Origin of the sequence: Mycobacterium mantenii, from assembly GCF_001667865.1 — a bacterium.
GTDB lineage: Bacteria > Actinomycetota > Actinomycetes > Mycobacteriales > Mycobacteriaceae > Mycobacterium > Mycobacterium mantenii_A.
Genome location: NZ_LZJP01000130.1, coordinates 1 through 55,263 on the forward strand (window position 1 = coordinate 1; position 55,263 = coordinate 55,263).

General features: G+C 67.2%; 59 protein-coding genes (1 of these 59 only partly in view). 14 read left to right on the forward strand and 45 right to left on the reverse strand.

What is annotated here, in order from left to right:
- From A5688_RS25225 to fadD5, 4 genes are all read right to left on the reverse strand, one after another.
- On the reverse strand, nt 1-239 hold a 239-nt coding region (locus A5688_RS25225), incomplete at its 3' end, for an MlaD family protein (protein WP_120312602.1).
- Between the two features lie 5 nt (nt 240-244).
- On the reverse strand, nt 245-1,114 hold the full coding sequence (locus A5688_RS25230; protein ID WP_067834585.1) for an ABC transporter permease: 870 nt from the start codon (nt 1,112-1,114) through the stop codon (nt 245-247).
- A 1-nt stretch (nt 1,115) separates the two neighbouring features.
- Entirely contained in the window at nt 1,116-1,931 is an 816-nt protein-coding gene (locus A5688_RS25235; RefSeq protein WP_067834583.1) for an MlaE family ABC transporter permease, read from the reverse strand.
- A gap of 294 nt (nt 1,932-2,225) precedes the next feature.
- Nucleotides 2,226-3,821, reverse strand: a complete 1,596-nt coding sequence (fadD5, locus tag A5688_RS25240) for a fatty-acid--CoA ligase FadD5 (protein WP_067914788.1) — start codon at nt 3,819-3,821, stop codon at nt 2,226-2,228.
- Nucleotides 3,822-4,004: 183 nt separating this feature from the next.
- Between fadD5 and A5688_RS25245 the strand changes: the two genes are divergently transcribed.
- Entirely contained in the window at nt 4,005-4,688 is a 684-nt protein-coding gene (locus A5688_RS25245; protein WP_207546744.1) for a GntR family transcriptional regulator, read from the forward strand.
- Between the two features lie 87 nt (nt 4,689-4,775).
- On the opposite strand, the gene A5688_RS25250 is transcribed toward A5688_RS25245, so the two are convergent.
- Both A5688_RS25250 and A5688_RS25255 read right to left on the reverse strand, forming a co-directional pair.
- Entirely contained in the window at nt 4,776-5,216 is a 441-nt protein-coding gene (locus A5688_RS25250) for an SRPBCC family protein (protein WP_067914774.1), read from the reverse strand.
- Between the two features lie 84 nt (nt 5,217-5,300).
- Complete coding sequence (locus A5688_RS25255; protein WP_067914772.1) at nt 5,301-5,789, reverse strand: acyl-CoA thioesterase; 489 nt, start codon at nt 5,787-5,789, stop codon at nt 5,301-5,303.
- Nucleotides 5,790-5,803: 14 nt separating this feature from the next.
- Here A5688_RS25255 and A5688_RS25260 point away from each other — a divergent pair, with 14 nt between their 5' ends.
- Nucleotides 5,804-6,916 (forward strand): alcohol dehydrogenase catalytic domain-containing protein, encoded by a 1,113-nt coding sequence (locus A5688_RS25260; RefSeq protein ID WP_067914769.1) that lies wholly within the window; start codon nt 5,804-5,806, stop codon nt 6,914-6,916.
- 9 nt (nt 6,917-6,925) lie between these two features.
- Here A5688_RS25260 and A5688_RS25265 read toward each other — a convergent pair whose 3' ends face one another.
- From A5688_RS25265 to A5688_RS25315, 11 genes are all read right to left on the reverse strand, one after another.
- The gene (locus A5688_RS25265) at nt 6,926-8,119 is read right to left on the reverse strand and encodes an enolase C-terminal domain-like protein (RefSeq protein WP_067914767.1); all 1,194 of its coding nucleotides are present in this window, start codon (nt 8,117-8,119) and stop codon (nt 6,926-6,928) included.
- Nucleotides 8,120-8,188: 69 nt separating this feature from the next.
- Nucleotides 8,189-9,130 carry an alpha/beta hydrolase gene (locus A5688_RS25270; RefSeq protein WP_067914766.1) on the reverse strand — a complete coding sequence of 314 codons (942 nt, stop codon included), beginning with the start codon at nt 9,128-9,130 and terminating at the stop codon, nt 8,189-8,191.
- Nucleotides 9,127-10,647 (reverse strand): flavin-containing monooxygenase, encoded by a 1,521-nt coding sequence (locus tag A5688_RS25275; RefSeq protein ID WP_067914764.1) that lies wholly within the window; start codon nt 10,645-10,647, stop codon nt 9,127-9,129. Before A5688_RS25275 ends, A5688_RS25270 begins: the two co-directional genes overlap by 4 nt.
- Nucleotides 10,629-11,345, reverse strand: coding sequence for an SDR family NAD(P)-dependent oxidoreductase (locus A5688_RS25280; RefSeq protein WP_067914762.1), 717 nt, complete (start codon nt 11,343-11,345; stop codon nt 10,629-10,631). The genes A5688_RS25275 and A5688_RS25280 overlap by 19 nt, the downstream gene beginning before the upstream one ends.
- Complete coding sequence (locus tag A5688_RS25285) at nt 11,342-11,752, reverse strand: nuclear transport factor 2 family protein (RefSeq protein ID WP_067914760.1); 411 nt, start codon at nt 11,750-11,752, stop codon at nt 11,342-11,344. The genes A5688_RS25280 and A5688_RS25285 overlap by 4 nt, the downstream gene beginning before the upstream one ends.
- Nucleotides 11,749-12,507, reverse strand: a complete 759-nt coding sequence (locus tag A5688_RS25290) for an HpcH/HpaI aldolase family protein (protein ID WP_067834563.1) — start codon at nt 12,505-12,507, stop codon at nt 11,749-11,751. The genes A5688_RS25285 and A5688_RS25290 overlap by 4 nt, the downstream gene beginning before the upstream one ends.
- A 7-nt stretch (nt 12,508-12,514) precedes the next feature.
- A complete protein-coding gene (locus tag A5688_RS25295; protein ID WP_067834560.1) occupies nt 12,515-13,483 on the reverse strand; it encodes a zinc-binding dehydrogenase in 969 nt (322 codons plus the stop codon).
- Nucleotide 13,484: 1 nt separating this feature from the next.
- The gene (locus A5688_RS25300) at nt 13,485-14,660 is read right to left on the reverse strand and encodes a cytochrome P450 (protein WP_067834603.1); all 1,176 of its coding nucleotides are present in this window, start codon (nt 14,658-14,660) and stop codon (nt 13,485-13,487) included.
- Between the two features lie 62 nt (nt 14,661-14,722).
- Entirely contained in the window at nt 14,723-15,427 is a 705-nt protein-coding gene (locus A5688_RS25305) for an NIPSNAP family protein (protein WP_067834558.1), read from the reverse strand.
- A 3-nt stretch (nt 15,428-15,430) separates the two neighbouring features.
- Nucleotides 15,431-15,994, reverse strand: a complete 564-nt coding sequence (locus tag A5688_RS25310; protein ID WP_067834556.1) for a hypothetical protein — start codon at nt 15,992-15,994, stop codon at nt 15,431-15,433.
- A 159-nt stretch (nt 15,995-16,153) separates the two neighbouring features.
- On the reverse strand, nt 16,154-17,323 hold the full coding sequence (locus A5688_RS25315) for a CaiB/BaiF CoA transferase family protein (protein WP_067914757.1): 1,170 nt from the start codon (nt 17,321-17,323) through the stop codon (nt 16,154-16,156).
- A 112-nt stretch (nt 17,324-17,435) separates the two neighbouring features.
- Here A5688_RS25315 and A5688_RS25320 point away from each other — a divergent pair, with 112 nt between their 5' ends.
- Nucleotides 17,436-18,113 carry a DUF427 domain-containing protein gene (locus tag A5688_RS25320; RefSeq protein WP_067834552.1) on the forward strand — a complete coding sequence of 226 codons (678 nt, stop codon included), beginning with the start codon at nt 17,436-17,438 and terminating at the stop codon, nt 18,111-18,113.
- Nucleotides 18,114-18,183: 70 nt separating this feature from the next.
- Here the strand turns inward: A5688_RS25320 and A5688_RS25325 are convergent, their stop codons facing one another.
- The 3 genes from A5688_RS25325 to A5688_RS25335 are packed head-to-tail and all read right to left on the reverse strand — an operon-like array spanning nt 18,184 to nt 21,152.
- Complete coding sequence (locus A5688_RS25325) at nt 18,184-19,341, reverse strand: acyl-CoA dehydrogenase family protein (RefSeq protein ID WP_067834550.1); 1,158 nt, start codon at nt 19,339-19,341, stop codon at nt 18,184-18,186.
- Nucleotides 19,341-20,261 (reverse strand): LLM class F420-dependent oxidoreductase, encoded by a 921-nt coding sequence (locus A5688_RS25330; protein ID WP_067834548.1) that lies wholly within the window; start codon nt 20,259-20,261, stop codon nt 19,341-19,343. Before A5688_RS25330 ends, A5688_RS25325 begins: the two co-directional genes overlap by 1 nt.
- 9 nt (nt 20,262-20,270) lie before the next feature.
- Nucleotides 20,271-21,152: an acyl-CoA thioesterase gene (locus tag A5688_RS25335; RefSeq protein WP_067834546.1), complete on the reverse strand. Its 882-nt coding sequence runs from the start codon at nt 21,150-21,152 to the stop codon at nt 20,271-20,273.
- Between the two features lie 131 nt (nt 21,153-21,283).
- On the opposite strand from A5688_RS25335, the gene A5688_RS25340 reads away from it, so the two are divergent.
- From A5688_RS25340 to A5688_RS25355, 4 genes are all read left to right on the forward strand, one after another.
- Complete coding sequence (locus A5688_RS25340) at nt 21,284-21,760, forward strand: SRPBCC family protein (RefSeq protein ID WP_067914754.1); 477 nt, start codon at nt 21,284-21,286, stop codon at nt 21,758-21,760.
- 70 nt (nt 21,761-21,830) lie between these two features.
- Nucleotides 21,831-22,649 (forward strand): SMP-30/gluconolactonase/LRE family protein, encoded by an 819-nt coding sequence (locus A5688_RS25345; protein ID WP_067834542.1) that lies wholly within the window; start codon nt 21,831-21,833, stop codon nt 22,647-22,649.
- Between the two features lie 15 nt (nt 22,650-22,664).
- Entirely contained in the window at nt 22,665-23,498 is an 834-nt protein-coding gene (locus A5688_RS25350) for a thioesterase family protein (RefSeq protein WP_067914752.1), read from the forward strand.
- A 52-nt stretch (nt 23,499-23,550) separates the two neighbouring features.
- Nucleotides 23,551-24,096, forward strand: a complete 546-nt coding sequence (locus A5688_RS25355) for a TetR/AcrR family transcriptional regulator (RefSeq protein WP_067834538.1) — start codon at nt 23,551-23,553, stop codon at nt 24,094-24,096.
- 28 nt (nt 24,097-24,124) lie between these two features.
- Here the strand turns inward: A5688_RS25355 and A5688_RS25360 are convergent, their stop codons facing one another.
- The gene (locus A5688_RS25360; protein WP_207546745.1) at nt 24,125-25,222 is read right to left on the reverse strand and encodes a patatin-like phospholipase family protein; all 1,098 of its coding nucleotides are present in this window, start codon (nt 25,220-25,222) and stop codon (nt 24,125-24,127) included.
- Between the two features lie 1,259 nt (nt 25,223-26,481).
- Between A5688_RS25360 and A5688_RS27605 the strand changes: the two genes are divergently transcribed.
- Nucleotides 26,482-26,811: a hypothetical protein gene (locus A5688_RS27605; protein ID WP_131812170.1), complete on the forward strand. Its 330-nt coding sequence runs from the start codon at nt 26,482-26,484 to the stop codon at nt 26,809-26,811.
- Nucleotides 26,812-27,049: 238 nt separating this feature from the next.
- Here A5688_RS27605 and A5688_RS25365 read toward each other — a convergent pair whose 3' ends face one another.
- From A5688_RS25365 to A5688_RS25395, 7 genes are all read right to left on the reverse strand, one after another.
- Nucleotides 27,050-28,390, reverse strand: a complete 1,341-nt coding sequence (locus A5688_RS25365) for an FAD-binding oxidoreductase (protein ID WP_067914750.1) — start codon at nt 28,388-28,390, stop codon at nt 27,050-27,052.
- A gap of 18 nt (nt 28,391-28,408) precedes the next feature.
- A complete protein-coding gene (locus A5688_RS25370; protein WP_067914786.1) occupies nt 28,409-29,002 on the reverse strand; it encodes a DNA-3-methyladenine glycosylase I in 594 nt (197 codons plus the stop codon).
- 18 nt (nt 29,003-29,020) lie between these two features.
- Entirely contained in the window at nt 29,021-29,965 is a 945-nt protein-coding gene (locus A5688_RS25375) for an aldo/keto reductase (protein WP_067914748.1), read from the reverse strand.
- Nucleotides 29,923-30,711, reverse strand: a complete 789-nt coding sequence (locus A5688_RS25380) for a cysteine hydrolase (protein ID WP_067914746.1) — start codon at nt 30,709-30,711, stop codon at nt 29,923-29,925. Before A5688_RS25380 ends, A5688_RS25375 begins: the two co-directional genes overlap by 43 nt.
- A 103-nt stretch (nt 30,712-30,814) precedes the next feature.
- Nucleotides 30,815-31,405: a TetR/AcrR family transcriptional regulator gene (locus A5688_RS25385; RefSeq protein ID WP_067914744.1), complete on the reverse strand. Its 591-nt coding sequence runs from the start codon at nt 31,403-31,405 to the stop codon at nt 30,815-30,817.
- 56 nt (nt 31,406-31,461) lie between these two features.
- On the reverse strand, nt 31,462-32,202 hold the full coding sequence (locus A5688_RS25390; protein ID WP_067914742.1) for a glucose 1-dehydrogenase: 741 nt from the start codon (nt 32,200-32,202) through the stop codon (nt 31,462-31,464).
- A gap of 17 nt (nt 32,203-32,219) precedes the next feature.
- Nucleotides 32,220-33,320 (reverse strand): NAD(P)H-dependent amine dehydrogenase family protein, encoded by a 1,101-nt coding sequence (locus tag A5688_RS25395; RefSeq protein WP_067914739.1) that lies wholly within the window; start codon nt 33,318-33,320, stop codon nt 32,220-32,222.
- A 108-nt stretch (nt 33,321-33,428) separates the two neighbouring features.
- Here A5688_RS25395 and A5688_RS25400 point away from each other — a divergent pair, with 108 nt between their 5' ends.
- On the forward strand, nt 33,429-34,334 hold the full coding sequence (locus A5688_RS25400; RefSeq protein ID WP_067914737.1) for an alpha/beta hydrolase: 906 nt from the start codon (nt 33,429-33,431) through the stop codon (nt 34,332-34,334).
- Here the strand turns inward: A5688_RS25400 and A5688_RS25405 are convergent.
- Nucleotides 34,331-34,966, reverse strand: coding sequence for a TetR/AcrR family transcriptional regulator (locus A5688_RS25405; protein ID WP_067834528.1), 636 nt, complete (start codon nt 34,964-34,966; stop codon nt 34,331-34,333). The two genes, A5688_RS25400 and A5688_RS25405, sit on opposite strands and share 4 nt — an antisense overlap.
- A gap of 158 nt (nt 34,967-35,124) precedes the next feature.
- Here A5688_RS25405 and A5688_RS27500 point away from each other — a divergent pair, with 158 nt between their 5' ends.
- Nucleotides 35,125-35,250, forward strand: a complete 126-nt coding sequence (locus A5688_RS27500) for a hypothetical protein (protein ID WP_003874194.1) — start codon at nt 35,125-35,127, stop codon at nt 35,248-35,250.
- 66 nt (nt 35,251-35,316) lie between these two features.
- On the opposite strand, the gene A5688_RS25410 is transcribed toward A5688_RS27500, so the two are convergent.
- From A5688_RS25410 to A5688_RS25425, 4 genes are all read right to left on the reverse strand, one after another.
- Nucleotides 35,317-36,741 carry an NAD(P)(+) transhydrogenase (Re/Si-specific) subunit beta gene (locus tag A5688_RS25410; protein WP_067834525.1) on the reverse strand — a complete coding sequence of 475 codons (1,425 nt, stop codon included), beginning with the start codon at nt 36,739-36,741 and terminating at the stop codon, nt 35,317-35,319.
- Nucleotides 36,738-37,067 (reverse strand): NAD(P) transhydrogenase subunit alpha, encoded by a 330-nt coding sequence (locus tag A5688_RS25415; RefSeq protein ID WP_064950966.1) that lies wholly within the window; start codon nt 37,065-37,067, stop codon nt 36,738-36,740. Before A5688_RS25415 ends, A5688_RS25410 begins: the two co-directional genes overlap by 4 nt.
- 20 nt (nt 37,068-37,087) lie before the next feature.
- Nucleotides 37,088-38,221, reverse strand: a complete 1,134-nt coding sequence (locus A5688_RS25420) for a Re/Si-specific NAD(P)(+) transhydrogenase subunit alpha (RefSeq protein ID WP_067914736.1) — start codon at nt 38,219-38,221, stop codon at nt 37,088-37,090.
- Nucleotides 38,222-38,508: 287 nt separating this feature from the next.
- Nucleotides 38,509-38,970, reverse strand: coding sequence for a DUF1348 family protein (locus A5688_RS25425; RefSeq protein ID WP_067834521.1), 462 nt, complete (start codon nt 38,968-38,970; stop codon nt 38,509-38,511).
- 116 nt (nt 38,971-39,086) lie between these two features.
- On the opposite strand from A5688_RS25425, the gene A5688_RS25430 reads away from it, so the two are divergent.
- Nucleotides 39,087-40,307, forward strand: coding sequence for an acyl-CoA dehydrogenase family protein (locus A5688_RS25430; RefSeq protein ID WP_067834599.1), 1,221 nt, complete (start codon nt 39,087-39,089; stop codon nt 40,305-40,307).
- Nucleotides 40,300-41,124, forward strand: coding sequence for a tyrosine-protein phosphatase (locus A5688_RS25435; protein ID WP_067914734.1), 825 nt, complete (start codon nt 40,300-40,302; stop codon nt 41,122-41,124). The genes A5688_RS25430 and A5688_RS25435 overlap by 8 nt, the downstream gene beginning before the upstream one ends.
- A 27-nt stretch (nt 41,125-41,151) precedes the next feature.
- Here the strand turns inward: A5688_RS25435 and A5688_RS25440 are convergent, their stop codons facing one another.
- From A5688_RS25440 to A5688_RS25470, 7 genes are all read right to left on the reverse strand, one after another.
- The gene (locus A5688_RS25440) at nt 41,152-42,015 is read right to left on the reverse strand and encodes an SDR family oxidoreductase (protein ID WP_067834518.1); all 864 of its coding nucleotides are present in this window, start codon (nt 42,013-42,015) and stop codon (nt 41,152-41,154) included.
- A gap of 12 nt (nt 42,016-42,027) precedes the next feature.
- Complete coding sequence (locus tag A5688_RS25445) at nt 42,028-43,458, reverse strand: aldehyde dehydrogenase family protein (protein ID WP_067834597.1); 1,431 nt, start codon at nt 43,456-43,458, stop codon at nt 42,028-42,030.
- A 166-nt stretch (nt 43,459-43,624) separates the two neighbouring features.
- A complete protein-coding gene (locus tag A5688_RS25450) occupies nt 43,625-45,187 on the reverse strand; it encodes an LCP family protein (protein ID WP_067914731.1) in 1,563 nt (520 codons plus the stop codon).
- Nucleotides 45,188-45,274: 87 nt separating this feature from the next.
- A complete protein-coding gene (locus tag A5688_RS25455; protein ID WP_067834514.1) occupies nt 45,275-46,216 on the reverse strand; it encodes a class I SAM-dependent methyltransferase in 942 nt (313 codons plus the stop codon).
- A gap of 39 nt (nt 46,217-46,255) precedes the next feature.
- Entirely contained in the window at nt 46,256-47,185 is a 930-nt protein-coding gene (locus A5688_RS25460) for a class I SAM-dependent methyltransferase (protein WP_067834512.1), read from the reverse strand.
- Nucleotides 47,186-47,261: 76 nt separating this feature from the next.
- Nucleotides 47,262-47,897, reverse strand: a complete 636-nt coding sequence (locus tag A5688_RS25465) for a TetR/AcrR family transcriptional regulator (RefSeq protein WP_067834510.1) — start codon at nt 47,895-47,897, stop codon at nt 47,262-47,264.
- 2 nt (nt 47,898-47,899) lie between these two features.
- Nucleotides 47,900-48,892, reverse strand: a complete 993-nt coding sequence (locus A5688_RS25470) for a pirin family protein (RefSeq protein ID WP_067834509.1) — start codon at nt 48,890-48,892, stop codon at nt 47,900-47,902.
- A gap of 269 nt (nt 48,893-49,161) precedes the next feature.
- On the opposite strand from A5688_RS25470, the gene A5688_RS25475 reads away from it, so the two are divergent.
- A complete protein-coding gene (locus A5688_RS25475; RefSeq protein WP_067914730.1) occupies nt 49,162-51,111 on the forward strand; it encodes a chloride channel protein in 1,950 nt (649 codons plus the stop codon).
- A gap of 22 nt (nt 51,112-51,133) precedes the next feature.
- Here the strand turns inward: A5688_RS25475 and A5688_RS25480 are convergent, their stop codons facing one another.
- Nucleotides 51,134-51,682: a Dps family protein gene (locus tag A5688_RS25480; RefSeq protein WP_067834506.1), complete on the reverse strand. Its 549-nt coding sequence runs from the start codon at nt 51,680-51,682 to the stop codon at nt 51,134-51,136.
- A gap of 88 nt (nt 51,683-51,770) precedes the next feature.
- Nucleotides 51,771-52,682 (reverse strand): DNA-3-methyladenine glycosylase family protein, encoded by a 912-nt coding sequence (locus A5688_RS25485; protein WP_067914728.1) that lies wholly within the window; start codon nt 52,680-52,682, stop codon nt 51,771-51,773.
- Nucleotides 52,683-52,741: 59 nt separating this feature from the next.
- Here A5688_RS25485 and A5688_RS25490 point away from each other — a divergent pair, with 59 nt between their 5' ends.
- Complete coding sequence (locus A5688_RS25490) at nt 52,742-53,143, forward strand: nuclear transport factor 2 family protein (RefSeq protein WP_067834502.1); 402 nt, start codon at nt 52,742-52,744, stop codon at nt 53,141-53,143.
- Here A5688_RS25490 and A5688_RS25495 read toward each other — a convergent pair.
- The 3 genes in view from A5688_RS25495 to A5688_RS25505 are tightly spaced (at most 59 nt apart) and all read right to left on the reverse strand, a layout consistent with a single transcriptional unit that may run on beyond the window.
- Complete coding sequence (locus tag A5688_RS25495; RefSeq protein WP_067834499.1) at nt 53,137-53,517, reverse strand: DUF427 domain-containing protein; 381 nt, start codon at nt 53,515-53,517, stop codon at nt 53,137-53,139. The genes A5688_RS25490 and A5688_RS25495 overlap by 7 nt on opposite strands.
- Nucleotides 53,518-53,576: 59 nt before the next feature.
- Complete coding sequence (locus A5688_RS25500) at nt 53,577-54,359, reverse strand: class I SAM-dependent methyltransferase (protein WP_067914784.1); 783 nt, start codon at nt 54,357-54,359, stop codon at nt 53,577-53,579.
- A 53-nt stretch (nt 54,360-54,412) separates the two neighbouring features.
- On the reverse strand, nt 54,413-55,263 hold the 3' portion of the coding sequence (locus A5688_RS25505; RefSeq protein ID WP_067914782.1) for an NAD-dependent epimerase/dehydratase family protein. It continues 193 nt past the right edge of the window; only the last 851 of its 1,044 coding nucleotides appear in the window; its start codon lies beyond the right edge, outside the window — the gene reads right to left on this strand; its stop codon occupies nt 54,413-54,415.

Genomic DNA, 55,263 nt, shown 5'->3' on the forward strand with positions numbered 1-55,263 from the left:
GTCTCCGAGATCGACCCCACCCGGCCGATCTCCACCCCGTTATAAGTCACCTTCGAACCCGGATCCATCACCAACCCGGCCCGCGCCGCCAGCATGGTCAGCTCGGTCTTGGGGGTGAAGTTGCCCCGGAACTGGCCGTAGATCAGGGCCAGCGCCAGTGCGCCGACGACCAGGAGCGCGATGCCGGCCAGCTTGTACGGCGGGGTCCGCGGGGCGTTGGTCTGGATCGGTCGGGCCATGGCGGTTACACCGTGAGCGCGAAGTTGGGGTTGACGCCGTACAGCGCCAACGCGGCGGACAAGACGACAACCTGCACCGACACCAGCGAGAAGCGCATCGATCGACCGACGGCCTCACCCACGCCGACCGGCCCGCCGCCGGCGTTGTAGCCGTAGAAGCAGTGGGTGATCATCACGACCGCGGTGATGATGATCGCCTCCAGGAACGACCAGAACACGTCGTCGGGACGCAGGAATGTCCGGAAGTAGTGCTCGTAGGTGCCGTTCGACTGCCCGTAGATCACCGTCGTGGTGATCTGCGGGGACAGGAAAGTCATGATGATCGCCATGGAGTAGATCGGGATGATCACGACCAGTCCGGCCATGATGCGGGTGGAGGCCAAGAACGAGATCGACTTGATGCCCATCACTTCCAGGGCGTCGACCTCCTCGCTGATGCGCATGGCGCCCAGCTCCGCCGTGGCGCCGGCGCCGACCGTGGCGGCCATGGCGATGCCGGTGACGACGGGCGCGGCGATGCGCACGTTGATCAACGCGGCGAAGAATCCGGTGAACGCCTCGACACCGATGTTGCCCAGCGAGGCGAAGCCCTGGATGGCGACCAGCGAGCTACCGGACAACGTCACGAAGCCGACGATGGCGACGGTGCCACCGATGACCGCCATGGCGCCGGTGCCCATCCCGATCTGGGCGATCAGGCGCAGCGTCTCCTTGCGGTAGTTGCGCAGCGCGTGCGGGATGTGCCCGACGGCGATGGTGCCGAACCACGCCATCTGGCCGATGTCGTCGAGCCCGCGGGCCGCGGCGAGACCGTAGCGGTTGAGGTTCTCTGCCGCCCGCGGGAAGCGGGCGCGTAAGACGGCCGACGTCGACATGTCAGTGCCCCGTCCCGAACCGCACGCCGATGGTGGTCAGCACGACGTTGACTGCGTAGAGCGCGACGACGCAGAGCACCACGGTCTCGTTGACGGCGGTGCCCAGGCCCTTCGAGCCGCCGCGCACGGTCAACCCGCGGTAGCAGCCGACCAGCCCGGCGATGAGGCCGAAGACCGCGGCCTTGACCGTCGCGATGACGACCTCGGGCAAGCCGGTGATGGTGGTCAGGGTGGCCAGGTACGCACCACCCGACACGTTCTGCAGGTAGACGCCGAATAGGTAGCCGCCGACCAGGCCGACGGTGATCACCAGGCCGTTGAGCAGGGTGGCGACCAGAGTCGCGGCGACCACCCGGGGCACCACCAGCCGGTGGATCGGGTCGATGCCGAGCACCTCCATCGCGTCGATCTCTTCGCGGATGGTGCGGGCGCCCAGGTCCGCGCAGATCGCGGTGGAGCCGGCGCCGGCGACCACCAGCACCGTGGTCAGCGGGCCGAGCTGGGTGACCGCGCCGATCGCCGCCCCGGCGCCGGACAGGTCAGCCGCGCCGAACTGGGCGAGCAGGACGTTGAGCGTGAAGATCAGCAGAACGGTCAGCGGGATCGACACCATGATGGTCGGCAGGAACGCCACCCGCATGATGAACCAGCACTGCTGGATGAACTCGCGATACTGGAACGGCCAGCGGAACAGCGCCCGTCCGGTGAGCACGCACATCCGGAAGAACCCCCCGACGAGGGTCAGCGGCGTCTCCAGCTGGTCGCGCACATAGCTGACCAAGTAGGGACCCCGCCGACTCGTCGACGTTGAAGTCACCGTTGCCCCCTCCGGCCGTCACCGCGCGCCTCCCGGCGTCGCGACGGATCATGTAGCACGCCTCGCCCCCTTTGCCGCCATGCAGCTGGGGGTGCCCCCACCTCGCCCCGGCTTGATGCCTGTGACCATCGGCTCCCTACTGGCAAGTAGTAACGGAGACCACAGGAATGTACCCGATGGTCTTCCAGGTGTGAACCGCATCCGCACAATTAACCCTTCGTCAACAGCTGGCAAACGTTACAGGTCCCGTCGGCTTTCCTCTCTGCTCCCAAAATCTCTTGCCCAAGAATGGATTTAGTCGATTTCTCCAACTCCGTAACGGACGCGCAGTTCAGTCTTGAGCACCTTCCCGGCCGGGTTACGCGGCAGCGCGTCGACGATCTCGAGCGCCTTCGGGTGCTTGTACCGGGCCAGCCGCTCGGTCAAAAACTCGTCCAGCTCGTCGAGCCGTAAATTGTCGACCGCGACAGCGGCGACCGCGATGGGCACTTCGCCCCACTTGTCATGCGCGCGGCCGATGACGGCGACCTCGACGATGCTGGGGTGGCTGGCGAGGACGTTCTCCACCTCGGCGCAGTAGATGTTCTCGCCACCGGAGATGATCATGTCCTTCTTGCGGTCGACCACCCACACGTAGCCCTCGGAGTCCATGCGGACGAGGTCGCCGGAGTGAAACCACCCGCCCGCGAACGCTTCTGCCGTGGCCTCCGGGTTGTTCCAGTAGCCGCTCATCAAAGTTGGTGCGCGGTAAACGATTTCACCGACCTCACCGATCGGTACGTCATTCATGTTTTCGTCGACGACGCGGGCGGCGACGGTGGGGATCACCTTGCCGACCGAGCCCCGCTTCCGAATGGCGTCTTCGCCCAGCAACATGCAGGTGACCGGCGACATCTCCGTCTGGCCGAACGCGGCCAGAATATGGGTGCCGGGGAACCTTTCCGACATCTCGCGCAGCAGGGCGTCGGGCGCCGGCGCGGCCCCCCACGAGATCACCCGCAATTTCAGGTCACGCGGGCGAGCGTGCTGTTCGGCGCACACCGCCTGCCACTGGGCGGGCACCAGAAAGATTCCGGTGACCTTCTCCTCGGCCAGCACGTCGAGGAGTTGCCCGGGTTCGAACGCACCGAGCGGGTAGATCACCGTCGGGATACCGAGCAACAAGCCGGTAAGCATGTTGCCGATGCCGGCGATGTGGAAGAACGGCACACCGATGAATCCGACGTCGCTGTTGATGTCGGCGCCGTTGGTATAGAGCCCGGTCATGGTCTGGCCGGTCAGGTTGGTGTGGGTCAGCACGGCGCCTTTCGGCCGGCCGGTGGTGCCCGAGGTGTACATGATCAGCGCCGGCGAGTCGTTCGGGATGTCGACGGGTTGGTGCGCGTCCCCGGACTCCTCGATCAGGTCCTCATAACCGAGCACGCTGTCGTCGGTCGAGCCGCCGGCCACCACGATGGTGCCCAGCGTCGGCTCGATGTCGCGGACTCCGCTCGCCACCGGCGCCAGCACCGGTTCGGTGATGATCACGCGCGCTTCGCAATCCTGGACCAGGAAGGCGATTTCGGCCGGGGTGAGCCGGAAGTTCAGCGGAACCGCGATGGCACCGAGCATGTTGGCGGCCAGCACCGATTCGACGAACTCGGTGCGGTTGAGCATCAGGATCATGACCCGGTCGCCGAAGCCGACACCCCGGCGGCTCAGCGCGTCGGCCAGCGCCGCCACCCGGTCGCGCAGGTCACCCCAAGTCAGGGTTTTGCCCAGGAATCTCAGCGCCGTCGCCCCGGGCTGCATCAAGGCATGCCGTTCGAGCTGGTTCACCCAGTTCTGTCGCCGGGCCAGGTACGGCTGCTCGTTCGCCTGCGTCTGATGGTTCGCCAATTGCGCGGTCAAGCCCCACACTTCCCTTCACTCGCGCACCGCTTGCGCCAGGTTGATATTTGATAAAACTTAGTGTTGTCTGGGTCACATTATGGCGTTGACGGTCTACTGACAAGTCCCCGTCAACACCCGTCAAAACTTAAACCCCGTCCCGCCAAGCCCACGAAAGCCCTGGCAGCCCCCGTGAACGCACCCATGTCAATGCAGCCGAGGAGTCGACGGCCGCTGCGCCGGGCGCAATTGTCCGACGAGGTTGCGGGTCGGCTGCGGGCGGCGATCATGGCCGGCACGCTGCGTCCGGGGACGTTCATCCGCCTGGACGAGACGGCGGCCGAGCTCGGGGTCAGCGTCACCCCGGTGCGGGAAGCCCTGCTGAAACTGCGGGGCGAGGGCATGGTGCAGCTCGAACCGCACCGCGGTCACGTCGTGCTGCCGCTGACCCGGCAGGACATCGAGGACATCTTCTGGCTGCAGGCGTCGATCGCCCGCGAGCTGGCGGCCGCGGCCACCGACCACATCACCGACGCCGAGATCGACGAGCTGGACCGCATCAACGGCTCGCTCGCCGCGGCCGTCGGATCCAGCGACGCCGAGACCATCGCGGGCATCGAGTTCGCGTTCCACCGGGTCTTCAACCAGGCGAGCGGCCGGATCAAACTGGCCTGGTTTCTGCTCAACGCCGCGCGCTACATGCCGGTGCTGGTCTACGCCGCCGATCCGCAGTGGGGCAAGGCCGCCGTCGACAACCACCGGCAGCTGATCGCCGCGCTGCGCCGGCGCGACACCGCCGCGGTGATTGAACACACGGTGTGGCAGTTCACCGACGCCGCGACCCGGCTGACCGAGATGCGCGACCGGACGGGGCTCAGCGCTTCCTAACGATCGCGAGCGTAAGCACACCGCGAATTCGGGGCCGCTTTTTCGCAGTGGGCTTACGCTCGCGGCGAGAACGGGATATCGCGGTGATTAGCCCGCGGCCAGCTGCTCGGCGCGCTGCTTGAGGCTGTCGGCCAGATGGTCGAGCACGTTGTTGAGGAGTTGCTTGACCATCGGCGCCGGAACCGGCATCGAGGTTTCCACGTCCAGATCCACCGTCAGCAAGCTCGAGGCCCCCATCGCCACCACGCTGAACAGCTGCTCCTGCTTGGTGAACAGATCACCCTGCTGCAAAACGGTCTGGATCTGATTTTCCCCGGGGTAGTAGACGGCCTGGATGAACATGCTCTGCATGCCTTGGTAATCGGTGTCGAGCCGCAGCTGGCTGGGGCGCCCGTCGTCGTAGCGGGCAAGCACCCAGAGGCCCTTGATCTCCTCGTTCCACTGCGGGTAGGCCTCGAAGTCGCCGACGATCCTCATGATCAATGCGGCGTCGGCGTCCACCTCGACGGTCCTGCTCATGACTGGCATGCGCGAAGCATAGCCGGACCGACGACGCGTTCCCCGCGCTGCCGTCGCGGCCCGTTTGCCGGCGAAAGCCCTGATGCCAGGCAGTTATTGGTCCCCTGGTGGATCCACGGCGGCCGTCGCCAGCAGCGCACGAACGGCGTCGGGAATCGGGACGGACTTGCGGGTGACCCGGTCGACGTAAACGTGTACCCAGTGCCCCAGCGCGGTGATGGGGCGCGCCGTATTCCCCGCGGGATCGTTCCGGAACACCCCGAGCCGGTAGGTGACGCTGCTGCGGCCCAACCGCGTGACGGCCAGGCCCACCGCGAGGTTCTGGGGGAACTGCAGTTCGGAGAAGTAGCGGCAACCAGATTCGGCGACGATGCCCAGCGCGGGCGTGGTGATCGGGTTTAGCCCGGTGCTGGTGTTGATCCAGGCGTTGATCGCGGTGTCGAACAGCTGGTAGTACACCGCGTTGTTGAGGTGGCCGAACATGTCGTTGTCGGCCCACCGGGTTCCGACCGGCCACAGCACCGGAAAGTCGTTGCTGGTCAGCCCGTCCGGTGCGGGCGGAACTACGGAAGCCGACGCCATGGTTGTATTCCAGCATGTCTGGAATTCGGGGCGCGGTCCTGGAGCACATCGGGTCACCTCGGCCCTACGCGCAGTCGCGACCGATCGCCGTCACCGAACTCGACCTCGCACCGCCGGGGCGCGACGAAGTCCTGGTCCGCGTCGAGGCGGCCGGCATCTGCCACTCCGACCTGTCGGTGGTCGACGGCAACCGGGTGCGCCCGGTGCCGATGTTGCTCGGCCACGAGGCCGCCGGGATCGTCGAGCGGGTCGGCGAGGGCGTCGACGACCTGGCCGTCGGCCAGCGGGTGGTGCTGGTGTTCCTGCCGCGGTGCGGCCATTGCGCGGCGTGCGCGACCGAGGGCCTGACGCCGTGTGAGCCGGGCAGCGCGGCGAACGGCGCCGGCACTTTGCTCGGCGGCGACATTCGGCTCAGCCGGGCCGGCCACCCGGTGTTTCATCACCTGGGCGTCTCGGGGTTCGCGACGCACGCGGTCGTCAATCGGGCCAGCGCGGTCGCGGTGCCCCGCGACGTGCCACCCGACGTCGCAGCGCTGCTGGGCTGCGCGGTGCTCACCGGGGGCGGCGCGGTGCTCAACGTGGGGCATCCGCGGCCGGGCCAGACGGTCGCCGTGGTCGGGCTCGGCGGGGTGGGGATGGCGGCGCTGCTCACGGCGCTGACCTACGACGACGTCCGCGTCGTCGCCGTCGATCAGTTGCCGGAGAAGCTGGCCGCCGCCCGCCGGCTGGGCGCCCACGACACCTACACACCGCAGCAGGCCGCCGACGCCCGGGTGAAGGCGGCGGTGGTCGTCGAGGCCGTCGGCCATCCCGCCGCGCTGGAGAGCGCGATCGGCTTGACCGCACCCGGCGGGCGCACCATCACCGTGGGCCTGCCGCCGCCGGCCGCACGAATCAGCGTGTCGCCGTTGGGTTTTGTCGCCGAAGGCCGATCGCTGATTGGTAGTTACCTCGGCTCGGCGGTGCCCAGCCGAGACATCCCCCGGTTTGTCGAGTTGTGGCGGTCGGACCGGCTGCCGGTGGAATCGCTTGTGTCGTCGACGATTCCGCTGGAAAACATCAACGAGGCGATGGACAACCTGGCCGACGGCACCGCCGTGCGGCAGCTGATCAGATTCGACGGCTAGTCGCCCCCGCTACCTCGGATGCAGGGGCGCGACGGGTTCGGTTTCCGTGTCGGGGAGCCGGTGACTTTCGATGTAGTCCCACCGGATCTGGTAGCCGAGCCCGGGTGCCGACGGAATGTCCACAAATCCGTCCGGACCCATTGGATCGCACGGCGCGTTGAGATACGGCGGCGCGGTGTCGTAGCGGGCCCCGGGCCCGAGCAGCCCACGCTCGTAGTATTCGCAGACGTCTTCGCTTGTGGCGCCGAGGACTTGCAGGTTGCCGAAACCGCTCATGTGCAGCTCGCACCGCATGCCGACCGCCTCGCACATGCCGGCCAGCTTCATCACCCCGCTGATACCTCCGCGCAACACGTCGATGCGGCTGATGTCGGAGGCGCGGCGCAGAATCCAGTCCGCGCGGGTGTAGATGCCGCCCTCCGCGATCTCGGGTGAGCAGATCGGGATGTCCAGTTCCGCCCCGAGGCGCCGATACGACTCGACCCGGTACTCCGGCATGGGGTGCTCGTACCAGTAGAAGCCGAGCCGCTCCAGCTCCCGGCCGACCCGCAGCGCCTCCTCGTAGGTGTGGTAGGTCCCCCACGGGTCGAACATGAGCACCATCTCGCCACCTACCGCGGCGCGAACCTGCCTGCACACCTGGATATCCCAGTCCACATAGGACGGCCGCGGCAACGCGGGTTGACGTGTCGCGGGGTCCCAGTAGTGGTATGGGTGAATCTTGTAGGCGCCGTACCCCTGCCGCTGACATGCAACGGCGTGGGCGGCGTACTCCTCGGGCGATCCGAGGTTGTTGAAGCTGCTGGCGTAGGCCTTGACCCGGTCGCGGGCACCACCCAGCAGTTTGCGCACCGGCAGCCCGGCGACCCGGCCGGCCAGATCCCACAGGGCCAGATCGATGACGCTGCAGACGTTTTCGGGAAGCTTCGCGGCCCACAGCTGCCGCCAGATCTCCGCGCGGTCGAAGGGATCCTGGCCGGCTAGCAACGGGCTCAAGAACTGCACTATCAGCGCCCGGTCGCCGGGCAGCAGGCCGTCCTGGTCTCCGTGGAAGTGACCACCGAGGTAATAGCCCTCGGCCCCCTCGTCGGTGAGCACCTTGGTCACGGTTTGCACCACGCGATAGTCGGTAGTCAACTCGCCGAACGAGATTCGATCGACGAATGTCTCGAACGGCACAACCTCGAGGCCGGTGATCTTCATCCAGCAGATTGTTCCGCCGCCCGGGATGCCGGCAGTAGGGGCAAAGGTCCTACACCGAAGCGACCGGGCTCAGATCCCGTCCCGGAGGCGCCCGAGCGCGTGACCCTGCAGGACGAACAGCCGCTCGGAGGTCGACCAATCGGGCAACAGCGAATCGAACCCGTGGCAGGTACGTCCGAACACCTGCAGCTCGGCCGAGACTCCGGCGCGCAGCAGCAGCAACGCGTAGTCGACCGCCTCGTCGCGAAACGGGTCGATCTCCGCGCAGGTGATCAAAGCCGGTGGCAGGCCGGCGAATCCGGTTCGTCGCGCCGGAACCGTGGCCGCCGATCCGCCGGCCGCGCCCAGATAGTGACGCCACATCAGCTCGGCGGCCTCGCCGTCGAACGCCGGACTGCTGCGGAATTCCTCCTTCGACGGCGTGATTCGGTCGTCGAGCACCGGTTGGTGCAGCAACTGGAACACCACCGACGGAAGCGACCCGTCCGTGGAACCATGGGCCAGGCAGGCGGCCAGGGTTGCGCCGGCACTGCTGCCCGCGACGGCCAGCCGCGCCCGATCGACCCCTAGCTCGCCCGCGTTGGCGTCCACCCAGCGCAGCACGGCGCGCGCGTCCTCGAGCGCGGCCGGGTAGGGGTGTTCGGGGGCCAGCCGGTAGTCCACCGACACCACCGTGCAGCGGCCGCGGCGCGCGAGTTCCACACACTGGCGGTGATCGGTGTCGAGGTTGCCCAGGGCGAAGCCGCCTGCGTGGCAGTACACCACCGCGGGTGCCCGATCCGCCGCCGGGCCGCCGCGATAGATGCGCACCTTGACGTCGCCGGATTCCGCCGGCACGGTGTCCTCAACGATCCGGGCCCCTTGCGCATCGGTCTGTTCGGCCGCCAAGCGGCGTCGCTCGTTGAACGGTTCGCGGATCAGTTGGATTGCGGCCAGCGAAAATTCGGTCCGGGTCGTGGCGACGGCGCGCAACGCGGGGTCCAGGCGATCGGCGCCGTCCAGCTCGGTCATCGGCTGCCCCGCTGCGGCGCGGTGTAGGCATCGGGCGTCGAGGCGACCGGCGCTTCGAGGAGAAAGTCGGCGGGCTTGAACCTGCGCGTCATCCCCCAGAAGGTACGCGCGCTGCGCGGCCACTGGGTGACCACCCGCCCGTTGGGGGCGCGGAAGTAGTTGTTGCACTGGGCGGTCCACACGGTGCCCACCATCCATCGATCGATTTTGCCGACGAAGTCGGCCAGCGCGGAGGGGCGCACCGCGATGTAGCGTTTTCCCCTGCGTCTCAGGTATTTCAGCGCCCGCACGATGTAACGCGCCTGCGCTTCGAGGATGAAGATGACGCTGTTGGAGCCGACGTTGGTGTTCGGTCCGTACAGCATGAAGAAGTTGGGGAATCCCGGCACGGCCATGCCGAGGTAGGCGTGCGCCCCGTCCCGCCAGACCTCTTTCAGGGTGACGCCGTGTTCGCCGGTCACGTCCATTTCCCCGAGATAGTCCGCGGCGGCGTAACCGGTCGCGCAGACCACCAGGTCGACCTCGTGTACGGCGCCGTCCTCGGTGACCAGGGATCGGGAGCGCAGGGAGCGCGCCGGGCTGGTCACCACCTGGACGTGGGGCTGGGTCAGCGCGGGCAGATAATCCGAGGAGAACACCAGCCGTTTGCACCCCATCGGGTGGTCCGGCGTGAGCTTGCGCCGCAAGTCCTCGTCGTCGACGGTCTTCGCCAGCAGCCCCAGCGCGACGGCCTTGAATTCCTCGGTCTTTTCGCTCCCGTGCTCGATCACCCCGATGTTGGATTCGCTGCGCAGCCACAGCCGGGTCCGGTAGAGCCTCTTGGCCAGCGGCAGGTGCGCGAAAAGCCAGCGTTCCCGTCGCGTGTAGCGCCGGTCGGGCTTGGGCAGTATCCAGGTCGGGGATCGTTGCACCGAATACACCTTGGCGGCCACCTTGGCCAACTCCGGGATCAGTTGGGAGGCCGTCGATCCGGTGCCCAGCACGGCGATCCGTTTGCCCTCCAGCGGGATCGAGTGGTCCCAGCGGGACGAGTGCATCACGCTTCCGGTGAATGGCTCCTCCTCGACGAGGTCGGGGAGCAGCGGCCGGGTGAACAGGCCGACGGCCGATACGACCACGTTGAAGTGGTGCTGCTCGCCGGACGCGGTGGTCAGGCACCACAGTTCGGTGTCCGGATCCCACTGTGCGGCGCGGATTTCGGTGCGCAGGCGCAGGTGGGGCCGCAGACCGTACTTGTCGGCGCAGCGTTGAAAGTAGTCCAGGATCTCAGGCTGGCCCGACCACAGGCGCGACCAGTGGGCGTTGAGGTCGAAAGAGTAGGAGTACAGGTGTGATTTGACGTCACACGCCAGTCCCGGATAGGTGTTGATGCGCCAGGTTCCCCCGACGCCGTCTTCTCGGTCGAAGATGGTGAAGCGGTCAAACCCGGCTCGTGACAGCATGATTCCCAGCGCCAGGCCGCCGGGGCCGGCGCCGATGATGCCGACCGAGAAGTCGCTCACCGGATCTGCAGGCATTGCCCACCGTCGATGACGAGTTCGGAACCGGTGATGAACGACGCCTGCTCGGAGACCAAGAACGCCACGGCGTCGGCGACTTCACGGGCCTCGCCTATCCGCCCGAACATCGATGCCGCGGCCAGCCGGGTCTGGGTGACCTCGTCGAGCATCGAGGTAGCGATCGGCCCGGGGAAGACGGCGTTGACCCGGATACCGGAGGGGGCGAGTTCGGCCGCGACGGTCTGGGTCAGGCCGCGCAGCGCCCACTTCGACGACCCGTAGGCGCTGTGCTGGGGGAACGGGCGGATCGCCCCGGTGCTGCAGATGTTGACGACGGACGCGTTGGCCGTCTCGCGGAGGTGCGGCAGCGTCGCGCGTATACCGAGGAATGGCCCCAGACAGTTGACTCGCCAGGCCTTTTCGAAGCCTTCGGCCGTCTCCTCGGTCAGCGAGGCCCGGTTGAGCACGCCGGCGCAATTGACCAGCGTGCCCAGCGAGCCGAAGCGCCCGACGACGTCCGCGACGACGGAGTCCCACTGCTCCGGCGAAGTGACGTCGAGCTCGAGGGCGAGCACGCCGTCGTCGCCCGCGTCGCCGAGTTCGTCGGCCCGCCGGTCGCAAGCGGCCACCGAGAACCCGTTGTCGCGCAGGCGTTTTGCGATGGCCCGGCCCTGTCCGCCGGCGGCGCCGGTCACCAGTGCGACACGTTGGTTCATGCGGGACTCACCTCGGGGCTGTCGGCCAATCCGGCGGTGGTGATGAAGCGGCAGCGGCGCCGCGTAAAGAGCCACCGCCCGGCGATACGGGTCAGTTCGTCGTCGTAGATCGCGGGGCGCAGTTGCAGGTCGCCCGCGCGGACGAACAGCACTTGCGATCTGGCCGTGGCGCGCTCCCCGTCGACCTGGATCCGGGCGCTGCCGGTCAGGTGCAGGCCGCGGGCCGCGTCGCGGAACATGCCGGCGATGCCTTCATGGCCGGCAAAGTTCTTGCCGTAGACCAGGAATTCGCCGTCGGGTGCGAACAGCTGGACGCACTCCTCGAAGTCGCCGGCGTCCAGCGCCAGGGCGTAGCCGGCGAGCAGATCGCGGATCGCGGCCCGGTCTTCGGTGGTGTCGTGCGTCATTGCGTCGCCTCGCGCAGGTGCTCCGCGGCTCCGCGCCGCAGCGCCTGCGACTCGGCGGCCAGGGTGATCATCCCGAATCCCAACTGCGCCATCGCATGACCCGTCTTGCCGTCCCCGGCGTGAATGCCGGTGACCAGACCCGCGTCCGACGCCGCCCGCTGGATGCACACGATCGCGTCGAGCACGTCCGGGTGCCGGGTCGCGCCGATGACGCCGGCGCCCAGCGAGATGGCCAGATCGGCCGGGCCGACGTAGATTCCGGTCAGGCCGTCGACGGCGCAGATCTCGTCGATGCCGGACAGTGCGGCCGCGGTCTCGATCATCGCGAACACGGCGACCCGCGATTCGTGGGCGGCGGGGTCGTGACCCAAGCTGGCCCGCAACGGACCGAAGCTGCGCACGCCCCTCGGCGGGTAGCGGGTGGCGGCCACCGCCGCCGCGGCCTGGTCCGCCGATTCGATCATCGCGATGACGACCGCGTCGGCGCCGGCATCCAGCACCCGCCCGATCGGTGCCGCGTCGGCGTTGGGCAGGCGCACCACGGTGCCGACCGGCACATGCTCGATGCGGCGCAAGATGCCGGCGATATCGGCGTCGTCGAGATAGCCGTGCTGGGCGTCGAAGCCCACGTAATCGTAACCGGCGCGGGCGAATTCCTCCGGGCCCAGCGCCGTCGGGCCGGTGACCCAGCCGCCGAAGACCGGGCTCTTGCGACTCAGCGCCAGCTGCAGATTGCTCGCCGAAGGCTCCGTCATGGTCGCCTCATCCGGCGATCGCGATCTTGATGCGGTCGGCGACCGGCCGGCAGGCCAGGTCGAAGGCGTCCTGCACCTCGTCGACGCCGAACGTGTGGGTGAGGTAGGCGCCCAGCAGCCAGGGATGCTCGGCGGCGAACTTGCCGGCGAGTTCCAGCATCCGCCGCCGGTCCAGGGTCACACCGGATTTCAGGGTGAGGTTGTTGCGCAGCATCGCCCGCATGCTGATCGGGTACATCTCGTCGTCCGCGACACCGAAATAGAACACGGTGCCGCCGGGGGCGGCGGCATCGATGGCGTGGTTCAGCGTGGCGACCTGGTGACCGACGGCCTCGATGACGACGTCGGCGCGGTCCGCGGGCCGAAGTTGACTCACCCAGCGGTCGCTGGTGGCGCGCACGGCATCGTCGACGCCGAAAGCCCTTGCCAGATCGCGCCGGTCGATCGGGTCGACCCCGGTGACGCGCCGCGCACCCGCCGCCTTGGCGACGTACGAGAACAGCAGCCCGATCGATCCCTGGCCGATGATCGCGACGTGCCGGCCGGCCAGGTCGCCGAGCTGCTCGCAGGCGTAGAGCACGCAGGCCAGTGGTTGCAGCCCGACCGCCTGCGCGGCGCTCAGCGCCGGATCGTACGGCGCCAATCCCTCGCCGTCGCTGACGACGCGTTCCATCAGGCCGTCGAACCCGGACGCCCAGCCGACCACGCGATCTCCGGGACGGTGTGCGGGATGCCGGCTGGCGATCACCTCGCCGGCGACCTCGTGGATGGGAAAGCCGTCTTTCTCGGGACCGCTGCGGCCGTCGTCACCCGGCAGCCGGCCCTTCGCGCCGCGAAAGGCGGGCAGATCGCTGCCGCAGACCCCCGCGGCCAGGAACCGCAGCAGCACCTGCCCGTCGGCCAGGTGATCGGGCGTCTTGTCGTCGATCGCGTCGCGCTCGAACAGGTATGGGGCGACGATCCGGTAGGACCACACGTCAGACCTCCACCGGAATGTTGTTCCAGCCCCATTGGAAGCTGGACGGCAGCCGGGTGGCGGCGTCGCCTTGGATCGCGTAGTCGGGCACCCGGCGAAGCCATTCGGCCAGCAGCACAGCCACTTCCAGTCGCGCCAGGTGGTAGCCGATGCAGAAGTGCTGGCCACGGCCGAACGCCAGCGAGCGGCGGATGGGCCTGTCCCAGATGAATTCGTCGGGCTCGGGGTATTCCCGCTCGTCGCGGTTGGCCGATGCGAGCAGGGTGATGACGCGCTGGCCCGGCTGCATGGTCTGGCCGTGAATCTCGAACGGCTTGCGCACCGTTCGCGCGAACCACTGCGCCGGCGCGCAGTATCGGATCATCTCCTCGCGCGCGACCAGCACGTTGTTCTCGAGGTCGGCGCGCACGGCCGCCAGTTGGTCGGGCCGCCGGCTGAGTTCCCAGAGGCCGTGAGCGACGATTTTCGGCACCGTCTCGGTCCCCCCGATGAAGATGCACAGCATCTGCGTCGCGACTTCCATGTCGTCGAGCGCACTGCCGTCGGGCAGGTGATAGCCGAGCAGACCGTCGACCACGTCGAGCGGTCCCCCGGACGAATCGGCGCGGCGGCGCGCAACCGCGGGCAGCAGATATTCGAAATAGTTGGGACGCGCTTGCCCGGTGTCCACGCCGACGCCCGGCTGGGCGAGGCTGCCCGCGTTGACCGTGGCCAGCACCTGCGGCGCGAGATCGGTTGGGATGCCGAGGAGTTCGCAGACGATGGCGGCCACCACGACGCCACCGTAGTCCTGGGTCAGGTCGAACGATCCGTCCGGCAGCAGCGCGTCGAGGCGTTCGTTGGCCAGGGCGCGGATCCGGCCCTCCAGGTCCGTGACCGCGCGGGGCCGAAACGGCCGGGAGTGGGTGCGGCGGATCTCGCCGTACAACTCCGCGTCGAACATCGCGTGAAACGGCAGCGGGTGCAGCGGCGGGTCGTCGACCGGGCCGCTGTTGTGTTGCGCCAGCACCGACGCCGGCGGCAGCGTGCCCTCCGAGGCGACGAATGTGCCGTTGTTGACTTCCAGCACCGTCCAGATGTCCTCGAAGCGCGACAGCGCGAAGGTGTCCCACTGCGGCATGTAGTACACCGGGTGGTGGTCGCGCAGGATCCGGTAATACGGCAATGGATTCGCCATCACCGCCGCATCGAAGGGGTTGTAGCTGAAGTCGTTGGTGTCCAAGGCTTTTCGTAGCTCCGTCACTGCAGCGGCGAGGGCGGCAGGGCCTGCAGAATGGAATCCTCCCAGCCGTCGCGCAACGCGGGCGCCACGCTCATCCAGGTGACGATCTCGGCCGGTGGGCTCTCTTTCCAGGACGGATAGTGCTCGGCGAAGCAGTCCCAGCCGCCGTCCAGCGCCCAGTAGTGGATGACTTCGTTGTAACGGAAGGTCGTGGTGAATGATCCGAGCCAGTGCTTACCGGTGCGTTCCGACCACGGGACGTAGAGCCGCTCCAGTTCGCGGATGTAATCGTCCTGGCGACCCGGTTTCGTCTGCATGATCTCCTGAATCACCAGCGGCGCAGTGAAATTGGCCTCTTGCAGCTGGGCGAGCGTCTTGTTGCTGGGCCCGGGGTACATGATGCGCCCCTCCCCCGAGGCGCCGATGTCAGCCAGAAACGCCGCCCATTTGCCGGAGGCGGCCTCGTGGCTGCCGCCGCGGGCCTGCGCGGCGCCGATCCTGGCGTAGTCGGCGAAGCCGTCGATCTCCCAGATCACCGTCACCTGTGGCCAGTGGCCGTTGTACGGCGTCGATTCCCAGATCGCGAACAGCCGGGCCCCGAGTTGCTCCATCATCGGTTGATAGGTGTCGGCGAAGATCTCGGTGAACCGGTCGCTTCGCCCGGATCCCAGTGAGATGGTCTCGTGCAAGTAGAGCAGCGTGTGTCGAAAGTATTTCTTCATAGGCTAATCGAGCCGGATGAGCTCTGAGTCGGTCCCCGATCCCACGTCGCACAGCAGCGCCTCGGTGGCATCGACCGTTGCACCCGGAATGCCCGCTGCCGCAAGCGCATAGCCCTTGAACATGCGGGCCGCGCCGCTGAGCAGGTGCTGCGCTCGGGCCGTCGCACGATTGACGCCCAGGGGCCACCCTTCACCCCACAACGCGACCTCGGTCAGCCGGTTGTCCAGCGCTTCGAGCACCGCGTCACGCACCCGGGCGTCGGCGGTGAACGCTTCGGCGCTGACGGCCAGGCTCGCCGTGCCCGCGCCCAACCCGGCGAGCTCCGGTTCGAGGTCTGCGACCCCTACCCCCAGGATTCGCAACGACCGGGTGTCACAGCCCCGCGGGAGCAGCACGGTGACTTCCCAGCCGGCCATGGCCCGGTCGTAGAGCCAGCCTCCGGCCGATTGCACGACATCGGCGGCGCTGGCCGCGACTACGTCGAGGCGGTAACGCAGACCCTCACCGTTCGCGCCGGTTGCTTTCGCAGCGCTGCTCTTGCTGATCTCGAACGTCGGAGCGACCATCGATCCATTCCTCACCACCACCCGCCGCCAGGTCGGTGCGGGTCTCAAGCGCTTGTCATGGGTTTTCTCAAGGGCTGCGGCCGCGTCACGCGCAGGGCGAAGCGGCTCACCGGACAGCGTGACACTTCTAGCCAAATTTGTAAAGGTCCCGCCGGCCCGTCAAGAGCCGCGGCGCGCCTCGAGGTCGGCCAGGACTTCCGCGGTGTGCTGCCCGAGTTCCGGTGCCGCAGAACGCGGTGCCCACGGAGTCCCGTGGAAATCCGCCGGAGTGGCCACCATCGGCACGGCGGCTTCGCCGTCGGGCACGTCGACGATGCCGCCCGCGGCGCGGAACTGCTCGTCGGCGACGACGTCCTCCAGGCTGTTGACCGGTGACCAGAAGAAATCCGGCTCGCCGGCGAACACCTCTGCCCACTCGTCGAGGGGCCGCGTCGCAAAGATCTCATCCAGCGCGGCGATCAGCACGGTCGAGTTGACGGCGCGGGCACGGGCGTCGGCGAACCGGGGGTCGTCGCGCCACTCGGGCCGGCCCACCGCACGGCACAGCGCCGGCCAATGCCGCTCGGGCTCCAGGCCGACGATCCAGAATCGCCGCCCGTCGGAGGCGGTGTAGTTGTTCATGCACGGGTTGCCCATCGTTTCGCGCTGGCCGATCGCGATCGGCTGCCCGCTCATCAGATAGGTGTTGAGGTCGAAGCTCACGGTGTAGGCGCCTTGCCGGTAGAGCGAGGTGGTCACCAGTTGGCCCGTCCCGGTGCGCTCGCGCGCGAGCAGCGCCGCGCACACGGCCGCGGCCAGCGTCATCCCCGCGGAGTGATCGCCCATGCCGCCGCGCTGAAACGGGGGCGTGTCGCCGGGCCGGGTGAGCAGGTGGGCCACCCCGGCCCGGGACCAGAACGCGGCCACGTCGAAGGCGGCGCGGTCGGCGTCGGGGCCGGTTTCGCCGTAGCCGGTGATGAGCCCGTAGACCAGACGGGGGTTGACGGCCGACACCGCCTCGAAGTCCAGCCCGAGACGCTGCAGCGCACCGGGGCGCACGTTGGTCAGGAAAACGTCGGCGCCAGTAAGTAATTCGAGCGCGGTGCCGCGGCCCTCCTCGGTGCCGAGGTCCAGTACGACGCTGCGCTTGGACCGGTTGTCCATCTCGAACGGCGGGTTCAGACCCAGGTCGCAGCCCAACATCCGGCCGAACATCCGCCCCGGATCACCGGTCGGCGGTTCGATCTTGATCACGTCGGCGCCCCAGTCGGCCAGGATGCCGCCGGCGGCCGGCCCGGCCACCCAGACCCCGAGCTCGACGACTTTGACGCCCTCCATTGGTCCCGCCATGGGCACGTTCCCACTCTCTGCCGTTCGAGCGTCACGCCGGCGCAACGCCGCATTCTGTGTGCCACGCTAGCGTGGCGTTCAGCGGCGTTTGCGCGCGATGGAAGGACGACACATGACTCTGGTAGCGGGGCGCGGTCCGCTCAGCAGCGATCCCGCGGGGCGCTTCTCCCCTGCGATACCCGACGACGTCGTCTACATCGAACCGCATCCCCGGCGCGTGCAGGCCGTCAAGGACGGGCAGGTGGTGATCGACACGGAGCGGGCGCTGATGGTGCACCGCCGCGGCCGGCCGCTGAGCTACGTCTTCGCGGCCGACGAGGTCGCCGACCTACCGAGCGAGCCGGAACCCGAGGCGCCGGGCTTCGTCCACGTGCCCTGGGACGCGGTCGACACCTGGCTGGAAGAGGGGCGCAAGCTCGTGCACTACCCGCCCAATCCCTATCACCGCGTCGATTGCCGTCCGACGCAACGCCGCCTGCGCGTCCGCGTGGCCGGCACCACGCTGGTGGACACCGACGACACCGTGATTCTTTTCGAGACCGCGCTCGCCCCACGGCTCTACGTGGACCCCGCTCACGTGCGCACCGATCTATTGCAGCGCTCCGAGACGTCGAGTTACTGCAATTACAAGGGCTTTGCGACGTATTGGTCGTTCGTGTCGGGCGGCGACGTCGTGGCGGACGTCGCCTGGAGCTATCCCGGTCCGCCGCCGGAAAGCTTGCCCATCAAGGGATTCCTGAGTTTCGACGAGACCCGCGTCGAGGTGATGGCCGAACTGCCGGCTTCTTGACGCCGCGAGACTGCAACTGGCGACGCATTTCGCGAGTAACACCGTCGGTAACTACAGTCTCGCGGTAAAATCAGCGGCCGTAGCTAGGCCGCCCAAGCCCCAGCTCGTGCTGGGCGATCATGTTGCGAAACACCTCCATGGTGCCGCCATAGATGCCGGCGGGGACCCCGTGCCGGAAGATGAATTCCATCCCGCCATCGTCGGCGGAACCCGCTGTGTCGGTGGGCAACGCCGATGCGGCTCCCAGGATGTCCATCAATTCCGGTGAGATGTCACGCATTGTCTGGATGATCGCGACGCGTCCGTACATGCCGGGAGTCGACAGCGCCGCCTCGATGCGGGCCATGCTGCGCCCCAGCCGGTATTTCACCGAGTCGTCATCGAGCCCCGCCACGCGTGCCGCGACCCCGTCGGCCGCCTCGGCCATCAGCTGGCCGTGCTCGGACAGCATCGAAATGTTCTGCAGGCCATGGTCTGCCGGGTCGGTGATGCCATGCTCGGCGTCCAGGGCGAACCGCATCACCGTCCAGCCGCCGTTGACCTCGCCGATCCGGTAAAGGTCGTCGACCCGGACGTCGCTGTAGTAGACGATGTTGGTGCGGTCGCCGTCGACCGTGCGGATGCCCTGGATCTCGATCCCGGGGGTATCCAGCGGCACCAGGAACATGGTCAGGTTCTTGTGTTTCGGGCCCTGGGGATCGGTGTTGGTGAGCAGGAATACGTATTTGGCATTCTGCGCGTTCGAGGTGAACATCTTGGAGCCGTTGATGACCCAACTCGATCCGTCCGCCTCGCGCACCGCGCGGGTCTTGCAGGTGGCCACGTCCGAGCCGCCCTCGGGTTCGGTGTATCCCAGACACAGCCTGGTCTCGCCGGACAGCACGCCGGGCAGCAACGACTCGACGAGTTCGGGCGCCCCGAACTGCTGCACCAGCCGCGCGACGACCGCGGTGGTACCCCAGTGGAACCACGGCGTATGGGCGCGGCCGATTTCGAGGTGGAAGATTCGCCGGCGTACGGGGTCGAATCCCCCTTCGGACTCCAGCTTCCAGTCCGATGTCAGATACCCCGCTTTGCCCAGCGCCAAATGCACCGGCTCGCTGAAGTTTTCGCCGGTCTCGCGATCAAGGCGGCGCACCTCGTCCGTGACGTGTTCGGCCATGAAGGCCCGGGTCTCATCGAAGAATTTCTGATCCTCGGGCGAAAGCTCGACGCGGGAGAAGTCCATCAGGCCGCGTCGATCACGAGGGTGCGAAAACGCTCGAGGGTCTCTAGCGCGTGCGCCATGCTGTCGCCGGGCAGGTGGATGCTGACCCACGTCACGCCCAGCTTCTCCAGCGTCGCCAAACCCTCCAGGTAGGCGTCGGCGTTGAAGTCGTCGTCGGTGATGCTGCCGCCCTCGAAGTTGGTGAACGTGATGTCAATGGCCGACCAATCACGTTCGGCCGCATCACATCTGCGTCGCAGATCGTCGATGGCCGCCGAGAGCTGCTCGGTGGAGGTGATGGACGCGGTGCCCGCGGTCTGCGCCAGTTGCGGCGGCGCGGGAAACGGGCACCAGCCGTCGCCGTAGAGCGCCACCCGCCGGCGAGCGGTCGTGGTATTGCCGCCGATCCAGATCGGCGGATGCGGATCGCTGACGGGGCGCGGATGCGCGGTGATCCCCCGCGCACTGAAATGCTTGCCCTCGAACGAGATATCGTCGCCGGTCCAGATGGCCCGGATCACCTGTAGGGATTCCTCGAACAGCTCGGCGCGCTCGTCGTAGCTGATGCCCAGCGCCGCGAATTCGCGCTTCAGGTAGCCCACACCCACCGCGAGTGTGAATCGGCCACCGGAGAGCAGGTCCAGGGTTGCGCCGGACTTGGCCACCACGAACGGGTTTCGATAGGGCAGCACCACGATGTTGGGGATCAGTCGCAGCGTCGACGTGGTGGCGGCCGCGAAACCCAGTGCGACGAAAGGATCTAACGCATCGTGCCCGCCGGCCTCCAGCCATCGCTGCGAGGGCGCCGGATGATCGGTGAAGCCGAAGCCGTGGATCCCGGCCGCTTCCGTCGCGGCGGCCACCTTGCCGATCCCGTCCCCGCTCACCAGCTCCGGGTTGTAGGGATGGCTGTGCATCGGGTGGGTGATGGTGAACCGCATCGCTGCCTCTTAGAACCGTGCGCGCGAGTCGATCGCGGTGTCGCTGGTGCGCAGCGGCCGGATCAGCGCCTCCTGGGCGAACGAGGCCAGCAGTTCACCCTCTTCGGAGTGCACGGTGCCGCGCACGTACGACATGCCCGCGCCCACCTGGGTGCTCTCGTGGGTGTAGAGCAGCCACCCGGTCCAGTCCACCGGCTCGTGGAACGCCACCGAGATGCTCATCGGCGCGGTGGACACGGTCAGGTGCGCCTGGGCGGTGCCGATGCCCTCGTGCGCCCGCATCGTGGTGGAGATCCCGAGGTGGCCGGTGAAGTACGCGATCAGCGCCTTGGCCAACTCGTCGCGGGTGGGGATCGGGTCGTAGTGCAGCCACGCGTAGAGCTCCGGCGGGCCGACCTCGTCGGGGCTGTTGACGTCGACGACGTCGACCAGGCGCAGCTCGCGGCCGACCATCGGCATCGGTGAGTGGTGCGCGTCGGCCGGGGCGGCCACCTGCGGGCGCGGCAGGTGGTGACGGATGACGTCGTCGGTCGGGACGTCGGCCAGCACCGTGATGCTCAGGCAGCGCCGGCCGTTCTGGTGCACGGCGACCACGGCGGTGGCGGTGGAGCGGCCTTCGGATACGACGTCGAGGACGAGTTCGATGGGCGGCCCGACGGTGACCGCGCGCGAGAAGACCGCGTGCGCCGAGCGCACCGACTTGTCCGGGAACCGCTTGGCCACCGCGACGATCGCCTGCGCGAGCACCTGGGTGCCCTCCACCACCTGGCGTTCGTCGCCCGCGGCGATGCCGGTCTCACCGGTGAATCGGTCTTGCCCGTCTTCCCGCACGTCGAACAGATCCAGCAGGCCCTGCACCGTCCACTCGGTCTGCTCAGATTCCGTGGTCAATCCAGTCCGCCTCTCGCGCTCGCAGCTCAGCGCTCAGCGTGACACTTTGCGTAGGATTTGTAAAGCTTGGCTAACAAGGCGGCGGCCCGGCAAGTCCGCCGGACAGCGGGACGCTAAGGGAGGCAACACCATTGGGCATCGTGACCAGCACTTCAGAGACCGCGTTCACCCAGTCCGCCGAGACGGTGTACGACTTCGTCACCAATCCGCAGAACTGGACGAAGACCTACCCCGGCAGCGCGCACATCGGCAAATTGCCGGAGCTCCCGCTGAAGGTCGGTGACACCTGGGAGGAAGCCGGGCCCGACGGGAAGCGGATCTTCAGCTGGCAGCTGGCCGCCGCGGTGCGCCCGACGCTGTTCGTGTTCACCTCGATCGGGCGCCTGGGCCATGACCGCGACGGCAACGGCGGGATGGAGGGCCGCATCACGGTCTCCTACCACTTCACCCGGCCCGGGCAGGGCGTCACGCTGTTCTCGCGGACCATGACGATCGAGGCGTACAAACACGCCCCGCTGCCCGATGCGCTCATCGCCTCGGCCAACCCGGCCAACATCGACGCGTACCACGAGGCCGTAGCGCGGGAACTCGCCCGATCGGCAGATTGACACCGGTACCCGCGGTGCATGACACTTTTTCGGTGTTTTGTAAAGCGGGCCGATTTGCCGGAGTGCGCGGATGATTCCCGAGCCGCTGGCCAACGGGTTCTGCTTCGGCGAGGGCCCGCGCTGGTTCGAGGGCCTGCTGTGGTTCTCCGACATGCTGGGGGAAGCGGTCCACACCGCGACCATGGGCGGCTCGCTGACCACGCTGCCGCTGCCCGGCCACTCGCCGTCGGGTCTGGGCTTCCGTCCCGACGGGTCGCTGCTGATCGCGTCGACCGAGGACCGTCAGGTCCTGCGCTATGACGGCGAAACGGTCATCACCATCGCCGATCTCACCGACCTGGCGCCGGCCAACCTCGGCGACATGGTCGTCGACGACGCCGGCCGCGCCTACATCGGGTGCCAGGCGCTGCGCGGCGGCGTCATCATTCGTCTCGACCCCGACGACAGTGCGACCGTCGTGGCCGACGATCTGGACTTCCCCAACGGCATGGCGATCACACCGGATCGCACGACGCTGATCGTCGCCGAGTCGACGGGCCGGCGGCTGACCGCGTTTTCCATCGACGAGGACGGCGGGCTGTCCGATCGCCGGGTTTTCGCCGACGGCCTCGACGGGCCGCCCGACGGCATCGCGCTGGACGCCGAGGGTGGGGTGTGGGCGTCGATGACCCTGGCCCATCAGTTCGAGCGGATCGTAGCGGGCGGCACCGTGACCGACCGCATCGACATGGGCGACCGGGTCGCCATCGCCTGCGCCCTCGGCGGTCCGCAGCGCCGCACGCTGTTTCTGTTGTCGAGCACCGAGGCCTATCCTCAACGCCTGGTCGGCACCCGGCTTTCCCGGCTGGACGCCGTCACGGTGACCACTCCCGGCGCCGGCCTGCCCTGACCCGAGAGGTTGACGATGACCGACGCCTATTACGAGCTGATCGATCCGGCCGGCGACGACGCCGCCGCGCTGGGCGAGAAGTTCCGGGCGACCGATCTCGCGCGCGGCACCTGGTCGGCGGCCATCCAGCACGGCGGTCCGGTGTCGGCGCTGCTCGTGCGGGCGCTGGAGCGGTGCGAACAGCGCGACGACACCCGCCTGTCCCGGGTCGTCATCGACCTGCTGGGCGGGGTGCCGGCCGAGGGCGATCTGTGGGTGCGCGCCGAGGTGCAGCGCCCCGGCAAGCAGATCGAACTGCTCGGCGCCGAGATGCTGGCCCCCGGTCCCGACGGCACCCCGCGGCCGGTCGCGCGCGCCACCGGCTGGCGGTTGCAGCAGCAGGACACCCAGACCCTGGCGCACGCCGCGGCGCCGCTGCCGGGGCCCCGGGCCGAGGCCTTCAACCGCAACCTGAAGGCGCGGGACTGGGACCGCAATTACGTGCACAGCCTTCAGTGGCTGTGGCTGACCGAGCCGCTGAGCCCGGGCCCCGGCGAATCCTGGATCAACCCGACCGTCGACCTGGTCAACGGCGAGTCCATGACGCAGCTGGAACGGTTGTTCGCGGTGGCCGACTGCGCCAACGGCATCGGCAGCAAGCTGGACATCACCAAATGGACGTTCCTCAACACCGACCTGGCCGTGCACGTGTTTCGTGTTCCCGACGGCGACTGGATCGGCATTCGCTCGGAGACCAGTTACGGGCCGGACGGCATCGGGACGACGATCGGCACGTTGTTCGACGAGCAGGGCGCGGTCGGCGCCATCCAGCAGTCGGTGCTGGTGCGCCGACGCCCTCCTCGGGCCTAACGTGGGAGCGAATGACCATGACACCTCGGCGATACTTCGAAAAGCTTGACTCATGAGCCACCCGGTCCGGGCGACGACGATCGCCGACACCGACACCTCGACCCGTCAGCGGATTCTGGCGGCCACCGCCGAGGTGCTGGGCCGAAACGGCAAGACCAAGCTCAGCCTGTCCGACGTCGCCACCCAGGCGGGCGTCTCCCGGCCGACGCTGTACCGCTGGTTCGCGTCCAAAGAGGAGTTGTTGTCGGCGTTTTCGAGCTATGAGCGCCAGATCTTCGAAAGCGGTCTGGTGAAAGCCACCGCCGGCCTGAAGGGCGTGGACAAGCTCGACGCCGTGCTGCGGTTCATCGTCGAATACCAGCATTCGTACTCCGGTGTGCGCATGGTCGACGTCGAACCCGAGCACACCATCGCCCAGTTCTCCTGGGTCATCCCGCAGATGCGCGAGGGCCTGCAGCGCCACCTGCCCGGGCCCAATGCCGCGGTCAAGGCCGCGACGGTGATCCGGATTGCGATATCGCACTACATCGTGCGAAGCGACGACGCCGAGCAGTTCTTGGCGCAGTTGCGGCACGCCGTCGGGATCAAGGGCAGCTAGTCGAACCTGCGGAAGTCACGGCTGGACCTCACCCGCGGCGTCGGCGGTTAGTTCGGCGGTCCTGACCCGGGGGGTGAGCCTCGGTCCAGGCGGCCAGGAACTTGCCCGCCGCGGCCTCGCCATTGGCGAACAGCTTGTCACGCTGGTCGGTCGTCAGCCCGAAATCGGTGCTGGCGATGCCCATCGTGTCCACATACACCGTCCGGGCGCCGACGCCCTCATCGGCCAGCGGGTAGCGGTTCCACTCGCCCATGGCCGTGTGCGCGATCGAGACGACCTCGCGGAGATCGCCCTGCACCGGCACGTCCGGGGTGTTCAGCGCCGGCTGCGACGAGAGCTTGATACCGAACGTCGGCCACCGGTTAGGCCGGCCGTCGGTCCGGTCGAATACGGTCACCGGGAAGTTCTGCAGCAGCCCGCCGTCGACCCAGGTGCAGGCGCCCAGGACCGTCTTCTGCTCAAAGGGCTGGAAGAAGAACGGGATCGACATCGACGCGCGGACCGCGTCCACGATCGGATAGCTGTCGATGACCTCGATCTGCCGGGCCGGATCACCCTGATCCTTGCTGCTCAGCAGATAGTAGGGCAGGTCCCAGGGCAGCCGGACCAGGGCGCCGCGGGTCAGGTCCGAGGTGTGGGTGACCAGCCGGTAACGCTGGTACGGGGCCAGGGAGGTGCCCTCGTCGCTGGTGATCTTGAGGTCGGCGAATGTCCGGATGCCCAGCGGTTCCAGCTTCGAGGTCAGCCACTCTCGGACGTAGGAACTGGCGTACAGGCCCTGGTGGCTGACCAGCGCGGTGGCGTCCCCGATCAGGCCCAGGTGCTTCTCGGCCCAGGTCTTCTGCATGAACTGGGTGTAGTCCAGCTCGGCCATATCCGTCTGTAGCTGGGTAAGCGGGACGTTGCCGACCTGATATGCGGCGATGAGGGCGGCCACAATGGCGCCGGCCGATGTGCCGCCGATCCGCGGAAAGACAAACCCCGCGTTATGCAGGGTCAGAACGGCCCCGGCCAGGGCGATCCCCTTGACTCCCCCGCCCTCGAGAACAAGATCCGCGCCCGACCCGGCCTGCGCTTGCTCTTCCAGTGTCATGCCCTGACCCGCCTGACCGCCCGCCATTGTCATGCCTGCCTCCGCGAACTCCGGGAAAATATGACCTAAGTACAGGCCTGAGGTCCGCCTACTGTCCAGCAAATGCCGTATTTCGGCGCCGGGCTGAGGGTCCTGGCAATCCTCCAACGCGCTAGACAAGCCCAGATACGTTGAGATGTTTGCTTTTCGTGCGATTCCACACCGCACTCGGCGGCCAACCACCGGCCAGCCGCGTACCTAACCTCTCAGGTCAGTACACCTATGGGAGGAGTTGCTCGTTGCGGTTGGCTGCGGTGGGGGTGTCCAACTTGCGGAGTAGCATGTTGCGCCGACGCATCTCCGCTTCAGCGCTGGCTTTGCAGTTCCTCGAGCAGGATCGTGCTGACCGGCCGCCAGCTCGACCAGCGCCAGATATGGGGCCGGAACAACCTGTGCGAGTGTGCAAGTCAGACTTCTGCCCTACTTCCACCTATCCGGATCGGACGCGTGTACAACAACGGTCTCAGTCCGGGTCGGATTCTGCACACTCGACTTCGGAGTGGTGCAAGGAGATCAATTAATGAGGCTCATTGAAAACCCCCATTGTGCGAAACTGAGTGCGTGACACAGCAAAGCGCATCGTGGACGGATGCGGCAAAGCATATTCCGAAGGTCGGTGGGCCTGTTGGTGGCCTTGTTACCTTTGGATGCCTCGCCCTAGATAAGAGCCACGAATTCGGCTGGTGGCGGATAGGACTTATCGCAGCCCTGGTAGCCGTGCTCCTAACCGGTGTGCTGCTCTGGGCCAAGAACACTAAGTTCCAGCGCCCAGTTGCCATAGGAGTAGTGGTTCTGTTGGTCGCCGGAACTGTCGGGATATTTTTTGTGCCTGGTGGCTCATCAGACGCCGCGGTGAAGCAAGAAGCTGCGCCGCGGCCACCGGCACCCCTTCCGCCAACTCATGTTGACCCGAACCCACCGGCGGAAGGCGAGCCACTCAACCACGTATGCCAAAACGCTCCTCCGGCAGCGCAGTTCCAGCCAACAAGGGTAGATGTCTGCGTGATGTTCTGGTGCGAAGGCACGTACCGATCATCCAGAGACGGTTCCGACATCCCGGGCCGTGGGCAAATCAAACTGAGACCATTGATCTACAACGGGACCTCGAAACCACTCGACCTTTCGATCGCTAATCCCGCCGCCGTCCGCCTGTTGGTTTCCACGGATAGGCCGCCCGCGGACTGGTGGCAACCACACGAGGCCACGCGCAAGCAGGGCGATCGACCAATCGCGGTGACACGTCCAATGGTCAGATGGTTTGGTCGATTCCACCAAACCAGCCTGGAGATTCGGTCGAAATCAAGCTGCCGAACGGCATGGAGATCTGGGACAGCTTCGCCACGCTGAAGTGGGACTATGGAGTGAAGGCTCCTGGCGAAACAGCCTCTAAGCCTTTGCGTTTCGACGCTAACCAGCACGCCATCCAGGAGGGAGACCTCGTGTTCGACGTTCCACGTGACGACAAGAGTCGCGTGATTGGCTTAGCAGTCGTGGACCGAAAAGACCCCGAAAACCCAAACTCACTTGCCTTCCGACCAAGAGATGAATGGCCGCCGCAGCCCTCGGACCTCAATTCGTTCTGACGGATCGGCGACATGAAGCTCACGAACTATTTGGCGTATGAAGAACTCAGCCGCAGGACGCACATCGACTGCGACAGTGCTGAGGACGGCGCGTCACGTGCGGCCCAAGCCGACGCTGTCCTGCATGTGCCCATACCATGCTGCCCTCGCCGCGCACGGGCCCGTCGCGAACTCATCCCCGCGTAATGTCCCATCGCAGAAAATCGCTGGAAGGTTACGGCTTCGCCGCACTCGCGGTCTAATCGAAAAGTACCGCGGCATTGAGGAATCCAGTCGGATCCAGCGCGGCTTTGACCGTACGCATCGCCGCGATGTCGGCGGCCTCGCGGGACATACCAAGGTAGGGCCGTTTGCGGCTGCCGACGCCGTGTTCGGAGCTGACGTTGCCCCCGCAGCGCGCGATGAGGTCCATCATCGGCTCGTACAGCGCGATTTCCCGGTCGGCCGGGCAGCGCAACACATTCAGATGCAAGTTGCCCTCGCCGATGTGGCCGAACAGCACCGGCAGCGCGTCGCGTGCATGGGTGTGCACCAGATCGACCGCGCGCCTTTCGAATTCACCGATCGACGACAGCGGCAGCGAGACATCGAACTTCAGCGGCGGCCCGTACACACCGAGCACCTCGGCCAGCGATTCGCGGACCTGCCACAACCGTTGCTGCGCAACAAGATCCACGCCGACCGCGGGTTCGCCACACATCGGCACGTCATCGAGCAGCTCGGCGAGCCGTTCGGTCTGGTCGTGATCGGCCGCCAACTCCACCAGCAACAGCCACTCGCCGGAGACCGGTGAACCGACGCCGCGATGCTCGCCGGTCAGCGCGGCGGCCCGGCCGTCGATCAGTTCCAGGGCCGCGATGCCATCCACGTCGCGGAACGCCCGGCCCGCCTCCACCAGCGCCTCGAGGTCGGCGAACCCGCAGATCGCCGTCACCCGATGCGACGGCGTGGCGTGCAGCCGCAGGTCCAGTTCGGTGATGACGCCCAGCGTGCCCTCGGCGCCCACGAACAGCGCCGGCAGGTCGTAGCCCGTGTTGTCCCGGCGCACCCGGCTGTGCCGGCGCAGCAGCGTGCCGTCGGGCAGCGCCACCTGCACGCCGACCACCTGCTCGCCCATGTTGCCGTACCGAACCGTGCGCAGGCCGCCGGCGTTCGTCGAGGCCATGCCGCCGACGGTCGCGGTGTCGCGGGCCGCCAGGTCCACGCCGAACACCAGACCGGCCGCGCCTGCGGCCCGTTGCACAGCGGCCAGGGTGGCTCCGGCGCCGGCCTCGATGCGGCGTTCGACGGTGTCGACGTCAGCGACGGCGTGCAGCCGCTCGGTGGACAACAACACGTCGTCGTGCTCGGGCACGGTGCCGGCCACCAGCGAGGTCCGACCGCCCTGCACCGTCACGTGTGCCCCGGCATCCCGGCACACCCGCAGCACCTCGGCGACCTGCTCGGCCGTGCCCGGCCGCACCAGCGCGCTCGCCTTGCCCCGGTACCGGCCGGTGTGGTCGACGCTGCGCGCCGCCAGCACATCAGAATCGGCGACGACGTGGTTCGAACCGACCACCTCGGCCAGACTGCGCAGCATGCTCGCGGTTATAGCACCTCACGCCGGGGCGCGGAAACAGCCCTCGAAATGACCGTTCTCGATCCCGACGGTTTGCATGAACGAGTGGGCGACGACCGGACCAACAAGTCGAAAACCCGCTCCGTGCAACGCCGCTGAGAGGCGGTGCGACTCCGGGGACACCATCCGGCCATCGGCCCAGGTCCGGAGGCGATGGTGGGTGCGCGGCCGATGGCGCCACGCCAGTTGGGACAGCGGGTGTTTCGTCAGCAGGCGGGCGTTGTGCAGCGTGGCTTCGATCTTTCGCCGATTGCGAATGATCGTGGTGTCGAGCATCAACCGTTCGACGTGGTCGGGCGTCATCTCCGCAACCGCCGCCGGGTCGAATCCGTGAAACGCCGCGCGCAGGTTCTCCCGCTTGTCGAACACGATCGCCCAGGACAGGCCGTTCTCGAAGTAGGTCAGCGCAAGCGCCTCGAAGAGCACCGCCTCGTCGTGTGTCGGGATTCCCCACTCGTGATCGTGATAGGCGGTCAGGTCGCGGCCCGTCTGGGTCGCCCACCGGCAGCGGGTGATGCCGTCGGGACCGGATACCACGGTGACGAACTCGGGAGGCACGCCGACACCGGCCATCGCCTTCACGCGGCGACCCTAGCCCCGGGGGACCTCGGCGAAGCCCGGCTCACCCGCGTCGACAACGGAGTTGAACCGGATCCGGGTTTCGAGACGCTCGTTGATCTCTTGGAGCGCGCTCTCGGGAAGCTCGGTGACATCGAAGTTCTCGCGGATGCGCGCCGGCGTCACCGATGCCGTGAGCACCGCGCTGCCGCGCTGGATGCCCCAGGCCAGCAGCACTTGCGCGGGGGTCTTGCCGAGACTCCGGGCGATCGAGACCACGAGAGGGTCATCGAGCAGCCGCGGTTCCAGGGCGTGCCCGAGTGAGGCGAACGCCAAGAGGATGACCCCGTCCGTCTCGCGCATTCGGTGGAGTTCCCACTGGGGGTGATACGGATGCGACTCGACCTCCACGACCGCCGGCTTGATGCGGGCGGTTTCGGTGACGTTCCTGGCGCCTTCGGCGTCGATGTCGGAGAGGCCTATCGCGCGGGTAAGTCCCTCATCGACAAGGCTTTCCATGGCCGCCCAGGTTTCCGCCAGGGTCACCCCGTCGTCGTAGACGACGGCTCCGTGGATGTCGCGGGGGTCCTGGTCGTCGCCGGGCTTGAACGCGAACGGTGTGTGCACCAGATACAGATCGACCGCGTCGAGCCCGAGTCTGTTCAGGCTGGCCCGCAGCGCGGGCTTCACCCGCTCCGGTCGGTGGTTGTTGTTCCACAGCTTGGTGGTCACAAAAAGTTCCTCGCGGCGGACCGTGCGTTGCGCGAACAGCTCCTTGAGCGCCGCGCCGACCTCGGCTTCGTTGCGGTACCGCTCGGCGGCGTCGAGGTGGCGGAATCCCGCCTCGACCGCGGTCTTGACGGCATCTCGGGTCCTGGTGTTGTCGGACAGTGAGGTCCCAAACCCGAGCGCCGGGATCTCGCCGCTGCCGTCGTTCAAGGCGAATCTGCGCTGACTGAGGGTCTCGTTCGATGCCATGGCCGGTCTCCTTGTTTATTATCGAATTTGTTGTGCGCAACGTGTTTCGTAAGCTGCGCGACGGCTTCGGCGGTCGTCCAGACGGCACTGGCGAGGAATCGGAAATTCACCAGGGCGGCGAGGTAGCCGTCGCCCTCGGGAAGCCGCGGGCCTGCGGTGGCGTCCTTGACGACCGCGACCTCGAAGCCCTGCTCGATGAGTTCGCGCAGGTGACCTTCCACGCAGAGGTTGGCGGCCATCCCCGCCAGGACGACCTGGCTCACGCCGCGCTTGCGCAGTTGCAGCACGAGGTCGTTCGATTCGGGTCCGACGATCTTGTGCGGGGAGGCGATGACGGTTTGCCCGTCGTGGATGTGATGGGAGTAGGCGGGCAGGAAGTCGGCACCGGACCCGGCGAATCCGTCCGTCGTATAAGCGCTTTGGCGGCCAAACATGCCGGCGGAATTCATGAAATTCTCGAGCGGGCCACCGAACAACCACTGGCCGTCGGTTGGGTAGAAGTAGTGCGGAGACACCGCCACGGTGAGGCCGGTCCGCTTCGCGGCATCGAGCAGCTCGCCGATGTGAGTGACGGTGTGGTTGTCGCGGATGCTGTCGCCGAACACCGGCCATGCGGCGCCGTCGGGGCTCAGGAAATCGATCTGCGGATCGGTGATGACGAGCGCGGCGCGCTCGACGTAGAGCTCGAACTCGGACGCCGGCAGCGCGGGCGTTCGCGGTTCTGCGTAGATGCTCGGCTCTGGCATGAGGGCCACCCTTGCGGCTCGTCTGACGATTGGCATTTGTAGGATAGATGACCAGTCGTCTATCTAACAAGCCGCAGCGTACATCCATTCCGCCTTCGGCTCGTCAGTGCAGCAGAGCCGGAACGGTGTGCGCTTCGAATCGGTCGTAGGGCGCGCGGCTGCGGGTCACCTTCCCCCGCAGGGCGGCGCCTTCCCACGCCTCGATCAGCTGCGATGCGAGCTCTCCCGCGGCGAGATCCCGTCGCACCCCACCGGAGCGCCGCTGGCCAGACCGCACACATTCGGTCACGGCCGCGCCCCAGCGGTCGAGAATGCGCATGATCTCGGTGCGTACGGCTTCGCTCGTGCCACCCAATTCGAGCGACAGGTTGCCGATCAAGCAGCCGAGCAGGAAATCGCCGGCCTCGTGCTCGTCGGCGAGCGCGTGGAAGAAGCGGGTGATGCGTTCCTGCGCCGGCCCGTCCTCATCGAGGATTGGGAGCAGCCGCGCCTCGATGTCGGCCCAGTAGTGCGCGAGAATTGCCGCGGCAAACGCCTCTTTGCTCGAAAAGTACGCGTAGAACGAGCCTTTCGGCACGCCGGCCGCGTCGGTGATGTCCTTGACCCCGCTGGCCGAGAATCCGTGCGCGTGCACGAGGTCGAGCCCCGCCGCGAGCAGGCGATTGCGCACCTCGGAGTTCGGCGGGCGCGGCATGCCGTCGATATTAGCCGACCGGTCACTTACCTTTGCCGAATCGCGCCGTTCCGCCGCTAGAACTCCTTGTGATTCACGTCGGTGATCAGGCCGCCGTCCATCACGAACTCGCTGCCGGTGGAGTAGGAGGACTCGTCGCTGGCCAGGAAAAGCACGAACGTCGCGACTTCCCGGACCTCGCCCGGACGCCCGAGCGGGATCGTCACCATGTCCTCGGGCAGGTGGGCGGTCATCGGGGTGCGGATGAACCCCGGATGCACCGAGTTCACCCGAATGTTGTGCGGCGCCAGCTCCAATGCCGCCGACTTCGCCAGCCCGCGCACGCCCCACTTGGACGCGACGTAGGGGTGCACCATGGGCGCGCCGCGCAGGCCCTCGATGGACGACACGTTGATGATCGAGCCGCCCCCGGCCTCGATCATCGGCTCGACCGCGGCCCGCATACCCAGGAACGTCCCGGTCAGGTTGACGTCAATCACCTTCTGCCACTTGGCCAGATCGAAGCTCTTCAGCGGGCCGAGCGCGACGGTGCCGGCGTTGTTGACCAGCACGTTGAGCTTGCCGAATTCGCCGATCGCGGTGGCGACGGTGGCGTCCCACTGGTCGGGCTGGGTGACGTCGAGGTGCACGTAGCGCGCGGAGTCGCCGAGCTCGTCGGCCAGCGCCTTGCCCTGGTCGTCCAGGATGTCGCCGATAACGACCTTGGCGCCTTCCTCGACCAGCAGGCGCGCGTCTTCGGCGCCCATCCCGCCGGCGCCACCACTGATCAGCGCTACCTTGCCGTCTACCCGACCCACGTGGGTCTCCTTTCGATTTAGGTGGTCACCAAAGTGCTTGGTGCGTAAAGGCCTTTGCCCGTTACCAGCGGCAAATCGAGTGTGTTCCGGATGCCCGGCGGCGCCGCGATCACGGCGGGAATGGCGTTGACGACGCGGCCCGCGGCGCCCGCGATCGCCGCGTGGTTGTGGTCGCCCTTGCGGCTGCTGGGGATGATGTCGACGGCGTACGACGGCTCGCCGGTGATCTCGACGCGGTAGGAGCCGTCGCCGGAGGCGGGCTGGGGAAGGTCGGGGCGCAGGTCGGGCCGCAGCCGGGTGACGTGCTCGATGACGATCGCGGGGTGCCCCTTGACCATGCCGCGAATCTCGAACTGCAGCACGGCAACCGTGCCCTTGGCCACCTGGCCGATTGCGATGTCGAAATCCTCGGGGGCGGGCTCGCGTTGGTAGGACTCGGTGATCTCGTCGACCTCGATGCCCAGGCCAGCCGCCAGCTGACGGATCGCGGTCCCCCAGGCGATGCTGAGGATGCCCGGCTGCAGCAGCATCGGGATCTCGTCCATGGGCTTGGCGAATCCCATGTAGTCCATGACCTCGGTCCCGTTGTACGACGCGTAGTCGTGAATCTCCATGCAGCGCACCTGCTCGATGCGCTGACAGGTGCCCGCGAGCGCGAACGGGATCAGGTCGTTGGCGAATCCGGGGTCTACTCCGCTGATGAAGATGCTCGAATTGCCTTGCTTGGCAGCGTCTTCCACGCGGGCGATGTATTTGTCGGGCATGACACCCCACGGGTACTGCAGCAGCCCCGGCGACGACCCGACGACGTTGATGCCGGCGGCCAGGATGCGCATGACGTCGGCCATCGCCTCGGGCAGCCGGGTGTCACCCATCGCGCAGTACACGACGCAGTCGGGTTTGGCGGCGATGATGGCGTCCAGGTCGTCGACGGCGGTGACACCGGTGACGACACCGGCGTCCAGGCCGACGCCGCACAGCTCCCCGGCGTCGCGGCCCACCTTCTCGGGCGTGGAGACGCATACCCCGGTCAGCTCGTACTGCGGGTTGGTGATGAGTTCGGCGAGGGCCAGCCCTCCGACATTTCCGGTGCCGACGTGCGCGACGCGGATCGCCATGAGAGTCTCCGTCCGTTGAGCGCTCAAAAACTTTTCTAGACACTAGTCCATTAATTTCGACGCGCATACCTGGCTGGTCACGATCGACCGAGGCAGAATCAATCGCTGATGACACCACGCGAAGACCTTCGGTTCCCGTCCGGCGACGACCTGATCAGCGCCTGGCTCTACCGGCCGCCGGGCGACGGGCCCGCGCCGCTGCTGGTGATGGCACACGGCCTGGGCGCGGTGCGCGGCATGCGGCTGGACGCGTATGCGGAGCGGTTCAGCGCGGCCGGCTACGGCTGCCTGGTGTTCGACTACCGCAACTTCGGCGACAGCGAGGGCCGGCCGCGTCAGGTCGTCGACGTCGGCATGCAGCTCGCCGACTGGGTCGCGGCCGTCGCCTACGCCCGCACCCTGCCGGGGATCGATCCCGACCGGATCGGCTTGTGGGGCACCTCTTTTGGCGGCGGCCATGTGATCGCCACGGCGGCCGAGCTGCCGGGCATCGCCGCGGCCGTTGTCCAGTGCCCGTTCACCGACGGGCTCGCGTCGGCCCGCACCATCACCAACCCGCTCACCGCCGCGCGCATGACCGCGCGGGCGGTCCGCGACGCGCTCGCCGGCCGGCGGGGCAGGCCGCCGGTGATGGTCGCGACGGCCGGCAAGCCCGGCGAGGTCGCGCTGATGAACACGCCCGACGCGTATGCGGGCTACCTGCGGCTGGTGCCCGACGGGGTTTCATTCCCCAATGAGGTCGCCGCCCGAATCGCGTTGCATATCTTCAGCTATCGCCCGGGTCGCGCCACACCCAAGATCAACTGCCCGATCCTGTTCTGCGTGTGCGAAGCCGACTCGTTGGCACCCGCGGCGGCGACGCTGCGGCACGCGGCCAACGCGCCCCGCGGCGAGGTCAGGCTCTATCCAGAGGGCCATTTCGCGATCTACGTCGACGACGCCTTCGATCGGGTGGTCGCCGACCAGGTCGCGTTCCTCGACGAGCACCTCAAACTCAAAGGTGCGCGCGCCTAGGGCCCCAGCGGAGAGGTCGTGCGGATGGCCTCGTCGCGGATCAGCCCACGCAGCAGCGCGGTGCTGAACTCGGCGGCGATCTCCTTGGCCGACCGCCGTCCGCTGGGCCGCAACCAGCGATAGCTGCCCAGTGTCATGCCGATGTAGCCCAGCGCCAGCACGTGCGAGTCGCACTCGTAGAACTCGCCGCTGGCGATTCCGCGGTCGATCAGTCCGTGCACGTGCCGGTAGACCTGAGCTTCCTTCTCACGGACCTCGGCGACCTGCTCGGTGGTGAACCACTCGGTGATGTAGGGCGCCTCCTGGAAGTACACCGCGGCCCGCTCGGGATCGCTGGCGATGCCGGTCAGCAGCCGGACCGTGTACTGGTAGAGCGCCTCGCGCGCCGTCCAGGACGGGTCGTCGTGCACGGCGGCCAGCGTGCCCTCGGCGGCCTGACGGTAGATGTCGAACAGGATCAGCGACTTGCTGGCGTAATAGTGATAGACGGTCGCCTTGTTCAGGCCGATCACGTCGGCCACATCGTCCATCCGGGTGCCGTGATAGCCGCGCGCCGCAAACAGCTTGGTGGCAACCGCCAGCAGCTCTTCGCGCCGGGTCAGCCCATTCGGGGTGATGCTGTCGGTGGGCATCTGTTCTCACTATCGTCGGTATGGCCTGGCCAGGGCCAGTTCGGCCAGAATAGCTATCAATCAACTGGTTGGACAGTTTAAGCAAAACGCCGGGTGTCACGTGCAGGCGTATGCGACTAGACTCCTTCTCGAACGCGATGAGTCGAGAGGTGGGGCCGATGGATCCGAGTCCGGACTACGACGGAAGCGACGAGATCGAGTTCTTCATGCGGTACCTGACCTGGGGCTTGCGTGGCGTGACCGATGGCAACGGATACCCGCCCCCGGCGTACCCGCCCGTCTAAAACACCAGTCTTTTTCGTGGTGACCCGCTGCGCCCAGCTCCGCTGCGCTTGCGATCACCACGATGCCTATAGCGCCTTGAGTTCCTCGGCGACCTCGGTCACCGATTTCTTCGCGTCGCCGAACAGCATGCTGGTGCCCTCGCCGTAGAACAGCGGGTTGTCGATGCCGGCGAAGCCGGAGTTCATCGACCGCTTGAGCACGATCACCGACCTGGCCTTGTCCACATTGAGGATCGGCATGCCGTAGATGGGGCTGGACGCGTCGTTGCGGGCCGCCGGGTTGGTGACGTCGTTGGCGCCGATGACGATCGCGACGTCGGTGCGGGCGAACTCGTCGTTGATGTCGTCCATGTCCTTCATGGCGTCGTAGTCGACCTCGGCCTCGGCCAGCAACACGTTCATGTGCCCCGGCATCCGGCCGGCGACCGGGTGGATCGCGTACTTGACCTCCACACCCTTCTCCTCCAGCAGCGACGCCATGTCCTTGACGGCGTGCTGGGCCTGCGCGACGGCCAGCCCGTAACCGGGCACCACGATCACCTGGTTGGCGTAGGCCATCTGGATCGCGGCGTCGGCGGCCGAGGTGGCCTTGACGGTCTTGTCGCCGCCGTCGCCGCCACTCGGGGCGACCCCGCCGCCGCCGAAGCCGCCGGCGACGATCGCCGGGATCGAGCGGTTCATGGCCTTGGCCATCAGGTTGGTCAGGATCGAGCCGGACGCGCCGACGATCATGCCCGCCACGATCATCGCGGTGTTGTTCAGCGCCAGGCCCGCCGCGGCGGCCGAGAGGCCGGTCATCGCGTTCAGCAGCGAGATGACCACCGGCATGTCGGCGCCACCGATCGGCAGCACCACCATCAGGCCCAGCACGCCGGCCGCGGCGAGCAGGCCGATCATCCACCACAGCGGCGCCCCACCGGTGCCCGGATGGGCGTGCAGACCGATCACCACCGCAGCGGCCACCGCGGCCGCCAGCAGCAGCAGGTTGACCGGCTGTTGCGCCCTGCCGAAGCCGATCGGCGAGCCGGAGATGATCTCCTGCAGCTTGCCGAACGCGATGATCGATCCCCAGAACGAGATCGACCCGATGATCGCGGCGAACAACGAGGCCACCACGATGTGCACGGTCGGCGACTCGCCGTGCTGGAAGGCCGAAAAGCCGCTTGTCTCAATGAATTCCGCGAGCGCGATCAGCGCGACGGTGCCACCGCCGACGCCGTTGAAGAACGCGACCAGCTGCGGCATGGCGGTCATCTTCGTGTAGCGGGCCGGCGGGACGCCGAGCACCACACCCACCACCAGGCCGGCGATGATCAGCACCCACTGGTCGGTGTGGCGGATCTTGATCAGGGTCGCCGTGACGGCCAGCGCCATTCCCACCGCGGCGATCAGGTTGCCGCGCACCGCCGTCTTGGGTCCGGTCAGGCCCATCAAGCCGTAGATGAACAGCGCGAAGGAAATGATGTAGAGGCCGATAACCAAGTAGTTCATTTGGCCGCCGGCTCCTCACTTTTGGCGGGCACGGGTTTCTTCTTGCCCTTGAACATGCCCAGCATGCGGTCGGTGACGATGAACCCGCCGATGACGTTCAGCGTGCCGAACACCACCGCGACGAACAGGATGATCTGCACCGCCAGGGAGGGATGCTCAACCGAGCCGAACACCACCAGCGCGCCCAGCACCACGATGCCGTGGATGGCGTTGGTGCCCGACATCAGCGGCGTGTGCAGCGTGTTGGGCACCTTGGAGATGACCGCGAACCCGACGAATCCGGACAGCACCAGGATCGCCAGGTTGGCCAATAGCTCGTCGTACATGTCGTCCTCTCAGGCCCGGATTAACCGCGCCGCTCCTCAGCATCGCTTCGCTCTGCATCGTCGCCGGCGCGCGTCACGCAGGAGTCCGCGATGACCTCGTCGTCGAAGTCGGGGGCCAGCTTGCCGTCGGTGAGCAGCAGGTCCAGCAGTGCGGTGATGTTCTTGCTGTAGAGCTCGCTGGCGTGTTCGGGCATGGTGGCCGGCAGGTTCAGGGGCGAGGCGATGGTGACGTCGTGCTTGACGACCGTGCGCCCGGGCTCGGTGAGCTCGCAGTTGCCCCCGGTCTCCCCGGCCAGGTCGACCACCACGCTGCCGGGCTTCATCGCCTCCACCGCCGCCGCGGTGACCAGACGCGGCGCCGGGCGTCCCGGGACCAGCGCCGTGGTGATCACGACGTCGAATCCGGCGATCGCGTCCTCCAGCGCCTTCTGCTGCTGGGCGCGCTCCTCGTCGGTGAGCTCGCGGGCGTACCCGCCCTCACCGGACGCGTCGATGCCGATGTCGAGCCACTGCGCCCCCACCGACCGGACCTGGTCGGCCACCTCGGGGCGGACGTCGTAGCCGGTGGTGCGCGCGCCCAGCCGCTTGGCCGTCGCCAGCGCCTGCAGCCCGGCCACGCCCACCCCGAGCACCAGCACGGTGGCGGGCTTCACGGTTCCGGCCGCCGTCGTCAGCATCGGGAAGAAGCGGGTGGACTCCGAGGCCGCCAGCAGCACGGCCTTGTAACCGGACACGTTGCCCTGCGACGACAAGGCGTCCATCGCCTGGGCGCGCGAGATCCGCGGAATGGCCTCGAGCGCGAACGCCTGCACGCCGCCCTGCTTGAGCGCGCCGATCGAGTTCTCGGCGTTGCGCGGCGCGAGGAAACCGATCAGCGTCTGGCCGCTACGCAACTTCGCAACCTCGGCCTGTGTCGGCGGGGCGACCTTGACCACCACCTCGGCGGCCCACGCGTCGCCGATGGTGGCGCCGGCCTCGGTGTAGAGCGCGTCGGGCAGCAGGGCCCGTTCACCCGCGCCGGACTCGACCACCACCGCCACGCCGTTGCTCACCAGCGAGGCCACCGCCTTCGGCACCAGCGCAACCCGCCGCTCGTCGGCACCGGATTCGGCGACCACTCCTACCTTGACCGCGTGGGTCTGCGCATCTGTCATGGCGCGTACATCTACTTTCCGTACTTTCCTGCCGTTTGAATGTGCCGCTGGCTGGCCAGCACGCTTCGCTACCTTAACGCCTGCCGGGATTCAGGCCGGACGCGCGATCGACCGGGGCGGGATACCCGCGACCGGCCGATCAACTCCCGTCGATGGTTCGTCATCCGACGCCGACGCAGTAGCGCCCGCTGCGTTGTGGAGTCACAAGAAGGCGTTGTGGTTTCCGTTCGACTGCGCGACTCCTCCGCCACCCGGCCCCGCCGGCCGCATCGTCGCCACGCGGTCGACTACCACAGCGGGATCTCTTGGCCGTGTTCGGACTCGGGGCGGGGCCCGAAGAAGCGGCGCTGCGATTCGTCGATCGGCACGTCGTTGATGCTGGCTTCGCGACGCGCCATCAGCCCCGCCTCGGTGAACTCCCACAACTCGTTGCCGTAGCTGCGATGCCACTGGCCGGACTGGTCGTGGGACTCGTACTGGAACCGCACCGCGATGCGGTTGCCGTGGAAACTCCACAGGCTCTTGCGCAGCGAGTAGTCCAGTTCGCGCTGCCACTTGCGAGTCAGAAACGCCACGATCTCGTTGCGGCCGACGATGTGCTCGTCTCGATTTCGCCAGTGCGAATCGACCGTGTAGGCCAGGCTGACGCGCTGGGGATCGCAGGTGTTCCAGGCGTCCTCGGCCGACTGGACCTTCTGCAGCGCGGTCTCGTGGGTGAACGGAGGCAACGGGGGGCGGGATTCACTCATGGCGTCTATCGTGCGCCCCGCGCCGGCGTGTTTTCACCGCGGCGTAAGCACCGCGCTGACGACCGGAAACGCAGCGACTCGACACGTGTCCTATCGTGACGGGCATGGACTTCGCGATGTCGGCCAAAGCCAGCGACTACCACAAGCGACTGTCCGACTTCATGACCGAGCATGTCTTTCCGGCCGAGGCCGAATACGACAAATTCCGTGACGAAGCCGGCCCGCACGATCACACGGTCCCGCCCATCGTCGAGGAGCTCAAGATCAAAGCCCGGGCGCAGGGTCTGTGGAACCTGTTCCTGCCGGCGGAGTCGGGCCTGACCAACCTGGAATACGCGCCGCTGGCCGAGATCACCGGCTGGAGCCTGGAGATCGCCCCCGAGGCGCTCAACTGCGCGGCACCCGACACCGGCAACATGGAGACGCTGCACCTGTTCGCCACCGAGGAACAGCGCAAGCAGTGGCTGGAGCCCTTGCTGGCCGGCGAGATCCGCAGCGGCTTCTCGATGACCGAGCCCGCGGTGGCCAGCAGCGACGCCCGCAACATCGAGACCTCCATCGTGCGCGACGGTGGCGACTACGTGATCAACGGCCGCAAGTGGTGGACCTCCGGGGCGGCGGACCCGCGCTGCAAGATCCTCATCGTGATGGGCCGCACCAACCCCGAGGCGGCCAGCCACCAGCAGCAGTCGATGGTGCTGGTGCCGATGGACACCCCGGGCGTGACGGTGGTCCGCTCGACGACGGTCTTCGGCTTCCAGGACCAGCCCGGGCATTGCGAGATCATCTACGACAACGTCCGGGTGCCCGTCACCAACCTGCTCGGCGAGGAGGGCGGGGGCTTCGCGATCGCGCAGGCGCGGCTGGGGCCGGGCCGCATCCACCACTGCATGCGAGCGCTGGGCGGCTCCGAACGTGCACTGGCCCTCATGGTGGACCGGGCCTCCAAACGGGTGGCGTTCGGCCGTCCGCTGGCCGAACAGGGCGTGGTGCGCGAGCAGATTGCCAAGTCCCGCAACGAGATCGACCAAGCCCGGCTGCTCTGCGAGAAAGCCGCGTGGACCATCGACCAGCACGGCAACAAGGCCGCCCACACGCTGGTCTCGCAGATCAAGGCGGTCGCCCCGCAGGTGGCTTGCAACGTCATCGACCGCGCCATCCAGGTGCACGGGGCCGCCGGCGTCAGCGAGGACACGGCGCTGGCCCGGCTGTACGCCTGGCATCGCGCCATGCGGCTCTTCGACGGGCCCGACGAGGTGCACATGCGGACCATCGCGCGCGCCGAGCTCGGCCGCGAAAAGTCTGCGCTCGCCGCGGCGGTCACCGCGCATGACTGAGGCTCTGCGAGAACTCTCCGGCGCGTGGAACTTTCGCGACGTCTCCGACGGCGCGCCCGGGCTGCGGCCCGGGCGGCTGTTCCGGTCCGGCGAGCTGAGCCGCCTCGACGACCAGGGCCGCGCCACACTGAGCGAGTTGGGTATCACAGACGTCGCCGATCTGCGCGCCAAACAGGAAGTCGCGCGGCGCGGTCCGGGACTGGTTCCCCACGGCGTCGAGATCCATCGGCTCCCCCTGCCCGACCTCGGCGACGACGCGCCGAGCGACGACGACGCCCCGCACGAGCACGCATTCCGGCGGCTTTTCGAGGGCGACGCGAGCCAATCCGACGAAGAGGTCAACGAGGCCGCCATCCAGCACATGATCGACGAATATCGGCAGTTCCCGACCCGCAACGGGGCGCAACGCGCTGTGCGGCAAGTCTTTTCGTTGCTGGCCGCCGGGCGTTCGGTGCTCACGCACTGCTTCGCGGGTAAAGACCGCACCGGCTTCGTGATCGCGACGGTGCTGGAAGTGCTCGACGTCGATCGAGACACCATCGTCGCGGACTACCTGCGCAGCAACGCAGCGGTACCCCAACTGCGCGACCACATCTACGAGATGATCCAGAAACGGTCTGACGTCGAATTGACCCCCGAGGTGGTCACGTTCACCAAGGCCCGGCTGGCGGACGGAGTCCTCGGCGTACGTCCGGAGTACCTGGACGCCGCGCGGCGAGCGATCGACGAGCAATTCGGGTCGCTGCACGCCTATCTGCGCGACGCGGGCGTCAGCGAGGCGGACGTGGAACGTCTGCGCGGCGAGCTGCTCGCCTGACTCGCTGACCACCCGGTCGCAACTGGCTTAGCCCAGCTTGAAATCGGCCTGCTTCGCCGCGGACAGATCGGTGATCTCGCCCCACTGCGCGGCGATGTCCTCTACCGTCGGCGGTTTGTCGTAGTTGACGCCCTTGTTCTGGAACAGCGCGACGCGCTGCACCTTGCCGCCGCCGACCACGAAAACCGAAGCGCTGTTGGGGTTTTCCTCGGTGCACAGGTAGGCCACCACGGGCGCGACGTACTCGGGCGTCAGCTTCTCGAGTACCTCCTTGGGCAGGATGTCCTCGGTCATCCGGGTCGCCGCGATCGGTGCGACGGCGTTGGCGTGGATGTTGTACTTCGCACCCTCGAGCGCCAGGCTGTTGATCAGACCGACCAGGCCGAGTTTGGCGGCGCCGTAATTGGTCTGGCCGAAGTTGCCGAACAGGCCGCTGGTGGAGGTGGCGACGACCACCCGGCCGTAGCTCTGCTCACGGAAGTGCGGCCACGCGGCGCGGATGACGTTGTAGCCGCCGTAGAGGTGCACCTTGAGCACGGCATCCCAGTTCTCGAAGGACATCTTGTGGAAGGTGCCGTCGCGCAGGATGCCGGCGTTGCTGACCACGCCGTGCACGGCGCCGAATTCGTCGAGCGCGGTTTTGATGATGTTCTCGGCGCCCTCGGACTCGGCGACGCTGTCGTAGTTGGCGACCGCCCGTCCGCCGGCGTCCTTGATCTCCTTGACGACCTCGTCGGCCATGTTGTGGCCGGCGCCGGTGCCGTCGCGCGACCCGCCGAGGTCGTTGACGACGACGCTGGCGCCTTCCTTGGCGAGGGTCAGGGCGTAATCACGGCCCAGTCCCCCACCGGCTCCGGTGACGACGATGACGCGATCCTGCACTCCGGGCATAAGTTTCCTCTCTCAGAACAGCCGTTTGGCGAGCTTCAAAGCTTTCTCTGTATACGGGGGATAGATGAACGCGCCCAAATCGGGTCGGGTCGGCTTGGTCATCACGGTTTTGCGGTGGCTGAACTGCTCGAAGCCGAACTTGCCGTGATACGCGCCCATACCCGACGGGCCGACCCCGCCGAACGGCAGCTTGTTGGTCGCGAAGTGGAACAGCAGGTGGTTGATCACCATGCCGCCCGCCGCGACCTCCTTGATCACCCGTTCGCGAATGCTCTTGGTCTTCGTGAACAGGTAGGCAGCCAACGGTTTGGGCCGGGAATTCACGAAACTGATTGCCTCGTCGAGGGATTGGACGGTCATGATCGGCAGGATCGGTCCGAAGATCTCGTCGGTCATCAGCGATTCGGAGGGGTCCGGGTCGACCACGACGGTGGGCTGGATGCTGATGTTCGACGCGTCCGAACCGCCCCCGGCGACGACGTTGCCCTTGGTCGCCGCCAGCGACGCGGTCAGCCGTGCGAAGTGGCGCTCGTTGACGATGCGCTTTCCGGCGGGATTGTTCGCCTCGAACGTCGTGATCGCGTCCTTGATCTTGTCGACGAGTTCGTCGCGGATCTTCGCGTCAGCGAGCACATAGTCCGGAGCGATGCAGATCTGACCGGAGTTGATCAGCTTGGTCCAGGCGATGCGCTTTGCCGCGACGTCCACGTCCGCGTCCGCCGCGACGATCACCGGGCTCTTGCCGCCGAGTTCGAGGGTGACCGGGGTCAGGTGCGGTGCGGCGGCCTCGTAGACCTTGCGGCCGATCTCGGTGCCACCGGTGAAGCAGATGTGGTCGAAGCCCTGCGCGATGAGTTCCTGGCTGCACGCGGCGTCGCCCTCGATCACGGCGATCGCATCGTTGTCGAGGTATTTCGGCACCAACTCGGCCATGAGTGCCGACGACGCCGGGCACACTTCCGAGGGCTTCATGACCACCGTGTTGCCCGCCGCGATGGCGCCGACGGCAGGGCCGAGTGTCAAGACGAACGGGAAGTTCCACGCGCCGATGATCAGGACCGTCCCGTACGGCTCGTACTCGACCCAGCCCCGCCCGGGTAACTGCGACATCTCCAACAGCCGGTACTTGCGGCGCATCCACTTCTTGACGTTCTTCGCCGCGTCCTTGGCCTCACCCAAGGTGCTGGCGATATCGGCGAGCCAGGCCTCGAACGGGCCGCGGCCCAGATCCTTGTCGAGGGCCTCCATGATGGCGCCCTCGTTGTCGTCCATCATCTTCACCAGTTGCAGCAGCTGGCGTTTGCGCCATTCGACGTCGCGGGTGCGTCCGGTGGCGAAGGTCTGGCGAAGCCGGGCGACCGTGGCGGGGATATCGGCGGGTGCGGTCCCGTTCGTCGAGTCCTTGGCGCGCGATGTCGTCGATGCAACCGATTCGGTGGTCATCATTGTCCTTCCCGAGCAAAGTCGCGCAGCGTGGCGGCCGCTCATCGGTGATAACCGCGATACTAACCATCCGGTTGGGAGAGCAGTAGGAAGGATCCGGCTCACCCCGGCCACGCCCAGACAGACCCGCGCCGACCTCGCCCCGGAACCGGGCGGGCCGGCGCGGTTACTTGACGCAGGGGACGTTGGCCGCGGTCATCTGGCTGAGGTCGGTCGGCGCGGGAGCGCGGTCGCCGGTGCCGGTGGCGGCCACGGCACTCACCTGCCCGGACCCGGACGGGTCGGGCGTCGCACCGGGGTGGGCGAGATAATCCGCCGCCGGGAACTGCGCGCCCACGGTCAGCCGCACGGTGCCGGCGGCGACGGTGTCGTTGGCCGTCGCCGGCAGATGCAGCTGATCGGCCAATGCCTGTGCCGCCCGGTCGGCGCCGGGGCCGTACTCGATGATGCTGTCGTCGGCCTGGGCAGCCGCGGTGGTGGCGCTGCCGCGGGTGAAGCCGCGGCCCGCGAAGGCCTCCTCGAGGGCGGCCGCGAGTCCGTCACGTGAGGTGGCGTTGACGACGTCGAGGATCGCGGGTTCGGTCAACGCGGGCGGTTGGGTGGTCGGTGATGCGGCCTCAAGCGCGACCGGTGTGTCCGACATGAAGCGCTCGTTGACGATGCGCCGGATCGTCGGAAGGTCGACCTGGTTGATGTCGGATCCGTTGGCGTCTTTGCCGAAGCCGGAGATCGGCAGGGTGTACAGCGACAGCGGCCGCTCGCTCAGTCGCGAGGCCCGCGAGGCGAATTCCATGATGTCCAGCCCGTCGTCGACGGCGACGTTGTCGCGGGCGACCTGCAGCAATTTGCGCAGCCCGCTCACGCTGGACAACACGCCGCCGCTGCGGGCCGCCTGGACCAACGACACCAGGAACGCCTGCTGTCGTCGCGTGCGGTCGAAATCGGTGAAGGACCCGTCGTTTTCATCGCGACGCTGCCGGACGAACGCCATCGCGTCGGCGGCGTCGATGCGCTGAACCCCTTGGTGGAAGTCGGCACCCGAGTAGCTGTCCCGCGTATCGGCGTTGAGGCACACGGTGATCGGCTCGACGGCCTTGGCTATCTGAAAGAACGCGCCCAGCGTGACCTCGACGAAGTGGTCGACCGAGATGCCCAGAAAGTCGTTGACGGCGCTGATTTCGGCCTTGCGGCCGGCCTCGCGGGCGGTCTGCTCGCGAGCCGTCAAATTGTTGGCGCCCGCCCCACCCGAGCTCCCGGCCGCCTGGGCATTCAGCGACTGCTGGTAAGCCAGGCCGTAGGCCTGCTTGATCTTGCCGGCGCAGACCGACCCCGGGCAGCCAGGCAGCTCCGCGTAGTCGTCGCGCGGAATCGAAATCGCGGTGACCGGTCCGTCCCCGTCCGAAATATGCACCACGATAAGGACATTGGCGTTGTAGCCGCCCGAGCTTTCGTCACCGGCGTGCAGCGCCTCGTAGACGTCCTGGGGCAGGGGCTTGCCGTTCTGGTCCAACCGGCTGTCCAGCCCCATCAGCAGGATGTTCTGGTTGCCGTCCAGCGTCGTGGCCCCGTGCGGTAGCGCGTGCGAAATGATGATCTTGCCCAGCGCGGTGTGGTAGCCCGTCCAGCCCATGCCGGTGATCGCCATGACCACAGCCGAGGCGATGGCGGCGACCAGCCGGCCCTTTCGCAGCGCCCAGCGGCGCGACTGATCGGATCCGCCACTGGCCATAGTGAGTGACCATTGTCCCGGATGACCAGGCGAATTCCCGGTAACCGCAGCCGCGAGCCAACGGTTTACATGCCGGCGGCGTGGCCCTTACAGGCGCTCGGCGATCACGAAGTCGGAGAAGGCGTCCCGGTCTTCGTCCACCTCAGAACTCTGCACCCCGCGCCCCAAGCGGTGCATTTCGTCGATCGAGTTCTGCGCCGTGGCGCGCCAGCCGTTTTCGTTGAGCCAGTCGGCGAGGTTCGCGCGGTGTTCGTCGCGGTACATCAGCTCGCCGACGTCGACGGTCTCCTCCAGGCCGAGCTGGTCGGCCACCTTCTTGAACCGTTCCCGCATCTGCTGGCGCCGCTCCTCGGCGTGCATGGGTGCGGTTTCCGCGGAGACGCGGCTGCCGGCCGGGCTCAGCTCGCCGATCTGGGTGAACAGCTTGTCCTGGGCCTCGGCGGGCAGGTACATCAGCAGTCCCTCGGCCAGCCAGGCGGTCGGCTGGGCCGGGTCGAATCCGGCGGCGCGCAGCGCGGCCGGCCAATCCTCACGCAGGTCGATCGCCACCTCGCGACGATCGGCGGAAGGGGTGGCGCCGCTTTCGGCCAGCGTGGTGGATTTGTAGTCCAGCACCTGCGGCTGGTCGATCTCGTAGACCGTGGTGCCGGCCGGCCAGTCGAGGCGGTACGCCCGTGAGTCCAGTCCCGACGCGAGGATCACGATCTGCCGGATCCCCGCGGCGACGGCGTCGGCGAAGTATGAGTCGAAGAAGTGGGTCCGCACCGCCTGATAGCCGCGCATGTGCTGCATGCGCGCTGCGGATTCTTCATCGATGGCTTCGATCTTGGCTACCACGTCCGGGTCGAGCATGGCCTCCCACAAGACCTCGGCACCGGCATTGTTGACGAGCAGTCGCGCATAGGGGTCGCGGATCAGCGCGTCGGGCTGCTCGGTCTCGATGGCCCGGGCGGCGGCCACCATGACCGCGGTGGTGCCGACGCTGCTCTTGATGTCCCAGGTGTCGTCGTGGGTGCGCAGTGAACTCATTGCGGTTGCTCCTTGAATGGACTTCGGTCGGGGGGTGGGCTAGCCAAGACGCGCCCGCAGCAGTGTGCTGCGGACCGCCTCGTCGGTCAGGTCGTCGGGTACCGGACGGCCCAGCCGGGCCATCTCGTCGCGGTTGCTCACGCTGTGCACGTGCCAGCCGTGGTCGGCCAGCCACGCCGCGGCGTCCGAACGGTCCGGCTCGTGGTAGGTCAGTGCTTGGACATTCACATCCAGGCCGAGCCGTTCCCGCATCCGCAGCCAGCGCGAAGAATTGCTCCGCGAGTTCAGGCCGAACATCTCGATCGCGAACTGACTCTCCGGCGCGCTGAGCGCGGTGACCATCTCGAACAGCCGGTCCTGGGCGTCGCTGGGCAGATACGGCAGCAGCCCTTCGGCCAGCCACGCGGTCGGTTGGGTGCGGTCGAAGCCCGCGGCGGTCAGGGCGGCGGGCCAATCGTCACGCAGGTCAACCGGGACGGGGCGCCGGATCGCCGAGGGCACGGCCCCGTGCTGCTGCAGGATCCCGGTCTTGTACTCCAGCACCTGGGGCTGGTCGATCTCGTAGACCGCGGTGCCGGCCGACCAGTCCAACCGGTAGGCCCTGGAGTCAAGCCCGGCCGCCAGGATCACCGCTTGGCGGATCCCAGCGCCGATGGCGTCGGCGAAATACTCGTCGAAGAAGTGGGTGCGCACGGCCTGGTAGTCGATGCCGCATCGATGCGAGCGCTGTCCGTGCTGGTCGCCGTCGAGCCAGGCGAGCTCGGGGTCGGCCAGCCGCGCCCACGCCGGACCGGCCGACGACACCAGCAGGCGCGCGAAGTCGTCGCGAATCAGCGGATCGGGTCCCGCGGTTTCCGCGGCGCGCGACGCGGCGACGCCCAGCGCGGTGGCGCCGACGAGTTCGGTGATGGTCCAGCTGTCGCCGGCAGACCGTACGGAAGGCGGCAACGATGCGTCCAGATCAGTCATATCCCGACCATGGTACCGGGATAAGTTAGTTAGCCTATACGCTTTGTGCGCAACTTCACTGCGCCCCGAAGCGCCCTTAACCCTCTGGGCGGAAGAGCGCGCCTTCCAGCAGTTGGCGCAGCATTCCGGTGACCGCCAGCATCTCGTGATAGCTCTGGATATATCCCGCGTACAGACCCACGCCGGAGATCACCACGAGCAGGGTTTCGACCAATGCCAACGGATCGACATCGGCGACGACCTCGCCGGACCGGATCGCATCGTTGACCACGCGCAACAAGAATTCCCGAGCCATCCGTATGGACTCATTTTCGGTTTTGCTCCATTCGGGGTGCCGCTGCGATTCAAGAACGCCACCGATAATGAATGCTGACCCCGCGGGATTTTCCGAATTGGCTTTCACCGCGGCGGAGATGAACGCCGTCAGCCGCGCCACCAGCGTGGTTTCGCGCTCCGCCCGTTTAATGCCGGTCCCGATAATGAATTCATTTGTTTCGTCGAGCACTTCCTGATACAGCACCCGCTTGCTCGAGAAATAGTGATTGATCGCCGGGCGGGTCAGGTCGGCGCGCGCCGCGATGGCCTGGAAGGTCGCGCCGTCGTAACCCCGCTCGCTGAATACCAAACGAGCCGCTTGGATGATCCGTCGGCGGGTCTCGTCGGCCTTCGCCGCAGGCGGACGCCCGGGCCGGCGATTCCCCCGTGGATGCATTGCTAAAGTGTGCCACCGCTGTGGTGCGGCATTAGCGCATTCGGCGGAATGGTGCCAAATCTTCCGGCCTGGTAGTCCTCTAGCGCCTCGATCAATTCCACGCGAGTGTTCATCACGAAAGGCCCGTAGTGGAATACCGGCTCGCGAATGGGCCGTCCGCCCAAAAGCAGCACATCAATGGCGGAGCGAACCGGTGCGTGACTCGAATCCGCGACCTGCCGGGCCCCCACGGTGATCCGATCACCGGGCCCCAGGACCGCTAACTGCCCTTCATGGATCGGATGGGCCACCGGCCCGACGTACCCACTGCCGGACAGCACATAAACCAGCGCATTGAAGTCTCGCCGCCAGGGCATGTTGAGCCGAGCCCCGTTCTCGATCGTCGCGTGCGCGAGGGTGATCGGGGTGTGGGTGGCACCGGGCCCGCGGTGTCCGGTGATCTCGCCGGCGATGATGCGGAGCAGCGCCCCACCGTCGTCGGATGCGAGCAATGCGGCGTCGCCGCCCGCGATGGCCTGATATCGCGGGGCAGCGAACTTGTCTTTCTTGGGCAGATTCACCCAGAGCTGGACGCCGTGAAAGAGCCCGCCGCTGTCGACCAGTTCGGCCGGCGGCGTCTCGATGTGCAGGATGCCCGAACCTGCGGTCATCCACTGCGTCGCACCGTCGGTGATCAGACCGCCACCGCCGTGGGAGTCCTGGTGCGCGAACTTGCCGTCGAGCATGTAGGTCACGGTTTCGAAGCCGCGGTGCGGATGCCAGTCGGTGCCCCGGGGCTCCCCCGGTGCGTATTCGACCGCACCCATCTGGTCCATGTGCACGAAGGGGTCGAGCGCGGCCGCGCCGACTCCAGCGAAAGCGCGGACGACCGGGAAACCCTCGCCCTCGTACCCCCGCGGCCCGGTGGTGATCGATCGCACCGGCCGCTCGGTGTCGGCGGGAGTTGGACCGCCCACGCGTGGCAACGTCAGCGTGTTAGCCGTGACTGCAGGCATCTGGCCTCCTCATATAGCGGATGCCCTGTATAACCGGACTACGGTCCAGTTATTCCATTGCGGCGTGACATGCTGCTGCCAGCGGCGTCGTCGGCACGAGGTGCGTTCGGTCGGCCCCGGCCAGGACGGCCGGCGTGCGAACGATAGTTTGATAAGGCAATATTTGCCGAGAAAAATAGTCGTCGTTGTGCTGGTCTCGCGATGTTCGACGTGGCTCCGAAATGACTCGGACGCCGACGTGAGAAGGCCGCTGAGAAAGGTGACGGGGGATGGAGCAGAACAGTTCGGCGGCCGAACCGGCCCGGACGCGGCCAACGGCGTCCAGTGCCGTCGGGCAGGTCGCCAGCTGGACGCGGGCGAACCGCCTCGGATTGTTCTGCGTGGCGATCGTGGTGGGGGTCGGCGCCGGGCTCGGCGCCGCAGCATTCCGGTATCTGGTCTTCGGCTTCACCTGGCTGGCAACCGGGCACGACGAGTTCGGCCAGCAGGGATGGGTGGCCAGCGATCACCTGCCGTGGTTGGGGGTCGGGTTCTATGCGGTCATCCCCGTAATCGGCGGGTTGCTTTATGGGCCGCTGATCAACCGGTTCGCGCGAGAGGCGCGCGGCCACGGCGTGCCGGAAGTCATGATCGCGGTCGCAGAGAACGGCGGCCGCATCCGGCCTCAGGTGACAGTCGTGAAGGCACTGGCCTCGGCGATGTGCATCGGCACCGGCGGATCGGTAGGTCGCGAAGGACCGATCGTGCAGATTGGCGCGGCCCTGGCGTCCAGCTTCGGTCAATGGGTGCGGATGCCGGAGAACCGGCTGAGGGTGCTGGTGGCCTGCGGCGCCGCCGGTGGCATCTCGGCAACGTTCAACGCCCCGATCACCGGCGTGTTTTTCGCCGTCGAGCTGATCCTGCGCGAACTCTCCGTCGAAGCGATATTCACGATCATGCTTTCGGCGATGGTGGCCGACGTGATAGCCCGCGTCTTCTTCGGCTCGGCCCCCTTCCTCACCCAGCTGCCGGAAGGCATCGAACTCAATCACATCGCCAACTATTTGTTGGTGGCGCTCCTCGCGGCGATCGCCGGGCTGCTCGGGATCGTCTTCAAGAACCTGCTGTACAAGACCGAGGACGTGTGCGACCGGCTATGGGGAAGCCGCCCGGACTGGGCGCGCCCGGCCGTCGGTGGAATCGTGCTCGGCCTGCTGCTGCTCGCCGTGCCCCAGCTCTACGGGGTCGGCTACCCGGTCATGTATGCCGCCTTCGCCGGCCATTACGCCTTGTGGTTTCTGGTGATCCTCGCCGCCGGGAAGATGCTGGCGTGCAGCTTGACCATTGGGATCGGCGGCTCCGGCGGCGTATTCGCTCCTTCGTTGTTCGTGGGGGCCACGTCGGGCATGGCCTTCGGCCTCATCGTGCAGCACGTCATCGGCACGGCGGTCGGGCATCCGGCGCTCTACGCCATCGTCGGCATGGGCGCGGTGTTCGCCTCTGCTTCGCGGGCCCCGCTCACGGCACTGGCCAGCACCGTCGAAATGACCGGAGACTTCACCCTTACCCTGCCGGTCATGCTGGCCGTCGCCGTCGGCACCACCGTGTCGCGCGGTCTCTCCTACGGCACCATCTACACCGCCAAGCTGTTACGCCGGGGGATCGACATCGACCGGCCCACGCCCACGCACGCCTTCGCCGGCCTGACGGTGGCTGACGCCATGCACCCGTTCGCCACCCCACTCGACCTGACCGACCCGATGGGTGACGCAACGCATGACTGGACCACACTGCTCGGCCCCGTGACCCGGGTCCGTGAACCTCAGGCGCTGTTTGCCAATGACAGCCTCGCCCAGGCCTTGCGTCAGCTCGTCCTCTACGGCCGCGACGGCTTACCGGTGATCGACACCGACGCACGGCGCGTTCAGGGCTGGCTGACCAACCAGAACGTGCTGCGCGCGGTCGCTACCCACGTCACGGCCGACCCGGGAACACCCGGCCCCGAACACGATCCGCGAAGTCAGCTCGACGGGTACTGCATCGTCGAGCACACCCTCACAGCCGATTCGGTCGCAGTCGGGCGCAACCTGGACGATTTCGGATGGCCGGCGGGCCACGTCCCGGTATCCGTGGTGCACAATCGACGGCTCGTGGACGCGCATCCCACCGTGCGGCTTTCGGCAGGCGACCGGATCAATGTCCTCGTGCCAAAAAACGGTTCACGCGGCACCGAGGCGTAACCGAGGCGGTAAAACGCAAGCGTCAGGATTTGCCGCGAGCGCTGCTGGCAGCATCCTTTTCGGTGCTCTTGCCCTTATGCGCCAGCTCGCCGCCGGCGCTTTCCAGGTGCGCGCGGACGAACCATTGGAACTTCTCCAGCTGGCCCGCCTGGCCGATCAGCAAGTCCTGGGTCACCTGGTCGAGTTCGTCCGTCTCGTCGATGTACTGACGGATGTCCTCGATGACGCCGTTGTAGACGAGGTCGAGCGCGGCCAGGTGGGCCTGGACCGTGTCGCGGCCGACCGAGTAGTCGTCCCAGGAACGGTCGTTGAGGATGGCGCCCGGCGTACCCTGCGGCGAAGCACCAAGGGCCGCAATGCGTTCGGCGACATCGTCGGCGAACCCGCGGACCGCGTCCACTTGCGGGTCGATCATCTCGTGCACGCCGATGAAGTTGGGCCCCACCACGTTCCAGTGGATGTGCTTCAGCGTCAGATGAAGATCGTTGTAGGTGCTCAGTTGCTTTTGCAGTAGTTCGGTGAGCCGCACTGCCTGCTTGTCGGTCAATCCCGGAATTGTGAACTGAGTCATCGCTTGTTTCCTAGCTTCCTTCCATGGGGTTCGCACAAGTTACTTGCCCTGTTGGGTACCCGATGGCCCAGTTGAAAAACGCGGCGGATCAAAGCGAGTGGATTTGCTGCACCGGTAGTCGCGGCCCGCGGCGGGGTTCGTACGCCAGTCCGCTGGCTTCGAGCAGCCGCACCACTCGCTGGCGGTGGGGTCGCATCGGCTCGAGCACTTCGAGCATGCCCGCGTCGTCGACGGGCCGCCCCAGCAGCGTCCACCCGATCATTTTTGGGACGTGGTAATCGCCCACCGACACGGCGTCGGCATCGCCGAAGGCGCGTTGCGCGGTCTCGGCGGCGGTCCACTCCCCCACGCCGGGCAGCGACATCAGCGCCGCACGCGCCTGCTCCGTCGACCGAGACACCAGCCGTTCCAGCGAGGGGGCCCGCCGCGCACACGTCACCACCGCCTGCGCCCGCCTCGGATCGACGTTGGCGCGGTGAAATTCCCACGACGGGATGTTTCGCCAAACGTGCGCCGACGGCATGACCCGCATCCCCTCCGGCGCCGGTCCGGGCGCCGGGGTCCCGTACTTCGACACCAGCACCCGCCACGAGCGAAACGCGTCGGCGCCGGGCACCCGCTGCTCGATGATCGCCGGGATCAGCGCCTCCAGCACCAACCCGGTGCGGCCCAGGCGTAAGTGCGGAACGCGTTGGTGCGCGGCGGCAACCGTCGGGTGCCGCGGCACGAAATCCGAGTCGTCGTCCTGAAGTCCCAGCATGGCGGGCAGCATTTCGATGAACTCCTGCGCGCCGCTGCCCCACGCCACACCTTGTGCGGCATCGGGGCCGACGCGGCTGATCCGGGCCGTGACGGGTCCGGTGGGCAGCAGGCTGGTGCGCCAGATCGAGCCGTCACCGGGTGCCCGAAAGCACGGGTCCCCGCGGCCACGGCGAAGGGGCGCCAGCGTGTGCCCGAAGCTGACGGCTCCGGGGAACACGACCGTGCGCGTGCTCTTCACCTGTGACCCTCCGAATGCCGTGATTGACCGTGAACTGTGTCCCAAGTCAATATTGCGGTGTGATGACGCCGTTCGATGACCCGCAGGGCGAACTGGCCTGGATGTTCTTGCAGAGCACCAGCGACGGCGGCGATCTGGACGAGGGTTTCGCCCTGCTCAGCGAAGACTTCACCTACTGGACGCTCTACACGCGTACTTCCTGCGACAAGCAGACATTTCGGCGGGCGGTCGAGCGGCGCAAACAAGATCTCGAACTGACCATCGATTTGGAGCGCTGCGTCAACGAGGGCGAGACGGTGGTGGTAGAGGCGCAAGCCACCGGCACCACCTCCGCCGGCATCGAGTACGACAGCCCGTTCGTGTGCATCTTCGATACCCGCGACGGGCTGATCGTCGCGATGCGTTTGTACAGCGACACCCGCGCGGTGGCGAGCGCACTTCCCGGGTGGCTCCCCTACTGAGCCGAGATGCTGATGTCGGCCTTGTTCGGATAGAACGCGACATGCCCGGCAATCGCCGCGACCGCCGGATACGGCTGCTCATACGTCCAGATCACGTCGGTGACCGTGTCGCCTGCCGGGGTGGTCACGCTGTAGTAACTGGCGTCGCCCTTGAAGGGGCAGTGTGTCGTGGTGTCGGTCCGGGTGAGCCGGTCCTGCACCACGTCGGCGATCGGAATGTATTGCACCGCAGGCAAAGTGGCTTCGCGCAACTCGAGCGCGGCCGTGGTGTCGGCGACGAGCTCGCCATTGACCTTGACCTGAACCCGGCCCTTGGTCGGCTCGATGGTGATCGGGTGCCCGGCGCTGGGCTCTTTGATTTCCGGGTGGCTCATGGATCCTCCTCAGACGCGGATAACGGTTGCAACACCAGCCCGCGCCCATCACTTCCCGATCAGGCGGGGCCGAATGCGTAGCGGTGGTATTGCGACATGTTCGCCACGGCCGGTACCAGCGCCATGGTCCTGCCGAGCACTTGATACCTGCGCGGCAGCCACGCGAACGTCTCCGATTCGAACCACCGCTGCCAGGACAGCAAGCGGGTACCGGGCACCGCGGACAGGATGTCGGCGGGTCCGTCGATACCCCAGCTCAGCTTTGAGCCCGAGCGGCGCACCACCCTGTTCATCCACTGCGACTTGATGCCCAGCCGGTTGAAGGCGTCGAACTGAAGCTCGCCGGCCTCGAAGCGATCGACGATTCGCCGCAGCATCGCAACGCCCTCCGGCCGGTCGAGATACATGGTCAGTCCCTCGGCGATCATCAGCGTGGGCCGGTCGTTGGGTATCTCGGCGACCCAGGCCGGGTCGATGACCGACGCCGCGATCGCCTGGCGGTTATCCGTCGCGGGGTAGAGCTGGGTGCACAGCCTGGCGACGTCGGGGTAGTCGATGTCATACCACTGGACGTGCGGGCCCGGCTGCAGCCGGAAGTAGCGGCTGTCCAACCCGCAGCCCACATGCAGGACGACGGCGCTTCGATGCGCCGCCAGGAATTGACGCACCCAGATGTCGAAGTGCGCCGTGCGCGTCGTCACCGACGTCGAATTACGGGGCGTGATGGTGGTTTTCGACCAGTCGTAGTCGATTCGCCCGACTATTTCCTTCGCGTAGCGATCACCCAGGATCGGCTTGGGCAGATCGGCGTCGAGGGCTTTGGCGTACAACGTCGCCAACATGGTCTGCGGCGGCCCGTGGAGATCGAGCTGAAGGCGTTCCACGTGAACGAAGCCTATTCGGCGCGGGCGGCGCCGCTGTCCTGGGTGTCTTTTCGGCCGGCCTGCGCGGTCTTCAGTGCGGCCCAGAAGCGGGCCGCCTCGCGGATGGATTCCTCGACCGGGCGCGGCTGCCAGCCCAATTCGCGCACGGCCTTGCTGTGGTCGACGGGCGCTTCGGCACGCATCATGCGCACCGACGCGAGGCTGAGTTCGGCGTCCTTGCCGGTGAGGCGCGCCCGCAGATTGCCCAGCGCCGCCAGCGCATACAGCATCGGGACCGAGATCGAGCGCCGCGGCGCCGGCACCCCGGCCTCGTCGGCCGCGATCCGGACCACCTCTTTCAGCGCGATCATCCGTTCGGAGATCAGGTACCGCTCGCCGATGTGCCCGTGTTCGGCGGCCAAGATCATGGCCCGGGCGGCGTCGGTGACGCCGACCGCCTCCAGCGCGATGCCCTCCATTGTGAAGGGCAGCTTGCCGAAGACCGCGCCGGCGATGAACGCACCGTGCGGGGTGCGACCCCAGTCGCCGCTGCCGTAGGTCGTCGACACGCACATCGCCACCGCGGGCAGCCCGGCCTCGGCCACATAGCGCATCACGAGGTTCTCGGCCTGGACCCGGGATTGAACGTAGTCCGACAACCCCCGGGTGCCGATGATGTCTTCTTCGGTCGCCACGTGCCCGTGGCGCCGGCCGACGGTCGCGTAGGTGCTGGTGAAAATGAACCGGCGCAGGTCGGGTTGTGTGACGGCCACTTCGAGAACGTTGCGCAACCCTTCGACGTTGGTGCGAAACAGCGGCGAGGTGTCGCGCAGCCAGGCGCGCGTGTCGACGACGCAGTAGTAGACCTCGTCGACGCCGTCCA

Bases quoted from the DNA above. Each gene is read 5' to 3' on its own strand.
- A5688_RS25425 (WP_067834521.1), bottom strand. From the start codon at position 38,970: ATGAGTGAATCCCGCCCCCCGTTGCCTCCGTTCACCCACGAGACCGCG.
- A5688_RS25245 (WP_207546744.1), top strand. From the start codon at position 4,005: ATGTCAATGCAGCCGAGGAGTCGACGGCCGCTGCGCCGGGCGCAATTG.
- A5688_RS25410 (WP_067834525.1), bottom strand. From the start codon at position 36,741: ATGAACTACTTGGTTATCGGCCTCTACATCATTTCCTTCGCGCTGTTC.
- A5688_RS25435 (WP_067914734.1), top strand. From the start codon at position 40,300: ATGACTGAGGCTCTGCGAGAACTCTCCGGCGCGTGGAACTTTCGCGAC.
- A5688_RS27605 (WP_131812170.1), top strand. From the start codon at position 26,482: ATGGTTTGGTCGATTCCACCAAACCAGCCTGGAGATTCGGTCGAAATC.
- A5688_RS25465 (WP_067834510.1), bottom strand. From the start codon at position 47,897: ATGCATCCACGGGGGAATCGCCGGCCCGGGCGTCCGCCTGCGGCGAAG.
- A5688_RS25395 (WP_067914739.1), bottom strand. From the start codon at position 33,320: ATGGCGATCCGCGTCGCGCACGTCGGCACCGGAAATGTCGGAGGGCTG.
- A5688_RS25470 (WP_067834509.1), bottom strand. From the start codon at position 48,892: ATGCCTGCAGTCACGGCTAACACGCTGACGTTGCCACGCGTGGGCGGT.
- A5688_RS25420 (WP_067914736.1), bottom strand. From the start codon at position 38,221: ATGACAGATGCGCAGACCCACGCGGTCAAGGTAGGAGTGGTCGCCGAA.
- A5688_RS25250 (WP_067914774.1), bottom strand. From the start codon at position 5,216: ATGCCAGTCATGAGCAGGACCGTCGAGGTGGACGCCGACGCCGCATTG.
- A5688_RS25430 (WP_067834599.1), top strand. From the start codon at position 39,087: ATGTCGGCCAAAGCCAGCGACTACCACAAGCGACTGTCCGACTTCATG.
- A5688_RS25355 (WP_067834538.1), top strand. From the start codon at position 23,551: ATGAGCCACCCGGTCCGGGCGACGACGATCGCCGACACCGACACCTCG.
- A5688_RS25440 (WP_067834518.1), bottom strand. From the start codon at position 42,015: ATGCCCGGAGTGCAGGATCGCGTCATCGTCGTCACCGGAGCCGGTGGG.
- A5688_RS25320 (WP_067834552.1), top strand. From the start codon at position 17,436: ATGACTCTGGTAGCGGGGCGCGGTCCGCTCAGCAGCGATCCCGCGGGG.
- A5688_RS25480 (WP_067834506.1), bottom strand. From the start codon at position 51,682: ATGACTCAGTTCACAATTCCGGGATTGACCGACAAGCAGGCAGTGCGG.
- A5688_RS25380 (WP_067914746.1), bottom strand. From the start codon at position 30,711: ATGCCAGAGCCGAGCATCTACGCAGAACCGCGAACGCCCGCGCTGCCG.
- A5688_RS25450 (WP_067914731.1), bottom strand. From the start codon at position 45,187: ATGGCCAGTGGCGGATCCGATCAGTCGCGCCGCTGGGCGCTGCGAAAG.
- A5688_RS25300 (WP_067834603.1), bottom strand. From the start codon at position 14,660: ATGGCGAATCCATTGCCGTATTACCGGATCCTGCGCGACCACCACCCG.
- A5688_RS25315 (WP_067914757.1), bottom strand. From the start codon at position 17,323: ATGGCGGGACCAATGGAGGGCGTCAAAGTCGTCGAGCTCGGGGTCTGG.
- A5688_RS25260 (WP_067914769.1), top strand. From the start codon at position 5,804: ATGTCTGGAATTCGGGGCGCGGTCCTGGAGCACATCGGGTCACCTCGG.
- A5688_RS25305 (WP_067834558.1), bottom strand. From the start codon at position 15,427: ATGAAGAAATACTTTCGACACACGCTGCTCTACTTGCACGAGACCATC.
- A5688_RS25460 (WP_067834512.1), bottom strand. From the start codon at position 47,185: ATGACTGATCTGGACGCATCGTTGCCGCCTTCCGTACGGTCTGCCGGC.
- A5688_RS25255 (WP_067914772.1), bottom strand. From the start codon at position 5,789: ATGGCGTCGGCTTCCGTAGTTCCGCCCGCACCGGACGGGCTGACCAGC.
- A5688_RS25330 (WP_067834548.1), bottom strand. From the start codon at position 20,261: ATGCGGTTCACCATCACCCACCCGATGCACAGCCATCCCTACAACCCG.
- A5688_RS25385 (WP_067914744.1), bottom strand. From the start codon at position 31,405: ATGCCGCGCCCGCCGAACTCCGAGGTGCGCAATCGCCTGCTCGCGGCG.
- A5688_RS25275 (WP_067914764.1), bottom strand. From the start codon at position 10,647: ATGCCTGCAGATCCGGTGAGCGACTTCTCGGTCGGCATCATCGGCGCC.
- A5688_RS25265 (WP_067914767.1), bottom strand. From the start codon at position 8,119: ATGAAGATCACCGGCCTCGAGGTTGTGCCGTTCGAGACATTCGTCGAT.
- A5688_RS25325 (WP_067834550.1), bottom strand. From the start codon at position 19,341: ATGGACTTCTCCCGCGTCGAGCTTTCGCCCGAGGATCAGAAATTCTTC.
- A5688_RS25445 (WP_067834597.1), bottom strand. From the start codon at position 43,458: ATGACCACCGAATCGGTTGCATCGACGACATCGCGCGCCAAGGACTCG.
- A5688_RS25455 (WP_067834514.1), bottom strand. From the start codon at position 46,216: ATGAGTTCACTGCGCACCCACGACGACACCTGGGACATCAAGAGCAGC.
- A5688_RS25375 (WP_067914748.1), bottom strand. From the start codon at position 29,965: ATGGCATCGAACGAGACCCTCAGTCAGCGCAGATTCGCCTTGAACGAC.
- A5688_RS25345 (WP_067834542.1), top strand. From the start codon at position 21,831: ATGATTCCCGAGCCGCTGGCCAACGGGTTCTGCTTCGGCGAGGGCCCG.
- A5688_RS25365 (WP_067914750.1), bottom strand. From the start codon at position 28,390: ATGCTGCGCAGTCTGGCCGAGGTGGTCGGTTCGAACCACGTCGTCGCC.
- A5688_RS25500 (WP_067914784.1), bottom strand. From the start codon at position 54,359: ATGTTGGCGACGTTGTACGCCAAAGCCCTCGACGCCGATCTGCCCAAG.
- A5688_RS25270 (WP_067914766.1), bottom strand. From the start codon at position 9,130: ATGACCGAGCTGGACGGCGCCGATCGCCTGGACCCCGCGTTGCGCGCC.
- A5688_RS25350 (WP_067914752.1), top strand. From the start codon at position 22,665: ATGACCGACGCCTATTACGAGCTGATCGATCCGGCCGGCGACGACGCC.
- A5688_RS25285 (WP_067914760.1), bottom strand. From the start codon at position 11,752: ATGACGCACGACACCACCGAAGACCGGGCCGCGATCCGCGATCTGCTC.
- A5688_RS25360 (WP_207546745.1), bottom strand. From the start codon at position 25,222: ATGACAATGGCGGGCGGTCAGGCGGGTCAGGGCATGACACTGGAAGAG.
- A5688_RS25475 (WP_067914730.1), top strand. From the start codon at position 49,162: ATGGAGCAGAACAGTTCGGCGGCCGAACCGGCCCGGACGCGGCCAACG.
- A5688_RS25415 (WP_064950966.1), bottom strand. From the start codon at position 37,067: ATGTACGACGAGCTATTGGCCAACCTGGCGATCCTGGTGCTGTCCGGA.
- A5688_RS25230 (WP_067834585.1), bottom strand. From the start codon at position 1,114: ATGTCGACGTCGGCCGTCTTACGCGCCCGCTTCCCGCGGGCGGCAGAG.
- A5688_RS25400 (WP_067914737.1), top strand. From the start codon at position 33,429: ATGACACCACGCGAAGACCTTCGGTTCCCGTCCGGCGACGACCTGATC.
- A5688_RS25370 (WP_067914786.1), bottom strand. From the start codon at position 29,002: ATGGCCGGTGTCGGCGTGCCTCCCGAGTTCGTCACCGTGGTATCCGGT.
- A5688_RS27500 (WP_003874194.1), top strand. From the start codon at position 35,125: ATGGATCCGAGTCCGGACTACGACGGAAGCGACGAGATCGAGTTCTTC.
- A5688_RS25405 (WP_067834528.1), bottom strand. From the start codon at position 34,966: ATGCCCACCGACAGCATCACCCCGAATGGGCTGACCCGGCGCGAAGAG.
- A5688_RS25310 (WP_067834556.1), bottom strand. From the start codon at position 15,994: ATGGTCGCTCCGACGTTCGAGATCAGCAAGAGCAGCGCTGCGAAAGCA.
- A5688_RS25280 (WP_067914762.1), bottom strand. From the start codon at position 11,345: ATGAACCAACGTGTCGCACTGGTGACCGGCGCCGCCGGCGGACAGGGC.
- A5688_RS25495 (WP_067834499.1), bottom strand. From the start codon at position 53,517: ATGAGCCACCCGGAAATCAAAGAGCCCAGCGCCGGGCACCCGATCACC.
- A5688_RS25290 (WP_067834563.1), bottom strand. From the start codon at position 12,507: ATGACGGAGCCTTCGGCGAGCAATCTGCAGCTGGCGCTGAGTCGCAAG.